This window comes from Halopseudomonas pertucinogena (assembly GCF_014646575.1).
GTDB classification, from domain to species: Bacteria; Pseudomonadota; Gammaproteobacteria; order Pseudomonadales; family Pseudomonadaceae; genus Halopseudomonas; species Halopseudomonas pertucinogena.
On the sequence record NZ_BMNN01000006.1, the window covers coordinates 51,171 to 107,633 of the forward strand.

56 protein-coding genes and 1 pseudogene (2 of these 57 running past the window's edge) are annotated in these 56,463 nt (G+C 62.1%); 33 read left to right on the top strand and 24 right to left on the bottom strand.

Features of this window, described 5'->3' with window-relative positions; genetic code table 11:
• From IEW63_RS12380 to IEW63_RS12450, 15 genes are all read left to right on the top strand, one after another.
• A protein-coding gene (locus IEW63_RS12380; RefSeq protein ID WP_188636944.1) for a hypothetical protein crosses the window boundary here: on the top strand, positions 1 to 15 show its end. Its footprint begins 3,144 nt before the window's first position; only the last 15 of its 3,159 coding nucleotides appear in the window; the start codon falls outside the window, past its left edge; its stop codon occupies positions 13 to 15.
• A complete protein-coding gene (locus IEW63_RS12385; RefSeq protein WP_188636945.1) occupies positions 15 to 365 on the top strand; it encodes a phage tail protein in 351 nt (116 codons plus the stop codon). Before IEW63_RS12380 ends, IEW63_RS12385 begins: the two co-directional genes overlap by 1 nt.
• On the top strand, positions 362 to 1,024 hold the full coding sequence (locus IEW63_RS12390) for a phage minor tail protein L (RefSeq protein WP_188636946.1): 663 nt from the start codon (positions 362 to 364) through the stop codon (positions 1,022 to 1,024). Before IEW63_RS12385 ends, IEW63_RS12390 begins: the two co-directional genes overlap by 4 nt.
• A gap of 56 nt (positions 1,025 to 1,080) precedes the next feature.
• The gene (locus IEW63_RS12395) at positions 1,081 to 1,818 is read left to right on the top strand and encodes a C40 family peptidase (protein ID WP_188636947.1); all 738 of its coding nucleotides are present in this window, start codon (positions 1,081 to 1,083) and stop codon (positions 1,816 to 1,818) included.
• Positions 1,799 to 2,365: a tail assembly protein gene (locus tag IEW63_RS12400; protein ID WP_188636948.1), complete on the top strand. Its 567-nt coding sequence runs from the start codon at positions 1,799 to 1,801 to the stop codon at positions 2,363 to 2,365. Before IEW63_RS12395 ends, IEW63_RS12400 begins: the two co-directional genes overlap by 20 nt.
• Positions 2,362 to 5,844 (top strand): TipJ family phage tail tip protein, encoded by a 3,483-nt coding sequence (locus tag IEW63_RS12405; protein WP_188636949.1) that lies wholly within the window; start codon positions 2,362 to 2,364, stop codon positions 5,842 to 5,844. The genes IEW63_RS12400 and IEW63_RS12405 overlap by 4 nt, the downstream gene beginning before the upstream one ends.
• A 282-nt stretch (positions 5,845 to 6,126) precedes the next feature.
• Entirely contained in the window at positions 6,127 to 6,441 is a 315-nt protein-coding gene (locus tag IEW63_RS12410; RefSeq protein ID WP_188636950.1) for a hypothetical protein, read from the top strand.
• Positions 6,438 to 7,154 carry a hypothetical protein gene (locus IEW63_RS12415; RefSeq protein ID WP_188636951.1) on the top strand — a complete coding sequence of 239 codons (717 nt, stop codon included), beginning with the start codon at positions 6,438 to 6,440 and terminating at the stop codon, positions 7,152 to 7,154. Before IEW63_RS12410 ends, IEW63_RS12415 begins: the two co-directional genes overlap by 4 nt.
• 83 nt (positions 7,155 to 7,237) lie before the next feature.
• Positions 7,238 to 8,398, top strand: a complete 1,161-nt coding sequence (locus IEW63_RS12420; RefSeq protein ID WP_188637053.1) for a hypothetical protein — start codon at positions 7,238 to 7,240, stop codon at positions 8,396 to 8,398.
• Positions 8,395 to 8,703: a hypothetical protein gene (locus IEW63_RS12425; protein ID WP_188636952.1), complete on the top strand. Its 309-nt coding sequence runs from the start codon at positions 8,395 to 8,397 to the stop codon at positions 8,701 to 8,703. The genes IEW63_RS12420 and IEW63_RS12425 overlap by 4 nt, the downstream gene beginning before the upstream one ends.
• A complete protein-coding gene (locus IEW63_RS12430; RefSeq protein WP_188636953.1) occupies positions 8,700 to 9,080 on the top strand; it encodes a DUF4376 domain-containing protein in 381 nt (126 codons plus the stop codon). The genes IEW63_RS12425 and IEW63_RS12430 overlap by 4 nt, the downstream gene beginning before the upstream one ends.
• A 194-nt stretch (positions 9,081 to 9,274) precedes the next feature.
• Positions 9,275 to 9,649, top strand: coding sequence for a hypothetical protein (locus tag IEW63_RS12435; RefSeq protein ID WP_188636954.1), 375 nt, complete (start codon positions 9,275 to 9,277; stop codon positions 9,647 to 9,649).
• A gap of 57 nt (positions 9,650 to 9,706) precedes the next feature.
• The gene (locus IEW63_RS12440; RefSeq protein ID WP_188636955.1) at positions 9,707 to 10,240 is read left to right on the top strand and encodes an N-acetylmuramoyl-L-alanine amidase; all 534 of its coding nucleotides are present in this window, start codon (positions 9,707 to 9,709) and stop codon (positions 10,238 to 10,240) included.
• Positions 10,233 to 10,733, top strand: a complete 501-nt coding sequence (locus IEW63_RS14660; RefSeq protein ID WP_229710507.1) for a lysis system i-spanin subunit Rz — start codon at positions 10,233 to 10,235, stop codon at positions 10,731 to 10,733. Before IEW63_RS12440 ends, IEW63_RS14660 begins: the two co-directional genes overlap by 8 nt.
• A gap of 84 nt (positions 10,734 to 10,817) precedes the next feature.
• A complete protein-coding gene (locus IEW63_RS12450; RefSeq protein WP_188636957.1) occupies positions 10,818 to 11,234 on the top strand; it encodes a hypothetical protein in 417 nt (138 codons plus the stop codon).
• On the opposite strand, the gene IEW63_RS12455 is transcribed toward IEW63_RS12450, so the two are convergent.
• Positions 11,225 to 11,932: an SOS response-associated peptidase family protein gene (locus tag IEW63_RS12455; protein ID WP_188636958.1), complete on the bottom strand. Its 708-nt coding sequence runs from the start codon at positions 11,930 to 11,932 to the stop codon at positions 11,225 to 11,227. The two genes, IEW63_RS12450 and IEW63_RS12455, sit on opposite strands and share 10 nt — an antisense overlap.
• Before the next feature lie 85 nt (positions 11,933 to 12,017).
• On the opposite strand from IEW63_RS12455, the gene IEW63_RS12460 reads away from it, so the two are divergent.
• Together IEW63_RS12460 and umuC are read left to right on the top strand one after the other, a co-directional pair.
• Positions 12,018 to 12,455 (top strand): LexA family protein, encoded by a 438-nt coding sequence (locus IEW63_RS12460; protein ID WP_188636959.1) that lies wholly within the window; start codon positions 12,018 to 12,020, stop codon positions 12,453 to 12,455.
• Complete coding sequence (umuC, locus tag IEW63_RS12465; protein WP_188636960.1) at positions 12,448 to 13,719, top strand: translesion error-prone DNA polymerase V subunit UmuC; 1,272 nt, start codon at positions 12,448 to 12,450, stop codon at positions 13,717 to 13,719. The genes IEW63_RS12460 and umuC overlap by 8 nt, the downstream gene beginning before the upstream one ends.
• Positions 13,720 to 13,832: 113 nt before the next feature.
• Here the strand turns inward: umuC and IEW63_RS12470 are convergent, their stop codons facing one another.
• Entirely contained in the window at positions 13,833 to 14,228 is a 396-nt protein-coding gene (locus IEW63_RS12470; RefSeq protein ID WP_188636961.1) for a hypothetical protein, read from the bottom strand.
• 504 nt (positions 14,229 to 14,732) lie between these two features.
• Between IEW63_RS12470 and IEW63_RS14665 the strand changes: the two are divergent.
• A pseudogene (locus tag IEW63_RS14665) lies at positions 14,733 to 14,903 on the top strand (lipocalin family protein); the annotation flags it as partial.
• Between the two features lie 117 nt (positions 14,904 to 15,020).
• Here the strand turns inward: IEW63_RS14665 and IEW63_RS12480 are convergent.
• The 15 genes from IEW63_RS12480 to IEW63_RS12550 all read right to left on the bottom strand — a co-directional run bounded on the left by IEW63_RS12480 (position 15,021) and on the right by IEW63_RS12550 (position 32,210).
• Positions 15,021 to 16,931, bottom strand: a complete 1,911-nt coding sequence (locus tag IEW63_RS12480; RefSeq protein WP_229710514.1) for a DUF7844 domain-containing protein — start codon at positions 16,929 to 16,931, stop codon at positions 15,021 to 15,023.
• Positions 16,932 to 16,960: 29 nt separating this feature from the next.
• Positions 16,961 to 17,272, bottom strand: coding sequence for a DUF2388 domain-containing protein (locus IEW63_RS12485; RefSeq protein WP_188636962.1), 312 nt, complete (start codon positions 17,270 to 17,272; stop codon positions 16,961 to 16,963).
• Between the two features lie 59 nt (positions 17,273 to 17,331).
• On the bottom strand, positions 17,332 to 18,786 hold the full coding sequence (nuoN, locus tag IEW63_RS12490; protein WP_188636963.1) for an NADH-quinone oxidoreductase subunit NuoN: 1,455 nt from the start codon (positions 18,784 to 18,786) through the stop codon (positions 17,332 to 17,334).
• Positions 18,787 to 18,808: 22 nt separating this feature from the next.
• Positions 18,809 to 20,338, bottom strand: a complete 1,530-nt coding sequence (nuoM, locus tag IEW63_RS12495) for an NADH-quinone oxidoreductase subunit M (protein ID WP_188636964.1) — start codon at positions 20,336 to 20,338, stop codon at positions 18,809 to 18,811.
• 31 nt (positions 20,339 to 20,369) lie between these two features.
• Complete coding sequence (nuoL, locus tag IEW63_RS12500; protein WP_188636965.1) at positions 20,370 to 22,223, bottom strand: NADH-quinone oxidoreductase subunit L; 1,854 nt, start codon at positions 22,221 to 22,223, stop codon at positions 20,370 to 20,372.
• Positions 22,220 to 22,528: an NADH-quinone oxidoreductase subunit NuoK gene (gene nuoK, locus IEW63_RS12505; RefSeq protein WP_188636966.1), complete on the bottom strand. Its 309-nt coding sequence runs from the start codon at positions 22,526 to 22,528 to the stop codon at positions 22,220 to 22,222. The genes nuoL and nuoK overlap by 4 nt, the downstream gene beginning before the upstream one ends.
• Positions 22,525 to 23,031: an NADH-quinone oxidoreductase subunit J gene (gene nuoJ / locus IEW63_RS12510; RefSeq protein WP_188636967.1), complete on the bottom strand. Its 507-nt coding sequence runs from the start codon at positions 23,029 to 23,031 to the stop codon at positions 22,525 to 22,527. Before nuoJ ends, nuoK begins: the two co-directional genes overlap by 4 nt.
• Positions 23,032 to 23,050: 19 nt before the next feature.
• Positions 23,051 to 23,599, bottom strand: coding sequence for an NADH-quinone oxidoreductase subunit NuoI (gene nuoI / locus IEW63_RS12515; RefSeq protein ID WP_188636968.1), 549 nt, complete (start codon positions 23,597 to 23,599; stop codon positions 23,051 to 23,053).
• A gap of 11 nt (positions 23,600 to 23,610) precedes the next feature.
• On the bottom strand, positions 23,611 to 24,600 hold the full coding sequence (gene nuoH / locus IEW63_RS12520) for an NADH-quinone oxidoreductase subunit NuoH (RefSeq protein WP_188636969.1): 990 nt from the start codon (positions 24,598 to 24,600) through the stop codon (positions 23,611 to 23,613).
• On the bottom strand, positions 24,597 to 27,326 hold the full coding sequence (gene nuoG, locus IEW63_RS12525; protein WP_188636970.1) for an NADH-quinone oxidoreductase subunit NuoG: 2,730 nt from the start codon (positions 27,324 to 27,326) through the stop codon (positions 24,597 to 24,599). The genes nuoH and nuoG overlap by 4 nt, the downstream gene beginning before the upstream one ends.
• Before the next feature lie 95 nt (positions 27,327 to 27,421).
• Positions 27,422 to 28,771 (bottom strand): NADH-quinone oxidoreductase subunit NuoF, encoded by a 1,350-nt coding sequence (gene nuoF, locus IEW63_RS12530; RefSeq protein ID WP_188636971.1) that lies wholly within the window; start codon positions 28,769 to 28,771, stop codon positions 27,422 to 27,424.
• Positions 28,768 to 29,268, bottom strand: coding sequence for an NADH-quinone oxidoreductase subunit NuoE (nuoE, locus tag IEW63_RS12535; protein ID WP_188637045.1), 501 nt, complete (start codon positions 29,266 to 29,268; stop codon positions 28,768 to 28,770). The genes nuoF and nuoE overlap by 4 nt, the downstream gene beginning before the upstream one ends.
• Positions 29,265 to 31,049, bottom strand: a complete 1,785-nt coding sequence (gene nuoC, locus IEW63_RS12540) for an NADH-quinone oxidoreductase subunit C/D (RefSeq protein WP_188637046.1) — start codon at positions 31,047 to 31,049, stop codon at positions 29,265 to 29,267. Before nuoC ends, nuoE begins: the two co-directional genes overlap by 4 nt.
• A 59-nt stretch (positions 31,050 to 31,108) precedes the next feature.
• On the bottom strand, positions 31,109 to 31,786 hold the full coding sequence (locus IEW63_RS12545; protein ID WP_188636972.1) for an NADH-quinone oxidoreductase subunit B: 678 nt from the start codon (positions 31,784 to 31,786) through the stop codon (positions 31,109 to 31,111).
• 10 nt (positions 31,787 to 31,796) lie between these two features.
• Positions 31,797 to 32,210, bottom strand: coding sequence for an NADH-quinone oxidoreductase subunit A (locus IEW63_RS12550; RefSeq protein ID WP_188636973.1), 414 nt, complete (start codon positions 32,208 to 32,210; stop codon positions 31,797 to 31,799).
• 202 nt (positions 32,211 to 32,412) lie between these two features.
• Between IEW63_RS12550 and IEW63_RS12555 the strand changes: the two genes are divergently transcribed.
• On the top strand, positions 32,413 to 32,856 hold the full coding sequence (locus IEW63_RS12555; RefSeq protein ID WP_188636974.1) for a hemerythrin domain-containing protein: 444 nt from the start codon (positions 32,413 to 32,415) through the stop codon (positions 32,854 to 32,856).
• A 97-nt stretch (positions 32,857 to 32,953) separates the two neighbouring features.
• Positions 32,954 to 34,318 (top strand): glutathione-disulfide reductase, encoded by a 1,365-nt coding sequence (gene gorA, locus IEW63_RS12560; protein WP_188636975.1) that lies wholly within the window; start codon positions 32,954 to 32,956, stop codon positions 34,316 to 34,318.
• Between the two features lie 33 nt (positions 34,319 to 34,351).
• Here the strand turns inward: gorA and IEW63_RS12565 are convergent, their stop codons facing one another.
• A complete protein-coding gene (locus IEW63_RS12565) occupies positions 34,352 to 34,837 on the bottom strand; it encodes a copper chaperone PCu(A)C (protein WP_188636976.1) in 486 nt (161 codons plus the stop codon).
• Between the two features lie 212 nt (positions 34,838 to 35,049).
• Between IEW63_RS12565 and IEW63_RS12570 the strand changes: the two genes are divergently transcribed.
• From IEW63_RS12570 to IEW63_RS12620, 11 genes are all read left to right on the top strand, one after another.
• Positions 35,050 to 35,382 carry a PilZ domain-containing protein gene (locus IEW63_RS12570; protein ID WP_272872597.1) on the top strand — a complete coding sequence of 111 codons (333 nt, stop codon included), beginning with the start codon at positions 35,050 to 35,052 and terminating at the stop codon, positions 35,380 to 35,382.
• A gap of 87 nt (positions 35,383 to 35,469) precedes the next feature.
• Positions 35,470 to 35,685, top strand: a complete 216-nt coding sequence (locus tag IEW63_RS12575; RefSeq protein WP_188636978.1) for a dodecin — start codon at positions 35,470 to 35,472, stop codon at positions 35,683 to 35,685.
• Between the two features lie 62 nt (positions 35,686 to 35,747).
• Complete coding sequence (locus IEW63_RS12580; RefSeq protein WP_188636979.1) at positions 35,748 to 37,208, top strand: NAD-dependent succinate-semialdehyde dehydrogenase; 1,461 nt, start codon at positions 35,748 to 35,750, stop codon at positions 37,206 to 37,208.
• Entirely contained in the window at positions 37,209 to 38,072 is an 864-nt protein-coding gene (locus tag IEW63_RS12585) for a D-hexose-6-phosphate mutarotase (RefSeq protein ID WP_188636980.1), read from the top strand. It begins immediately after the preceding gene.
• 136 nt (positions 38,073 to 38,208) lie between these two features.
• Positions 38,209 to 38,280, top strand: a complete 72-nt coding sequence (gene pqqA / locus IEW63_RS12590) for a pyrroloquinoline quinone precursor peptide PqqA (protein ID WP_063607997.1) — start codon at positions 38,209 to 38,211, stop codon at positions 38,278 to 38,280.
• A 58-nt stretch (positions 38,281 to 38,338) separates the two neighbouring features.
• Positions 38,339 to 39,250: a pyrroloquinoline quinone biosynthesis protein PqqB gene (gene pqqB / locus IEW63_RS12595; protein WP_188636981.1), complete on the top strand. Its 912-nt coding sequence runs from the start codon at positions 38,339 to 38,341 to the stop codon at positions 39,248 to 39,250.
• A gap of 25 nt (positions 39,251 to 39,275) precedes the next feature.
• Complete coding sequence (gene pqqC / locus IEW63_RS12600) at positions 39,276 to 40,013, top strand: pyrroloquinoline-quinone synthase PqqC (RefSeq protein ID WP_188637047.1); 738 nt, start codon at positions 39,276 to 39,278, stop codon at positions 40,011 to 40,013.
• Positions 40,010 to 40,288, top strand: a complete 279-nt coding sequence (gene pqqD, locus IEW63_RS12605) for a pyrroloquinoline quinone biosynthesis peptide chaperone PqqD (RefSeq protein WP_188636982.1) — start codon at positions 40,010 to 40,012, stop codon at positions 40,286 to 40,288. Before pqqC ends, pqqD begins: the two co-directional genes overlap by 4 nt.
• A complete protein-coding gene (gene pqqE, locus IEW63_RS12610; protein ID WP_188636983.1) occupies positions 40,260 to 41,420 on the top strand; it encodes a pyrroloquinoline quinone biosynthesis protein PqqE in 1,161 nt (386 codons plus the stop codon). Before pqqD ends, pqqE begins: the two co-directional genes overlap by 29 nt.
• Entirely contained in the window at positions 41,386 to 43,266 is a 1,881-nt protein-coding gene (locus tag IEW63_RS12615) for an alpha/beta hydrolase family protein (protein ID WP_188636984.1), read from the top strand. Before pqqE ends, IEW63_RS12615 begins: the two co-directional genes overlap by 35 nt.
• 46 nt (positions 43,267 to 43,312) lie before the next feature.
• Positions 43,313 to 45,913, top strand: coding sequence for an insulinase family protein (locus tag IEW63_RS12620; protein WP_188636985.1), 2,601 nt, complete (start codon positions 43,313 to 43,315; stop codon positions 45,911 to 45,913).
• On the opposite strand, the gene IEW63_RS12625 is transcribed toward IEW63_RS12620, so the two are convergent.
• From IEW63_RS12625 to IEW63_RS12640, 4 genes are all read right to left on the bottom strand, one after another.
• The gene (locus IEW63_RS12625; RefSeq protein WP_188637048.1) at positions 45,910 to 46,344 is read right to left on the bottom strand and encodes a group II truncated hemoglobin; all 435 of its coding nucleotides are present in this window, start codon (positions 46,342 to 46,344) and stop codon (positions 45,910 to 45,912) included. The genes IEW63_RS12620 and IEW63_RS12625 overlap by 4 nt on opposite strands.
• A gap of 188 nt (positions 46,345 to 46,532) precedes the next feature.
• Positions 46,533 to 47,033: a thiol peroxidase gene (tpx, locus tag IEW63_RS12630; RefSeq protein ID WP_188636986.1), complete on the bottom strand. Its 501-nt coding sequence runs from the start codon at positions 47,031 to 47,033 to the stop codon at positions 46,533 to 46,535.
• A gap of 31 nt (positions 47,034 to 47,064) precedes the next feature.
• Positions 47,065 to 50,784: a translocation/assembly module TamB domain-containing protein gene (locus tag IEW63_RS12635; protein WP_188636987.1), complete on the bottom strand. Its 3,720-nt coding sequence runs from the start codon at positions 50,782 to 50,784 to the stop codon at positions 47,065 to 47,067.
• Positions 50,781 to 52,487 (bottom strand): autotransporter assembly complex protein TamA, encoded by a 1,707-nt coding sequence (locus tag IEW63_RS12640; protein ID WP_229710508.1) that lies wholly within the window; start codon positions 52,485 to 52,487, stop codon positions 50,781 to 50,783. Before IEW63_RS12640 ends, IEW63_RS12635 begins: the two co-directional genes overlap by 4 nt.
• A gap of 157 nt (positions 52,488 to 52,644) precedes the next feature.
• Here IEW63_RS12640 and xthA point away from each other — a divergent pair, with 157 nt between their 5' ends.
• On the top strand, positions 52,645 to 53,460 hold the full coding sequence (gene xthA, locus IEW63_RS12645; RefSeq protein WP_188636988.1) for an exodeoxyribonuclease III: 816 nt from the start codon (positions 52,645 to 52,647) through the stop codon (positions 53,458 to 53,460).
• A 38-nt stretch (positions 53,461 to 53,498) separates the two neighbouring features.
• Here the strand turns inward: xthA and clpA are convergent, their stop codons facing one another.
• Both clpA and clpS read right to left on the bottom strand, forming a co-directional pair.
• A complete protein-coding gene (gene clpA / locus IEW63_RS12650; protein ID WP_188636989.1) occupies positions 53,499 to 55,766 on the bottom strand; it encodes an ATP-dependent Clp protease ATP-binding subunit ClpA in 2,268 nt (755 codons plus the stop codon).
• Positions 55,767 to 55,798: 32 nt separating this feature from the next.
• On the bottom strand, positions 55,799 to 56,161 hold the full coding sequence (gene clpS / locus IEW63_RS12655) for an ATP-dependent Clp protease adapter ClpS (protein ID WP_188636990.1): 363 nt from the start codon (positions 56,159 to 56,161) through the stop codon (positions 55,799 to 55,801).
• 226 nt (positions 56,162 to 56,387) lie between these two features.
• On the opposite strand from clpS, the gene cspD reads away from it, so the two are divergent.
• Positions 56,388 to 56,463, top strand: partial view of a cold shock domain-containing protein CspD gene (cspD, locus tag IEW63_RS12660; protein WP_188636991.1) — the 5' end (the start) only. The gene runs 182 nt beyond the window's last position; 76 of the gene's 258 nt are visible here — the first part of the coding sequence; the start codon lies at positions 56,388 to 56,390; its stop codon lies beyond the right edge, outside the window.

Below are 56,463 nucleotides of genomic sequence, written 5' to 3' on the forward strand. Positions count from 1 at the left end.
GGAGGAGGGCGCTAATGGAGCTGTTCGATTTCCCGGTCGACAACGCGACCAGTATCGACGTTGCGTTCAAGGCGTTGCGCGCCGACTTCGGTGACGGCTACAGCCAAGAGGCCGGCGACGGCATCAACACGCGCAAGGAGGCGTGGCGCATATCCGCCGCCGGTCACTGGACTGACGGTAGCGGTATGCCGGTGAAGGCAATGTCCGAGTTCTTGGACAGGCAAGGCGGCTTCAAGGCGTTTCAGTGGGAGACACCTATGGGACAGACCAAGCTGTTCAAGTGTCGGGCAGGATACAGCCTGTCACACGAAGGCGCGGGCAACTTCAGGCTGTCCGCCACCTTTGAGGAGGTTCACGCACCATGACGCTGTCATCTGACGTGCAGCGCCTTGAGCCCGGCTCTGTGGTAACCCTGTACATCCTGGATGCCGAGGCCATCGGCGCCGAGACTTACCGATTCCATAGCCATGACGCAGCGGCAATTAGCTTCCAGGGTGTGCAGTACGACCCATGGCCGTTGGAGGCTTCCGGCTTCGAGATGAGCGGTACCGGTAATCCTTCGCCGAAGCTGCGGGTAGGTAACGTCGGCGGGTTCATTACGGCGCTCTGCCTGCAGTTCGATGACCTGGTGGGCGCCAAGCTGACCCGCAAGCGCACGCTGGCCAAATACCTGGACGGCGCGCCTGAAGCAGATCCGGATGAAGAGTTTCCGCCGGAAATCTGGTTCATCGAGCAGAAGACTGGCGAAAACGCGGAATCAGTCGAGTTCGAGCTGGCCAGCGCCATGGATTTCCAAGGCGTGCAGCTGCCGCGCCGGCCGATTATCGCGAACCACTGCCCTTGGCGGTACCGATCAGCCGAGTGCAGCTACACCGGTCCGCCGGTGGCCGATGAGTTCGACATCATCACTACAGATGCGGCCCGCGACAAATGCGGCAAGCGGCTTCAGAGCTGCAAGTTGCGATTCGGCGAGAACGGTGAGCTCCCGTTTGGCGGATTTCCTGCAGCCGCCCTCACCAGGTAACCGCATCTCGATCCTTCCAGGCCCGCCTCGTGCGGGCTTTTTTGTGGGTGAAAACCATGAGATTACCCGTCGCCGCGAAGCGTCATGCCGAGCGGGAGTATCCGCGCGAGAGCTGTGGGCTTCTGGTAGACGGCAAGTACTGGCCTTGCAGAAACGCAGCCCAGACCCCGGACGAGCATTTCGTCATCGACCCAGCGGATTACAAGGCCGCCATGCGCGCCGGTGAGGTACAGGCGGTCATCCACAGCCACCCGGACTACCCAGCGGCGCCGAGCGTTGCGGACAGGATCGGCTGCGAGGAATCAGGCTTGCCCTGGGCAATCATCCCGGTGGAGCAGGGCAAGGCCGGGAAGCACGTCTGGATCAAGCCAGTAGGCTGGCAAGCGCCGCTGATCGGGCGTGAGTTCGTCCATGGGGTGCATGACTGCCTGTCGATCATCCTCGACTTCTATCAGCGCGAGATGGGCATTGACCTCGGCACCTACGACCGAGAGGACGGCTGGTGGGATCAGGGCAAGGACTACTACCGGGAGCTGCTGCCCAAGGCGGGGTTCCGGGCTGTCACGGCCCCGCGTCACGGCGACGTTGTTTTGATGCAAATCCGCTCGCCGGTACCGAACCACGCCGGGATCTATCTCGAAACCGGGGTGCTGGCCACCGAGCCAGAGCACTACCCGGCTCCCCAATCAATCCTCCACCACCTGTACGGGCGCGACTCCAAGCGCGACCCGTACGGCGGCTATTGGCTGGAAAAAACAGTGAGCGTTTGGCGACATGAAACTCAAGACGATTAGGTTGTACGGAAAGCTTGGGGCGAAGTTCGGCCGCGTCCACCGGCTGGCAGTGGCCAACGCCGCCGAAGCCTCCCGGGCGCTGTGCGTTCTGCTGCCCGGGTTCGAGTCCTACCTGCTCAATGCGCCCGGCGGATATGCCGTGTTCTACGGCACAGACAACCTGCAGATGGATCAGTTGGCCCACCCATCCGGTAACGATGACATCCGCATCGCCCCGGTGCCAGCAGGTGCAAAGAGTGGCGGGATCTTCGCAGTCGTGACGGGCGTGGTGCTGATTGCCGCGGGCTTCTTCACCGGCGGCGCAACCTGGGGGCCGGCGATGATGATGATGGGTGCCGGCATGGCCATCGGCGGCGCACTGATGATGCTTTCCCCGCAGCCACAGGGCACCGCGTCCGCAGACTCAGCGGCCAACAACCCCAGCTACGCGTTCAACGGCGCGGTGAACACCGAGGCCCAGGGCAACCCTGTGCCTCTTCTCTACGGCGAATTGATCGTCGGTTCGGCAGTGATTTCAGGTGGCGTTTACGCCGAGGACAGGGCATGACCGCGATGATCAAAGGCGCCAAGGGTGGCAGCAAGAAGCAGCGTCCGCCTCGGGAGGCACCCGACAGCCTGGTCAGCATTGCCTATGCGCGCCTGATCGATCTGATCTCCGAAGGGGAGATCGAGGGGCTGGTTAACGGTGCCGCATCGATCTACCTGGACGAGACCCCTTCAGACTCGTTCACCGACTTCCGCTGGGAGCAGCGCACCGGTACTCAAGACCAGTCGTACCTGGCCGGCTTCCCGCAGGTAGAGAACGAGATCTCCCTGGGCATCGAGCTGCGCTCGGATGCGCCTTGGGTCAGGTCCATCACCAATCTGGATCTGTCAGCGGTGCGGATCAATTTCGCGCTGCCGCGGCTGGCTCGGCAGAACACGGAGAACGGCGACACCAACGGTTATCGCATCGAATATGCCATCGACGTGGCTGAGGGTGCCGGTCCGTTCGTGGAAGTGCTCAAAGGTGCGTTCGACGGCAAGACCGCGGGCGGCTATGAGCGCTCGGTCCGCGTCGATCTGGAAGGGCGCCCGGCTGGTGGGTGGCAGGTCCGCGTTCGCCGGCTGACGCCCAACAGCGCGTCTTCGGCCATCGCCGATACGACAAACCTGAAGTCGATCACCGAGATCATCGACGCCAAGTTCCGGTATCCCAATTCCGCTCTGGTGGGCGTCTCGTTTGACGCGGAGACATTCGGCGGCTCGGTGCCAAAGCGCGGATACCACATGCGCGGGCGCATCGTTCGCGTCCCGAGCAACTACGACCCGGCGACCCGCACGTACACCGGTGTCTGGGATGGCACCTTCAAGCCTGCGTACAGCAACAACCCGGCCTGGGTGTATTACGACCTGCTGCTGCACCCGCGCTATGGCCTGGGTGACCGGGTGGATGCCACCCAGGTGGATAAATGGGGTCTGTACCAGATCGCCCGGTATTGCGATGAACTGGTCCCGGACGGCAAGGGCGGCATGGAGCCCCGGTTCGTCTGCAACTTGTACCTGCAAAAGCGGGCCGATGCCTACAAAACCCTCCAGGACATTGCCGCGATCTTCCGCGGCATCACGTACTGGGGCGCTGGCCAGGCTTTCGTCTCCGCGGATATGCCAGCCGACCCGGTGTACACCTACACCAACGGGAACGTGATAGGCGGCAAATTCAGCTACAAAGGGAGCAAGCGCAGCACTCGGTACAGCGCAGCGCTGGTCAGCTGGAACGACCCGGCCGATATGTACCGAGCTAAAGTCGAGTATGTGCAGGATGAGGATGCTGTTGCCCGCTTCGGCGTACAGACCACGGAAATCATGGCGCTGGGCTGCACCTCACAGGGTCAGGCGCAGCGGGCCGGCAAATGGGCGCTGCTGACCAACCTGCTGGAGACCGAAACGGTTTCGTTCTCGGTGGGGCTGGACGGCATCCGCGCGCGCCCCGGGCAGATCATCCGGGTAGCGGACAACGACCGGGCGGGCCGGCGCATCGGTGGTCGCGTATCAGCGGCTACCCGGTCGGTCATCACCGTAGATCAGATCGCCGACGCCCAGATCGGGGATGAACTGACGTGCATTCTGCCGAATGGGGCCGCCCAGACCCGGGTCATTTCCGGTGTGGACGGCAATGAAATCACGGTGTCGCCTCAGTTCGATGCGGCACCGGTCGCGCACAGCGTGTGGGCCTGGGAATCGCAGACGCTCGCAGCGCAGCGGTACCGGATCGTCAGCATCAGCGAGTCTGGTCCGCTGGAATACGCGATCACCGCCAGCAAGTACGTCGAGGGCAAGCACGCGGCGGTCGACAATGGCGCGATCATCAGTCAGCGGCCGATCACCTCCATTCCATCGAGCGTACAGGCTGCGCCGGAGAACATCCGGGCGATCAGCAGCACCATGCTCGAGCAGACCATGGCGGTCACCACCATGACCGTCATCTGGGATCCTGCAGAAGGCGCCACTCGCTACGATGTGGAATGGCGGCGAGGGGATGGCGCCTGGGTGTATGCCGGGCGAGTGGGCGGCACGGAGCTGGATGTGGTCGGCATCTATGCCGGCACCTACCTGATCCGCGTGCGGGCTCTGAACAGCCTGGATGTGGCCAGCCCCTGGGGTTACAGCGACAGCATCGAACTGGACGGGAAACAGGGCGTCCCGCCGACACCTGCTTTCCTCAATGCCACCGGCATCATCTTCGGCATCGATCTGCGCTGGGGCTTCCCGGCCGGTGCCGAGGACACGCTGCGCACCGAGATCCAGTACAACACCCAGCCGTCCGAGCAGGATGCACAGCACCTGGGCGACTACGCCTATCCGCTGGACAACCACACCATGTCCGGCCTGAGGGCGGCTCAGGTGTTCTACTTCCGAGCCCGCCTGGTAGACCGCACCGGCAACATCGGCCCCTGGACGGACTGGGTATACGGCCAATCCAGCGCGGATGCCGACGAGATTCTGGATTACCTCGCCGGCCAGATCAGCGAGACCGAACTCGGCCAGCACCTGCAGGAGGAAATCGGCAAAATCTCCGGCGACGGCCCGGGCTCGGTCAACGAGCGGATCAGCAGCGCGATCGAGGAGGCGGTCGACGCCCTGGCATACGACCCGGACGAGGAATACTCACCTGGTGAGACCGTGCGCGGCGGGCCGGGCGGCAGGCGTCTGTACCAGGCGCTGGTCGATGTGCCGACGGACACTCCGCCCCCGAATGCCAACTACTGGCTGGATGTTGGCCAAGTTGTCGAGGACGCCAACGGTGTGGTTGTTCAGGTGCAGCAGAACACCGCGGACATCGACGAGCTCGATGGTGTGGTCACCGCTCAGGGCGAGAGCATTTCCGCGATGCGGGCGTCAGCGCGGCCCAGCCGAGCAGATGGCGAAAAGGCTGATGCGCTGGACGGCTGGTACGCCCAGGCGGCCATCAGCCAAGAGCAGCGTGTCAGGGTGTCCGAAACATCGGCTCTGGCTGAGCAGATATCGACGCTTGAGGCGACGCTCGGTGAGGACATCCGGGCGGTGGTCGAGGAGACGAGCCAGGTTGTCGCAGACCTTGAGGGCGACCTGTCCGCCATGTGGTCGGTCAAGATGCAGGTCAACCAGAACGGCGAGTACGTCTATGCCGGGGTCGGCCTGGGCATCGAGAACGGCCCCGGCGGACTGCAGTCGCAGTTCCTGGTCGAGGCCAACCGGTTTGCCCTGCTCAACACGCTCAACGGAGTGACCACCACGCCGTTTGTGGTCGAGGGCGGCCAGGTGTTCATGAATTCGGCTGTGATCAAACAGGCGGACATCGTGAACCTGATCGTCACCGGGGTGCTGCAGTCGGGTAACTATGTGGCGGGCCAGCAGGGGGTTCGGATCAACTTCGTCACTGGCGAATTTGAAATGAATGGCGTGGTCCCCGGGCAGGGCAGAACGACGATGACCAACCGAGGGGTAAAGGTCGTCGATAACAACAACATCGTCCGGGTCCGCCTAGGCGATCTGAGGAACTGGTAGCGCTATGAGGCTGATTTTCATAGCGCTGCTGGGCCTGTGCCTCGCGGCCTGCGCTCAGCCGCGCCCGCAGTATGACCTGCAGCGCACGGAGGCGACGGTGCGCGTGCACATCGTCGAGCGTATCCCCGGCCGCCCGAATCTGTATGGGCTTTCATCCTGCAGGGAGGGCGACTGCGACGTGTGGATTCGCAGATCGGTGTACCCGAAATGCCTCGTTCATGAACTTCGACACGCCTTTGAAGGCAACTTTCACCCTATGGGGCCAAGTACGGAGGACTGCCTGTGAGTTTTGGTATCGAGATCCGCGACGAGAATAGGCGTGATGTATTTTCGGTGGGTCGGAAGTATTTCAGGATCGTGGGTGAGATCAGCTTCCCTGCGGCTTCATCCAGCAGCCCATCCATTCTTGAATCTACCTTTCAACTGCCTGCCAGCGTGCCGACAGATGAAGAGCCGTTCATCAAGCTCTCTGTGCTGGAAGGCGCGAAGTCCTACCTGCTTCAGGGCAGGACAGTACGCATCCAGCACACGGGATATTACGAGGGGACCACCTACTACCGGCATCCGGCCAAGGTTTATTACGGGTTTTACGCATGAGCATCGGTCTTGCCGTGAACAACGAGAGGCGCCACGAAGTATTCAACTCCAACGATCTGCCATACCGGTTCACCGCGATTGCCGAACCTTTTGATGTGATCAACGCCGGTGGCTCCTACAGGCACTACCAGAAGAACATTAATGGCAGGTTCACCGATGCGGTGATGGTCGCGATTCATATACCCGATGGCATCGGAGGCAACTACAGGATCTACAACAGCCTTGACGGGCAGATGATCCAGGTCCGGTTCAGAGAAAGGCAATGGAACCTGCCTGCGCCGAGCAGCCCTCCGGTGTTCTATCTGATGGACCGTGTCAGACCGAGCACACCGGCGACCGGTTTTGGCATCGAGTTGAAAGATGCTTCCGGCGGCATCGTGCTGAACTCATCGACGCCCTTGGTACAGGTTGAGGATGTGGTGGAAGTCACAACCATCAAAGGACCGCTCGGCACTCTTCCCTATGTGCGTGTTGCGCCTTCCGCCGGCAGGCTGATTGTCGTGGAAAACCTCATGCCACGCGGCGGCTTCGGGTCTATCAATTACAACGGGTCCACTGCCTATTTTGTGGAGGGCTGGTTTCTGGATATCAAAGACGAGGGCGGATACTTCCATGTCCGCACGGCGGAGTGGTTCCAAGAAACAGGCGAGGGTGTCGAGTACTATTCATACGCGATGCCGTTGAGGTGCGCCCTGATCAAGAAGCCCGACTGACGATTTGAAAGCATCACTCCCCACGCCAACCCGCCCCGAGCGGGTTTTTCATTGCCCAAATTCCAGCAAAAAGGAACAGTCCAATGTGGTACTCACAAGGCACAGTAGCTGCCACTAACGACAGCAACGTCATCACCGGTACCGGCACGGCCTTTATCGAGAATGTCCGCATCGGCGATGGCATCACGATCCAGGGAAGCCAGTCGCTGCATGAAGTCATTGGCATCGCCAGCAATGCTCAGCTGACCATCCGGCCTGCCTACAACGGGCCCAGCGGTAGCGGAAAACAGTATGCGATCGCGCCGGTCCTGGGTTACGACAAGGATTTGTCGGACGCCTTCAATCGCCTGAGATTGGAGATTGGTGACTACCTGACGAACCTCCACGAGCTGAATGACTGGGTCCTTGACCCCACCAGAGACGCTATCGAGGCCGCCAGCCAGGCCAGCGACAGCGCCAGTGCTGCAGCGCAATCAGAACAGGCATCGGCCCAGTCGGCGACGGCTTCGGCAGGCAGTGCGAATGCCGCAGCTCAGTCTGAGCAGGCTTCAGGCCAATCAGCCACCGACGCCGCCGCCAGCGCAGCCGCAGCGGCCCAGTCTGAACAGGTGGCCAGCCAGAAGGCATCTGATGCAGCAGGCAGCGCAGACGCGGCCGACCAGGCCCGGGTAGCCGCCGAGCAAGCCGTTCAGGAAGCCGAAGGGCTGGTGCCGACGGAAACCCCGGGGCCGGGGATGATCCCCAAGGCGCGGGCGGCCGGCACTCTGGATCCAGACTGGGTCCCCTTCTCGCCGTCAGGAAAATCGGTAGCGACAGGCAGCGCGGAGCAGGGCAGAGCTGCGCTTGAGCTGGGTGATGCTGCACTGGCTGACGTGGTGGGGGATATGTCGGCAGGCGCGATCATCGAGCGAGGCAGTAATGCCAACGGTGAGTATGTGCGGTTTGCTGATGGAACGCAGATCTGCACAAAAACCAAGCATAGGATTGTCTGGGCATCTGCATATCGTTTGGGAGGCACCTGGACATATCCAGCAGCTTTTATCTCCTTGCCCTGCGTGAACGTGAGCATGGATCTGGACAACCTAATTAACTACCCCAATGTTGGCGAGGTGAGTTTGAACAAGAACTATTCATTGTTTCCCACCAGCGTGAACATCCAGGCCTATAGAAATGAAGGCGGCTCAGCTTTTTCATCGAATGCCTACGCAGATGTAGAGGCCGTCGCAGTAGGGAGATGGAAATGATTATTGAGTTTTCGCCGGCGCGGAGCGATGAAAGACTGACTTTGACCGCCCATGAGGATGTTGTGAATATCAACGGCGAAGTGTTTGATTTCTCGAGCCTTCCCGAGGGCGCGACCTTGCCCCGCGAGGCGATAGGCTCGGGGTGGTTTTCCGGCCCGGTTGAGCGCATCAACGGGGAGCTGCACATGACGCTACGCCTGCCGCACGGCCCCAACCCCCCGAAGCATGTCGCATTTCCGGAGCCGCTCATCGTCACTGAGGACGGCCCGGTGACCCTGCCCACCGATGAGGAGTACCAGCCGTGATCGATTGGAATCAGGTGGTGACAGCTGAGGATAAGGCCCGGCAACACAAAAATGCGGTGCTCGACGCCATAGCCAGCCGACGCTGGCAAGCCGAGTGCTCAGGCATTGCTGTAGACGGCATGGCCTTCAAGACCGACAGGGAGAGCCAGGCGCTGATAACTGGAGCAGCTGTTTCCGCCATGCTCGACTCGAACTACTCCGTGCAATGGAAAACGCCCGGGGGCTTCGTGCTTATCTCTGGCCAGCAAGTTATTGCAGTGGCTAGCGCTATCCGGGCCCATGTTCAGGCGTGCTTTGATCGGGAGGCAGAGCTGGTTGCTGCAGTTGAGGCTGGCACCTATTCAGATGAGATGCTGAACACAGGCTGGCCGGAGTAGGTGCCGGCACTGCTGGAGCCGGCTGGTGTCAACAACCACCATTGAGGAAGCTGCACTGTGCCATAGCCGGAGCCGGCCTGCTGTGTCCTAGGTCTCAAATTCCATACGCGGCCCTTGTCAGTCCGTAGTTATCTTGGAGCTAGCTTCGGCTGGGCTGATGCGTATATTGGGAGCTCGAGCGAAGGGAGCAGGACATGCAGAAGTTTTTGGAAGTGAAAAGCAGCACCAAAGCCGAGCTGCGCACGGACTGGTACCACAAGTGCGTAAGGGACCGGGTGCCTTACGTAACCGTCACTGTCAGGTCGAGGTTCGCTGACGTCCATTTCGATCACATCACGCTGCCGACTGCGGCGGATGACGTGCTAATGGGTGAGCGTCAGGCCGAGATCCAGAACGCACTCAAGGAGATATTCGAGCGGTTCGCCAACGCTAAATCCCACTTTCGCTTGAGCTCAACCGTGGTCAGCTTCAATGATCTGGAGGCGAATGCGGCCCGCGCGGCTGCGGAGGACGTGTACGACCTGGTTTACTCCTATGTCCGGCCAGTGATTCACCCAACGCCAGCCTGACACTCTCTCAGATACCAACCCGCTTCGGCGGGTTTTTTATTGCCTGCAGGAAATCCCATGCAAACGAAATCACTGTTCATCAGTGCCGGTCACTCGGCATCTGACCCTGGCGCCGTGGGCAACGGTTATACCGAGGCCGCCATCGTGCTGGAGTTCCGCGACTACCTGGCCGAGGCACTGCGCGCCCGCGGCATCGAGTTCAGCAAGGATGGCGGGCGGGGCGAGAACCTGCCGCTGTCTCGGGCGTGGCGGATGGCGGCAGATCACGACATTGCCGTCGAATTTCACTGCAACGCGTTCAGCCGGCCCAGCGCCACCGGCGTCGAGACCCTGAGCCATCCCGAGCACATGGAGCTGGGCCGGGCGATCTGCACGGCCATCAGCGACACCCTGGGCATCGTCAACCGCGGCGCGAAAGGCGAGGGCAGCGGCCAGCACTCGCGCCTGGCGTTCGTGTCATCTGGCGGCGGGATCATCGTCGAGCTGTTCTTCATCAGTAACCCGGATGACGTCGCGAAATACCAGCGGTGGAAATTGCAGCTCGCCGAGGTGCTGGCGGATCTGCTGGCCGAGGAGGTGCGCAATGCGTAAGGGCTGGTTCTATGCGGCTGCGCTGCTCGTCGCCGGTGCCGCTGGCTGGGCTGTACAAGGCTGGCGGATGGGCGAACAGATGGCCGAGCAGCGCACCGAGCACGTCGACCTGCTGCGCCGGACTGCCGAGGCCAATGCCCGGGCCATCCTGCAGCAGCAGGCCGAACAACAGGCACAGGCCCAGCGCCTGGCCGAACTCGACACCAAGCACACCCAGGAGCTATCCCATGCGCTGCAGGAAAACCGCCGCCTTGAAGATCTGTATTCTCATGCTGATGATGAGCGCCGCCGGCTGCGCATCGACGTCATCGTTGCCCGTAATGATGCAACCGTGTCCGCCACCACCGGCGCCGGCAGCGTGGGCGATGCAGCCTCCCTCGAACTCAGTCCAGCAGCTCGACGAGCTGTTTGGGATATCCGGCGAGGAATGATCGAGGATCGAGAGAAGCTGGAGTATTTGCAGGGGTGGATCGATAAAGCCGGCAGGGAGTGAGCCAGCTTAGGGCGCAGCAGGTTTGATTTCATCAGCGCTTCGCGTTAAAACAAATCTCAACATCACATCGAAGAAGGGACTCAGATGAGCGCCGAACTCTACATCGCGTACTGGGGCGCAGGCTTATCGACGCTGCTCGCGCTCTTAAAGTTGTGGGAATACTGGCAGCATCGCTTCCGCCTGGACGTATCCTACCGACTGACAGGAAATGAGTACGAAGGCAATCAGATTTTTATTCGGAATCTCTCAGATCGACCGATTATTTTGGACCACTGGGAGCTGAGCTATGTGAAAGGACGTTGGTTCTGGCGAAAGCTTTCCCCGATTGCCACCGCCACGGATCCCATCCAGCTGCGGATAGAGCCCTGCTCCTCGGCAACCTTTGACTTCAGAGAAGAAAACCACTTCGGCTGGTCTGCGGCTGCGCTCAAAGGTCGGCGGATCTGTATCAAGCTGTATGTGGTCGGCCGCAAGCCTCGACTGAAGACAATCTACCCCTGATCATGGTGGGGCGCCATAGCAATCAGCGTTCCTCCCTCATTCCTCACATTCCCCACCGCCTTGCCCACCGGGTACCACTCAAACACATCCGCCGGCTCGCCATGCCGCGCTATAATCACGCCCGCCTCATCTGCGGCCAGTTCAGGGTCGAGCCAATTTGCTGCGGTTTCGGGTGATAGCACGACTGGTTTCCGGTCGTGTATATCCACCATGCCCTGGTCGCTGTCCGCTGTGATGATAACGAACCCGTCTCCTTCGTGCGGCTCGCCGCCGTCCCGCCGGAACTGACCAATCGCCGCGAAGTACATCGGCTCCCCATCTTTTCTGTGGATGAAGTAGGGCTGCTTCTGCTTCGGGTCGTCAGGATCCTTCACCCACTCATACCAGCCATCAGCCGGGACCACGCACCGGCCGCCTGCCCAGATGGATTTGAAGAACTTGCCGGTGGCCGCTGTCTCGCCCCGGGCATTGATCGCCGGTGGCCGCTTGCCCCTTGCCCAGAATGGCGCCCAGCCCCAGGGCACCAGATCCCACCGCAGCCCGCCCGGGTCCTGATGCAGAATGCGCACCTTCGACCGCGGCGCGACGTTATACCGGTTGATCGGCTCAGGATCCATGCCGCCAAGCAGCGGCAACTGCAGGCCGATCGGCTCCAGGTATTCCCAAGCAATCCGGTACTGCGCGAACCTGCCACACATGCCCGCCTCCTATCCGCTCCTGATTGACGATCCCGGCCAATAAAAATACTGTATGCGCATCCAGTCACGCCAGCGAGTCACGCTAATGAGTAGCAATGCAGTAATCATAGGCCCGATCTCCCGATCGAACACCGAATTGCGGTTCTATACATGCCGGGTGCCGGCCGGCTTCCCCAGCCCGGCGCAGGATCACATGGACCAGCCGCTGTCTCTGGATGAGCTGATGGATGTGGACGCGCCGCATGCCTATCTGGTCCAGGCGTCGGGCGACAGTATGATCGGAGTGGGGATATTCGACGGCGACGTGATGGTGGTGAACCGGAAGCTGGATCCGGCACCCGGCCACATCGTCATTGCCGCCCTGAACGGGGAGGTGTGCGTGAAGCGGCTGACGAAGCGCGGGGAACAGTACGTGTTGGAGTCAGCGAATCCGAAATACCCGCCCCGATTCATCATGGAGGGGGATGAGTTCGACGTCTGGGGCGTAGTCACCGGCAGTCTGCGGCGCTTCCACCATGGCTGATCGGGCCATTGCGCTGATTGATTGCAACTCGTTCTATGCGAGCTGCGAACGGGTATTCCGGCCAGACCTGCGCCGGGTGCCCATCGTGGTGCTGAGCAACAACGACGGCTGCGTGATCGCCCGGAGCGCCGAGGCCAAGCCGCATGTCCGGATGGGCGAGCCCTACCACAAGATCCGGGACGTGGTGCGCCGCCACGGCATCGTCGCGTTCTCCAGCAACTATGCGCTGTACGGCGACATGAGCCAGCGGGTGATGACGGTGATCGAGAGCATGGTGCCGGCGCTGGAGGTGTACTCCATCGACGAGGCATTCGCTGACCTCACCGGTATCAGCGGACCCGAACAGCTGGCCCGCCAGATCCGCGCCCAGGTGCTGAAACAGACTGGCATTCCCACCGGCATCGGGATCGGCCCGACGAAGACATTGGCGAAGTTGGCCAACGCCGCGGCGAAGCGCTGGCAGCAGCACACCGGCGGGGTCGTTCATCTGGACACGCCAGAGCGCCGCGACTGGGTGCTGAGGAAGATGCCGGTTGATGAGGTGTGGGGCGTGGGCCGGCGGATGAAAGAGCATCTGGCCGTGGCGGGAATCAAGACCGCCTGGGACCTGGCCCAGGCCGATGCCTGGACCCTGCGCAAGCGGCATAGCGTGGTCCTTGAGAAAACCGCCCGCGAACTGCGCGGCGTGCCCTGCCTTGATCTGGAAGACGAGCCACAGCCGAAGCAGGAGATCTGCTCATCCCGCGCGTTCGGCGAGCGCTTGCACGCTATCGAGCCGATCCGTGAAGCCGTAGCCACCTATGCCGCCCGGGCTGCTGAGAAATTGCGCGCTCAGGGCTCGCTGTGCAAGCAGGTCCGGGTCAGTATCCGCACCGGCATGTTCAACCCGAACGAGGCGAAGTTTGCGAAGGGGATTGTCTGCGAGCTGCCGTTTCCATCCGACGACACCCGGCTGATCATCAAGGCCGCCAGCCAAGGGCTGGATGCGATCTACCGCACCGGCTACGCCTACGCCAAAGCCGAGATCCTGCTGATGGACCTGCGGCAGCGTGGGGAATTCAGCGGCGACCTGTTCGCCCAGGAGCAGCCGGAATCATCGGAGCGGGTAATGGGAGTTCTGGATCAAATCAATGCGAGATGGGGGAGGGGGACGCTGCGCCCGGCGAGGGTGCCGGTTACCCCGGGATGGGGCATGCGTCGTGAGCTGTTGAGCCCGAGATATACGACCGATTGGAATGGTCTGTGGAAGGTGGGATGCAAGTAGCGGGGCGCTCGAAGGGCGGCAGAGCGGGCGAAACGTTTGAATGCTGTTCCGCAGCCATTCCTGACTCCCCCGCCATTGCGGTCATTTCACCTCAATCGGCCTCGAAACTCTTTTTAACTGCGGAGCAAACCCAGCAGTTTGTCCAAGCGCTTCAAGTAGGACTCCATCTGCGTTTTAGCCAACCAAGGAGCATTGCCGTCTTGGTAAAGGAATACTGCTCTGGGGTGGTCACCCCCCAAAACCATTTTCAGTTTGTCTACCAGGGAGTTATCTACAATTCCCACGTAGTCGCTATACGAGACTAAATCCTGGTACCCAGAAACACCCAATGGCTTGTAATCCCTGTTCACCACGACAGTTATTTGGCTGCCGTCCTCTGCCTGCTCATGAATCACTGCATAGGGAAGCAACGACCGTATGTATGATCTGTATAAAGGGGATGTTGAGCCACGTTTAGGCAGGTCTTTCAGAGCACCGTTGATGATCCGGACTATTTGCTTTCTGTGCATTTTTTTCTCCTTTTTGGCCATGCTATCACTTTGCCAACTGTCCTCAAGCATAGCGTCGAAAAGGTGCGTGCGCAGGAAGTGCTCGTCAGCTTCTGATGAAGAAAATATTCCGAAATTCTGTTCCGCAATTATTTCAGACCCCGCGCGGTTATTGGCCTACAGCGGGGCTGAAATGCTTACGATGCGGAACGAAAAGAGCGATAAGACCATGATTTATATGGAAATGGCAGCGGACTTAAAATCCCTCGAAGGGTAACCTTCGTGCCGGTTCGACCCCGGCTCCGGGCACCATTCCAGAGCGGTTCTTTCGTTTTCATCCTCCTTCGTTCTGGTCCGCAATTACAGCCGTGGTCCGCAATTCTATTTTGTCGGCGTGATTTTCTTCCCCTTCGATCAGAACGGCTGATTCGCCAGCATATTCCCGCCCATCCATGCCAGCTTCGCAAGAAAGCCGAAATACGCCACGGTACCAACCATGGGATTGCTGGCGCTGGGGCTGGCCGGATGTTCAGTTCACCGCCGAAGGGGGTGCAGCCAGTTACACCCTTCGATGTGGCGCGCTACCTTGGCACTTGGTATGAAATTGCCAGGCTGGATCATTCATTTGAACGCGGACTGGACAATGTGAAGGCCGAATACAGCCTGCGTTCCGATGGCCATTTGCAGGCCGTCAACAGCGGCTATGATCGGAAAACGGGTGAGCGGGAGGAGGCCGTCGGGGGTAGCGAAGTTCATTGGCGCGGAAAACGTGGGCTCCCTGAAGGTGTCCTTTGCTCCTTCCGTGCTGGAGATTCAGAACTCCAGACCACCGGATTGCCGGTGCAATTGGCGCAGGTGATCGCCGAGCAGGGTGATATTGTCCTTGATTCTATCCAGCTCCAGTTTCTGTTCCGGCAACAGCAGCGCTTCCACCTGCTGCTCCAGCGAGTCCGTCATTTCCAGCAGCGTGGACCGGCGCGTCGATGCCGTCTCTTCCAGCAAGGCAGCTTCCTCGGGTTGAGGCAGGCCATAGCCGGTCGGCAGCAGGTCCGCAGGACGACTCAGGAAGGCGCTTTCAGTCAGCAGGGCTGACATGAGTTCTCCTGCTTCCTGCAAAGCACCCATCCCCTCACGGCCGCTCAGAAAGCGCAACTTGAGATCCTGCTTGATATGCTGCAGATGCTGACGCAGAGCAGCATTTTCCAGTACCAGCAATGCAGCCGTTGGTGGCAGAGCTCCGGGCTTGAGCCACGGCTGGCGCTGTTCGGCGGTCAGCGCCAGCCACTCGCTGAAACTGCCGGAGGGGATTTGCAGGTGGCTGCGGACGATGGAGAACAACTGCTCGTAACGCTCGCGGTAGGAGTCGAACCGGTAACCAAGTCGCAGCGCCTCGACAGGATCCCGCAGCGGCCGGGCGTCAGCCAGGCCGCGGCTTTCCAGTAGGCGTAGCAGACCATAGGGCGTCTGGCTGTCCAGATCGATCAGCTGCGGATGGTTGCTCCCGCTGCGCAGCAGCTTGAGGGTTTCGACGGCGCAGTTATTGTTGACGAAGTAGTAGGTGCCGTCATAGCTCCAGTGCTGGGTGGCGGCCTGGTGGGCCAGCCCTTGCAGCTGCTCAGGTGTCAGCTGCAAAGGCACCGACGACAGGGTGCGCAGTTCGGTGCGGGTATATTCATCGATTACCCGTTGCAGCGGCAGGATGAACAGGCGTGACGGGTAGACACCGGTAAGCCCATCCCAGCTGGATAGCTGCACGTCGTCCACGAAGGCGCGGTACGACAACACCAGGTGATGTTGCAGATCAAGCATGCAGTCCGGTCCGGGCTCGCGCCCGGGGGCGCAGATGACCAGCCGCAGCATGCTGTGCCCCCAGCGACCGGCCCAGCTGTGGTCGGCTTCGGCGAGCAGATAATGGGCCTGATACAGGCGTTTCGGGTCCAGCCAGCCCAGCGGCGGTTCGTTGCCGTCCAGAGCCGCGTTGACATAAGGCAGGGCGGAGCAGGGCGCGTCCGCTGCCGGCGACCAGCCGAAGTGCTGGCGCAGATGTGCGGCAAGCGCGGGGCGTCGGCAGGCGTATTGCGGGTCGAGCAGAAAGTGCTCCATGTTCACCGCCAGGAATTCCTGAGGGTTGGTGAACTCGTATGGGTCCGGGCTGCGCAGGCGTTGATGGTTCGCCGCCTCTCGGTCGCCCCGGGTGCCGACCCGTTGCGGCCAGCCGGCCAGATCCAGCCATCGTGGATCGTCGCTCAAGGTATGGCGCCGCCCGACCTGCCCCCTGCATTCGGCCGGCAATCCTATATCGCCCTGGATCTGCTGGCGCTGGTTGCAGGCGCGGATCAACCTCCGCTCCGCATCGCTCCAGGCTCGTTGCTGGTCATAGAAATGGGTCAGCTCATGGATCAGCGTGGCATGCATCAGTCGCCCGGCAGGGGAGACCGGCCCTCCCGTCAGGCCCTCCAGCCAGCGGGCGTTGAGCAGCAGCCGCCCCGAGGGGCTGGCGCGGCCGATGACCTGCTCGGGCAGCCGGTGGGTCCAGCGTACCGGCACGTGTCGCCCCAGTGTTTCACGCATCAAGGGTGGCAGGCTGTCCAGGGTGGCATCCAGAAGCGCCTGTGAAGCCTGCCGCTGCTCAGCGGTCAGGCCGGTGCCGTCCAGCACAAGTTGAAGGGCCGCCTGGGCGGGAGGGATCGACAGAAAAAGTGTAACCAGCAGCGCCGACGCCACGCGGCGCTGCCAACGGAAGGATGAGAAGCTCAACGGGCGAGAATGGCCTCGGCCAATTGCATGTCACTGGCCTCGAGTCCGGGGTGCTGTTCACGGACGTGGACGAGCGCCGCTTCCAGGTAGGCGCCCCGGATCGCGCCATTGCTTCCGACAAAGCTGGCAGCGTCGGCCCGGGCATCCAGGATGACCTTGTCGTTACCGGAAATCGCATCGCTGGTGGCCTCGACGGTGTTGACCAGGGACCCCCCAATGGCATCTGTGGTACCGATGAAACTGCTGGCGGACACACCGCCGGCAACGCTGAACAGTGCCGCACCGGCAAGAATTACGAGACGTGGCATAAATGGATTCCTTTGAAGATTGCCCATGAACACCGCGCCGGAGCGCGGCATGCAGGCCGTCACCTGAAAAGTGTAGCCTGTTCTACAAGGCCCAGCAGGGGCTGCGGGTAGACACCCAGCGCGAAGACCAGCAGGGCCATCAGCAGCAGCATGATGCCGCCGGCGTGCTGACCCCAGTTCAGCGGTGCGTCCCGGCGGCGGATACCAGGCTCCACCAGATACAGGGTGACCATGACCCGCAGGTAGTAATACAGGCCGATGGCACTACCCAGTATCAGCGCGCCCAGCAACCACCACAGTTGCGACTCCACACCTGCGGCGATGATGTAGAACTTGCCGATGAAACCCGCGGTCAGGGGAATGCCGGCCAGCGACAGCATCATGACCGTGAGCACGGCGGTGAGGTAGGGACGACGCCAGAACAGCCCGCGGTATTCGTACAGCGCGTCCGCGTCGCGACCCTTGAACGGGGTGGACATCAGCGTCACCACACCGAAGGCGCCGATGGTGGTGAGCACATAGGTCACCAGGTACACGCCCACCGCCTCCACCGCCAGACCTTTGCTGGCAATGAGGGCAATCACCAGATAACCGAAGTGGGCGATGGACGAGTAACCTAGCAGCCGCTTCAGGTTGCTCTGCATCAGCGCCAGTAGGTTGCCGAACAGGATCGAGCCGATGGCGATGACCGCCAGCAGGTCATTCAGCCAACCACCGGCGGCGGCTGGGGAGACCTGATACAGGCGCAGCAGTACCACGAACACTGCTACCTTGGCGGCGGTGGCCAGAAACGCCGAGACCGGTGCCGGCGCGCCCTCGTAGACGTCCGGTGTCCAGATGTGGAAGGGCACCAGCGACAGCTTGAACGCCAGCCCGATCAGCATCATGCCGAAGCCCAGCTGCAGGATGGGGCTGAGGCTCACCGCGCCCAGTGCCGCGAACGCCAGGCTGCCGGATTCGGCATAGGCCAGGGCCATGCCGAACAGCAGGAAGGCGGAGCCGGCCGCAGAGAGCACCATGTATTTGATGCCCGCTTCCAGCGAACGCTTGTTGAAGAAGGCGTAGGCCACCATGCCGTAGACCGGCACCGACAGTAGCTCCAGGCCGATGAACAGGCTGGCCAGGTGCGAGGCGCCGACCATGACCAGCCCACCGGCAGCGGCCAGCAGCATGAGCAGATACATTTCCTCGCGGTTGCCGGGAAAACCCTCACCGATATTGCTCTTGCCCAGGTAAGCATGCGCCAGCGTAACGCAGGCCAGGGTGGCCACCAGGATCACGCCCATATACAGAAGCGCGAAGCGGTCCACCTGCATCAGGCTGGTGAATTCGATAGGTGCAGACTGCAGAGCGGGAATCAGCGACAGCAGTGCCAGATTCAGCCCCACCGCGGTGAGGATGAAAGCCAGGTCATGCTGACGCCGCCAGGCGATGGTCAACATGACCACGATCGCCGTGCCGCAGACGATCAGCAGCGGCAGCAGGGCAGTGAAGTGGGACAGGGTAAATTGCATAGTGTCAGTTTCCATCAGACTGCTACCGGACCGGAACGAGGTTGGAGAGCGCATCGCTGAGCCAGTGCTGCACACCGCTCATGCTCGCCGCCGAGGTATCCAGCACCGGTTGCGGATACAGGCCCAGCGCCACAACCAGTGCTACCAGCGACAGCATCATCGCCAGTTCGCGGGCGTTCAGGCCGCGCAGGGCATCGCCTTCACGTGGAGCGCCGAAGTAGGCACGGTGAATCATGATCAGCGAGTAGGCCGAGGCCAGTACCAGACCGAAGGTGGCGATCACCACGACCCAGGGATTGTCCGCGAAGCTGCCGAACAGGATGAGGAACTCCCCGACGAAGTTGCCGGTGCCCGGCATGCCCAGCGACGCGATCGCGAAGAACATGCTCAGCGCCGGCAGCCAGCGCAGGCGGGCCCAGAGACCACCCATCTCGCGCATGTCGCGGGTGTGAATGCGTTCATACAGCTGACCGCAGAGGATGAACAGCGCCGCTGCCGACAGGCCGTGGGCGACCATCTGTACCACCGCTCCCTGCAGCGCCAGGTGGGTAGTGGCATAGATGCCGATCAGCACGAAGCCCATGTGCGAGATGCTGGAGTAGGCCACCAGGCGTTTGATGTCAGTCTGGGCGAAGGACAGGATGGCGCCGTAGAAGATGCCGATCAGACCCAGGGTCATGGCAATCGGCGCGAATTCGACCGAGGCGTCGGGGAACAGCGGCAGGGCAAAGCGCAGCATGCCATAGGCAGCGGTCTTCAGCAGGATCCCGGCCAGGTCCACGGAGCCCGCAGTGGGTGCCTGGGCGTGGGCATCGGGCAGCCAGGAATGCAATGGCACCACCGGGAACTTCACCGCGAAGGCGATGAAGAAGCCGAGCATGAGGATGTATTCCACACCCGCCGGCATGTCCAGACCCAGCAGCTGGTCATAGGCAAACGTCAGTACGCCGGTCTGGTTGAAGTTGTACAGCACCAGTCCGAGGATCGCGACCAGCATGATCAGCCCGCTGGCCTGAGTGTAGATGAAGAACTTGGTGGCGGCGTTGATGCGGGTCTTGCGGCCCGCGCCACTGTGACCCCAGAGCGCGATGAGGAAATACATCGGCACCAGCATCATTTCCCAGAAGAAGAAGAACAGGAACAGGTCCATCGCCAGGAACACGCCGGCGACTCCGCCAAGGATCCACATCAGATTGAGGTGGAAGAAACCGATCCGGTGCTGGATCTCGTTCCAGGAGCAGAGTACCGACAGCACGCCGAGGATGCCGGTGAGAATCAGCATCAGCAGCGACAGGCCATCCAGCGCAAGATGCAGGTTGATGCCGAAGCGTTCGATCCAGACGTACTTGAACTCCATCGTCCAGACCGGCACGCCATCGGTGACGGCAGCCATCGAATAATCTTTGCTGACCCAGAGCCAGAGGCTCAGAGCCAGCACCAGACCCATGGTCAGCAGCGCTATCCAGCGTGGCAGGGCGCTGCTGTGGCGTTCGGTCAGCCAGCATAACAGGCCACCGATGAAGGGTATCAGGACCAGCCAGGGCAAAATCATGACGGGATCATTTCCTTGCGTGAATTCATAATCAGACCATCTGCAGCATCAGGATGCCGATAACCAGCACGGCGCCGGCGGCGATGGTCGCGGCATACCAGCGAGTCTGGCCATTCTGGGTACGGCTGAGCAGCGCATTGCCGCCCCTGGCCAGCAGCGGCAGGATGCCGATGGTGCGGTCCAGCGGGTCGCGGGCGAGTATCCGTGTCAGCCACAGGTAGGGTTGCACGAACACCTTGTCATACAGCCAGTCAAAGCCCCAGGCGGCGAACCACCAGGCGGTGAGGAAGCGGCCGGGGGCGCTGTTACCGATGGCGGCAACGACATGGCGGCGACCCAGGTACAGCCAGGCGGCCAGCAGGATGCCCAGTACCGCGATCACCCCGGAGGCAATCTCCAGCCCCATGCGGCCTTCGCCGCCGGCATGGCCCACGCTCTGTGGCAGCACGCCGGTCAGGGGCGGAGTGATCAGCGCGCCCACGAAGGTGGACAGGATGATCAGGGCGAACAGCGGCAGGTTATGGGCAATGCCCTTGCCAGGGTGTGCGTCGATCTGCTCCTCTCCGTGGAACACCACGAAGATCAGGCGGAAGGTGTAGATCGAGGTCAGGAAGGCGCCCAGCAGCCCGGCGTACAGCAGAGCATTGTTGCCGCTGGCAAACGCCTCCCAGAGGATCTCGTCCTTGGAGTAGAAGCCGGCAGTCAGCAGCGGCAGCGCGGCCAGCGCAGCGCCGCCAACGATGAAGCTGGCGTAGGCCACCGGCAGCTTGCGGCGCAGGCCGCCCATGCGGAAGATGTTCTGCTCGTGGTGGCAGGCGTGGATGACCGAGCCGGACGCGAGGAACAGCAGCGCCTTGAAGAAGGCGTGGGTCATCAGGTGGAAGATCGCCGCCTCCCATGCACCGACTCCCAGTGCCAGGAACATGTAACCGAGCTGGCTCATGGTCGAGTAGGCAAGGATGCGCTTGATATCGGTCTGCACCAGGGCGGCAAAGCCGGCCAGCAGCAGGGTGGCGCCGCCGACAATGCCCACCAGGTAAAGCACGTCCGGTGTCAGCAGGAACAGGCCGTGGGTACGGGCAATCAGATAGACACCGGCCGTGACCATGGTCGCCGCGTGGATCAGCGCCGACACCGGCGTCGGGCCGGCCATCGCATCGGCAAGCCAGGTCTGCAGCGGCAGCTGGGCGGACTTGCCCACCGCGCCACCGAGCAGGGCCAGGGTGGCCAGGCTGATCCAGAAGTCGCCTTCGGCGAACCGCTGCGGCGCCAGCACCAGCAGTTCCTGAATGTTCAGTGTGCCCAGCTGGACGAACAGGATGAACAGACCGAAGGCCATCAGCACATCGCCTACCCGGGTGACCAGGAAGGCCTTGAGAGCGGCGTTACCATTCTTGCGCTCGGTGTAATAGAAGCCGATCAGCAGATAGCTGCAGACGCCAACCCCTTCCCAGCCCAGGTAGAGGAACAGCAGGTCATCGGCCAGCACCAGACACAGCATGCTGGCGATGAACAGGTTGGTATAGGCAAAGAAGCGGGAGTAGCCTTCCTCGCCACGCATGTACCAGCTGGCAAACAGATGAATGAGAAAGCCCACCCCGGTCACCACGCCCAGCATGGTCAGCGACAACCCGTCCAGATACAGCGTCAGACTGGGGGTGAAGTTGCCCACCGCCATCCATTGCCAGAGCAACTGGATATAGGCACCGTCCTGCAGCGCGCCGGTACTGAACTGGAAAATGATCCAGGCCGTGACCAGTGCGGACAGGCCTACCGAGCCGACCCCGACCAGTGCCGAGATATTCTCCGACCAGCGGCCGCGGGAGAAGGCCAGCAGCAGGAAGCCGATCAGCGGAAACAGAAGAGTAAGAAATAGCATGTTCATCCGCGCATCTCACTGGCAGCATCGATATCCAGGGTTCTGAAACGGCGATACAGTTGCAGCAGGATCGCCAGGCCGATACTGGCCTCCGCCGCCGCAAGGGTGATCACCAGAATGAACATCACCTGCCCGTCGGCCTGGCCCCAGCGGGCGCCGGCCACGACAAAGGCAAGAGCCGCGGCGTTCATCATGATTTCCAGACTCATCAGCACATACAGAATGTTGCGGCGGATCATCAGCCCGGTGAGGCCAAGGCCGAACAGCACGGCCGCCAGCGCCAGGCCATGCTCCATGGGTATGCCGTTCATGCGATCTCCTTGGCTTCATGACGTCCGATGTGGAACGCGGTGACCATGGCGCCGAGCAGCATCATCGCGGCCAGCTCGACGGCCAGGATGTACGGACCGAACAGCGCGAAGCCAACCGCCTTGGCATCGACGGACTCACCGGTGATCACGGCGGAGGTGGGCTCGCTGAACAGCACATACAGCAGTTGTGCCAGCAGCAGGCCAGAGAGCACCGCCGGCCCGATCCAGCCGCGCGGGCTGAGCCATTGCCGCTCCTGGTTCTCGCTGCCGCTGCCGAGGTTGAGCATCATCACCACGAACACGAACAGCACCATGATGGCGCCGGCGTAGACGATGATCTCCAGCACCCCGGCAAAGGGCGCTCCGAGGGAGAAGAAACACATGGACACCGCCAGCAGCGAGGTGACCAGGTAGAGCAGGGCGTGTACCGCCCGGGTGTTTGTAATCACCATCAGGGTAGCGGCGACCGCCACCCCGGCGGAGAAATAGAACGCGAATTCCATCAGATAATCCTCGCACTGATCATGGCAGCAGGCCCTTGACGTTGACCGGCTCGGCCTCGTTCTGCGCGGCGCCCTTGGGTTTGCCGGCGATGGCCAGCCCCGAGACGCGGTAGAAGTTGTAGTCCGGGTTTTTGCCGGTACCGGCGATCATCAGATCTTCCTTCTCGAATACCAGATCCTGGCGCTTGTACTCCGCCAGCTCGAAGTCCGGGGTCAGCTGGATGGCCGTAGTCGGGCAGGCCTCCTCGCACAGACCGCAGAAGATGCAGCGGGAGAAGTTGATGCGGAAGAACTCCGGATACCAGCGGCCGTCCTCGGCCTCGGCCTTCTGCAGCGAGATGCAGCCCACCGGGCAGGCAGCAGCGCACAGGTTGCAGGCAACGCAACGTTCTTCGCCGTCCGGGTCCCGGGTCAGTACGATCCGGCCGCGATAACGGGGCGGCAGATAGACCGGCTCTTCCGGGTACTGCAGGGTGTCCCGCTTGCGGAACGCATGGCCGAAGATCATCACCAGGCTGCGAAGCTGGGTGTAGGTGCCATGTACTACGTGAATGATTGATTTGATCATGGCTTCTCTCCTCAGGCCGCGGCCAGCACAAACGCGCCGGTCACCAGCAGGTTGATCAGGGTCAATGGCAGGCAGACCTTCCAGCCGAATGCCATCATCTGGTCATAGCGCGGCCGGGGCAGGGAGGCGCGCAGCAGGATGAAGATCATGATGAAGAAGGCGGTCTTCAGCGCAAACCACAGGAACGGCAGCTGCGGCAGCAGATCGAACGGGCCGTGCCAGCCGCCGAAGAACAGTGTGGCCAGCAGGGCAGACACCAGCACGATGCCGATGTACTCGCCGACGAAGAACATGCCCCACTTCATGCCTGCATACTCAACGTGGTAGCCGTCAGCCAGTTCCTGCTCCGCTTCCGGCTGGTCGAAGGGATGGCGGTGGGTAACCGCGACACCGGCGACGAAGAAGGTCAGGAAGCCGAAGATCTGTGGAATGATGAACCACATGTTGTCGGCCTGGTAGGCAACGATGTCCCGCATGTTGAACGAGCCGGCCTGCGCCACCACACCCATCAGCGACAGGCCGAGGAATACCTCGTAGGAGAGCGTCTGGGCCGCGGCGCGCAGGCCGCCGAGCAGAGCGAACTTGTTGTTGCTGGCCCAGCCTGCGAAGAGCACCGCGTATACCGTCAGCCCCGCCATGGCAAAGAAGAACAGCAGCCCGATGTTCAGATCCGCCACGCCCCAGGTGGGGGTGATCGGCACCACGATGAAGGCAATCAGCAACGAGCTCATCGCCACCACCGGCGCCAGGGTGAAGATCAGCTTGTCGGCGAACGGCGGGGTCCAGTCCTCCTTGAAGAACATCTTCAGCATGTCCGCGACGATCTGGAACATGCCGAAGGGGCCAACGCGGTTGGGGCCATAGCGGTCCTGCCAGACCGCCAGCAGACGGCGCTCGACAAAGGACAGCAGGGCGCCGGCGATAACCACCGCCAGCAGGATGACGATGGCCTTGATCACCGCGACCAGGATTGCCATCACCTCGGGAGTGAACCAGCTCATTGTGCTACCCCCTTGAGTCCAGTGACCACACTCGCGGTGTTCAGCGGAGGAATGCCCGGCAGGCCTGCCGGCAGTCCGACCACACCCAGCGGCAGCTCCTCGATGATGCGCACTGCCAACACCAGCTGCCGTTCTCCCAGGGTGGCTTCCACTGTTGCGCCCTCGGCTACGCCCAGACGCTGGGCCTCAGCCTCAGCCAGAGCCAGATACGGCTGCGGCATGCGCTGCTGGATCGGTTCGGCACGGCTTGAGTTTTCCTCACTGCCGAACAGGTGATGCAGCGGCACTGCCTGCCAGTTACCTGGAGCCGGAGCAAAGGCAGCCGGTGCCTCGGCCCATGGCAGATCCATGCGGGCGCCATCCAGCAGGCGGACGCCGGGATCGCCGGCGCGCAGGTGGCCGCCGACCTCGTCCTGGAACTTGTTCCACGCCTGTGGCGAGTTCCAGCCCGGGGCCCAGGCGAAGGCAATCTGCTGGCGGTCTTCCCTGGTGCCGGCGTAACCCTCCATGGAAAAGGCAAAGGGCGTGTCGGGATCCTGGGGCTGACGCGGCTCATGCACGCTGATGTTGGCCCGCATGGCGGTGCGTCCGCTGTAGCGGTGGGGCGCGCGGGCCAGCTTCATGCCCTTGATGCGGAAGTCGGCGTCGGGAGCCGCTTCGGTAATCGCCGCCAGCCGCGGATGTACTGCAGCGCAGGCTTCAGTGACCTGATCCAGGCTGGTCCAGTCGACCGGGTTGCCGAGCAGTGTGTGGCGCAGCGCATGCAGCCAGCGCCAGCCTTCGCGGATCAGCACCTCGGAGTTGTAGTAGCTCGGCTCGAATACCTGGAAGAAGCGCTGCGCGCGGCCTTCCTGGCTGACCAGGGTGCCGTCGCCTTCAGCAAAGCTCGACGCCGGCAGCAGGATGTGCGCCTTGTCCGCCGTGGGGGTCTGCTGATGATCAACCACAACCACCACCTTGGCGGCGGCCAGGGCCGCATCGACCATTGCGCTGTCCGCACGGCGGTAGAGATCGTTTTCCAGTACCACCAGCGCGTCGTACTCGCCGGCGGTCAGTGCTTCCAGAGCCGCCTCGACAGAGCGGTCCGCCTCGTCATCGGCCAGCATGATGGCCATGCCCATGCTGTTGGCTTCCGGCACCACCATGCTGATCGAGCCGTTCTTCTCACGGTTCTTCAGCGCCTGGGCGATGTTGGCGGCGGCATCGATGATCGCCGGGTTGCCCAGCGAGGCGCCGGATACCAGCAGCGGGCGCTGGGCGGCGAGCAGGGCATCGGCAATGCGTTGCGCCAGCTCCAGGGCGTCCGGCTCAAGGTCGGCCACAGCCGGAGCGGCCGGGTCAATGGCATGCGCGACGGCGAAGCCGAGGCGAGCCAGGTCATCCGGCGCGGCCTGCACGGTTTCCGCGGCGATATCGTCCAGCCGGGTAGCCGTGACGCTGGCAATGAACACCGGGTGCCTGGCACCTTGCGCAATGTTTTCCACCGCTGCCTGGTGCCAGCTCTGAATGCCGGCAGCTTCGGCAATTTCGGTGGCCTTGCCTTTGGCTGTCTGGCGCAGGGCCAGCGCGAGGCGGGCCGCGGTCTGAGTCAGGTCTTCACCGAGCACGAACACCGCGTCGTGGCTTTCCATTTCGCGGATGCTCGCGGTGGGCAGTGGACCGTGCTGCAGCAGATTGCGGATGGCCTGGATATTGGCCAGCTCCTGCCGCGCAATACCGGAGTAGAAATCTTCGGCACCGACCAGTTCACGCAACGCGAAGTTGCTTTCCAGGCTGGCCCGTGGCGAGCCGATGCCGAGAATGCGCTGACGGTTGAGCAGGCCGGCGGTCTGGTCCAGTGCCGCATCGATGCCCATGCTCAGCCCGGATCGCTGGGCGACCGGCTGGCGCGGACGATCCTTGCGGTTGACGTAGCCATAGCCGAAGCGGCCGCGGTCGCACAGGAAGTAGTGGTTGACCGAACCGTTGAAGCGGTTCTCGATGCGGCGTATCTCACCATAGCGCTCGCCCGGGCTGATGTTGCAGCCGGAGGCACAGCCGTGGCAGATGCTTGGGGCAAACTGCATGTCCCATTTGCGGTTATAGCGCTCGGAGTGAGTCTTGTCGGTAAAGACGCCGGTGGGGCAGACCTCTGTCAGGTTGCCGGAAAATTCGCTTTCCAGCGTGCCATCCTCGACCCGGCCGAAATACACCTGATCATTGGCACCGAATACACCCAGGTCGGTGCCCCCCGCGTAATCCTTGTAATAGCGCACGCAGCGATAGCAGGCGATGCAGCGGTTCATCTCATGGGCAATGAACGGGCCGAGTTCCTGGTTCACGTGGGTGCGCTTGTTGAAGCGGTAGCGGCGCTGGTTGTGGCCGGTCATCACCGTCATGTCCTGCAGGTGGCAGTGACCGCCTTCCTCGCATACCGGGCAATCATGCGGGTGGTTGATCATCAACCACTCGATGACGCTGGCGCGGAACGCCTTGGCTTCCTCATCGTCGATGGAAATCCAGCTGTTGTCGGTCGCCGGGGTCATGCAGGACATGACCAGGCGGCCGCGGGTGTCGTTCTCATCGCTGTACTGCTTGACCGCACACTGGCGGCAGGCGCCCACGCTACCCAGCGCGGGGTGCCAGCAGAAGTAGGGAACATCGAGGCCGAGTGACAGACAGGCCTGCAGCAGGTTGTCCGCCCCGTCGACTTCGTATTCTTTACCGTCTACATGGATAGTGGCCATGGTTCTACTTTCTTCTTACCCGATAGCGGGTGCTGATAATGGAATCCTTGCGGAGCCGGCGGGGGAAATGGTCGGGCCAACGTCCCCGCCGCCTGTCATGCCTTGACAAATTCGGTGGTCGGTCTGGTTCTGGCAGAACGGTCGACGCCCGCCTCAAACTCCTGGCGGAAGTACTTGATCGCACTGCCGAGCGGCTCGACGGCGCCCGGGGCGTGAGCACAGAAGGTCTTGCCCGGCCCGAGAAAATCGACGATCCGCGCCAGGACCTCAAGGTCCTCGGGTCGGCCTTCGCCGCGCTCCAGCGCGCGCAGGGTCTTGACGCTCCAGGGCAGGCCGTCGCGGCAGGGAGTACACCAGCCGCAGGACTCCCGCGCGAAGAACTCCTCCATATTGCGCAACAGCGAGACCATGTTGACCGTGTTGTCCACCGCAAGAGCCAGGCCGGTACCCATCCGCGTGCCGTATTCGGCGACGCCACCGGAATACATCAGTGCATCCAGGTGCTCGGGGAGCAGAAAGCCGGTACCGGCACCTCCGGGTTGCCAGCACTTGAGGGTGTAGCCGTCACGCATGCCGCCGGCATAATCCTCGAACAGTTCGCGGGCGCTGATCCCGAACGGCAGTTCCCAGATGCCCGGGTTCTTCACCTTGCCGGAGAACCCCATCATCTTGGTGCCGTGGTCACCGCTCTCGGGGCGGGCCAGAGAGGTGTACCACTCCACGCCGTTGCCGACGATTGCCGGGACGTTGCAGAGGGTCTCCACGTTGTTGACGCAGGTCGGTTTGCCCCAGACGCCCACGGCGGCCGGGAAGGGGGGCTTGGCCCGTGGATTGGCGCGGCGACCCTCAAGGGAGTTGATCAGGGCCGTTTCCTCACCACAGATGTAGCGGCCGGCTCCGGTGTGCACGAACAGCTCGAAGTCGAAGCCCGAGCCCATGATATTCCTACCCAGCAGCCCGGCAGCCTCTGCTTCGGCAACAGCCCGCTTGAGATGGCGGGCGGCGTCAACATACTCGCCCCGCAGGAAGATATAACCGCGGTAGGCCTTCAGCGCCCGGGCGGAAATCAGCATGCCCTCGATCAGCAGATGGGGCAGCTGCTCCATGAGCAGACGGTCCTTCCAGGTATTGGGCTCCATCTCGTCGGCGTTGCACAGCAGATAACGGATATTGAGCGACTCGTCAGCGGGCATCAGGCTCCACTTCACCCCGGTAGGGAAGCCTGCACCGCCACGGCCCTTGAGGCCGGAGTCCTTGACGGTGTTGACGATGTCCGCCGCTGCCATCTCGCGCAGCGCCTTGCGCGCAGCGGCGTAGCCGTTCTTCTGCTGATACTCTTCCAGCCATACCGGCTGGCCGTCATCACGCAGGCGCCAGGTCAGCGGGTGGGTCTCTTCCGACCGCTCAATGCGGTTGGCCGGACCGAAGGAAGACAGTTTCTTCATGGGTAGGCCTCCAGCAGGGCAGCCACGCTGTCGGCGCTGACATCGCCGAAGGTGTCATCGTCGATCATCAGCGCCGGTGCCTTGTCGCAGTTGCCCAGACAGCACACGGGGATCAGCGTGAAGCGGTTATCTGCGGTCGTCTGGCCGGGGCCAATGCCCAGCTCCTTGCGGATACTGTCCAGCACGCTTTCATGGCCACCGATATAGCAGGTCATGCTGTCGCAGACGCGGATGATGTGGCGACCCACCGGCTGACGGAAGATCTGGCTGTAGAAGGTGGCCACACCTTCCACATCGCTGCCGGGAATGCCGAGCACTTCGCCGATGGCATCAGAGGCGCCATCCGGTACCCAGCCACGCTGTTCCTGGACGATCTTGAGCGCCTCGATGGACGCCGCGCGCGGGTCCTCGTAATGCTGCATTTCCAGTTCGATGGCAGCGCGCTCGACGTCACTCAGGGTGAAACGGTCAGTCTGAATAAGATTGGTCATGATCAGCGGTCCACATCAGCCATAACGAAGTCGATACTGCCCAGGTAGGCGATCAGGTCCGACACCATGCTGCCGCGGATCACCGCCGGGATCTGTTGCAGGTGCGGGAAGCTGGGCGTGCGGATACGGGTACGGTAGCTCATGGTGCTGCCGTCGCTGGTCAGGTAGTAGCTGTTGATGCCCTTGGTTGCCTCGATCATCTGGAACGACTCGTTGGCCGGCATCACCGGACCCCAGGACACCTGCAGGAAGTGGGTGATCAGCGTTTCGATGTGCTCGAGCGTGCGCTCCTTCGGCGGCGGCGTGGTCAGCGGGTGGTCCGCCTTGTAAGGACCCTCGGGCATGTTGTTCAGACATTGCTCGATGATCTTCAGGCTCTCCCTCATCTCGCCCATCTTGACCATGCAACGGTCGTAGGCATCGCCATTGACCGCCAGCGGCACTTCGAACTCGAAGTTCTCGTAACCGGAGTAGGGACGGGCCTTGCGGATGTCGAAGTCGCAGCCGGTGGCGCGCAGGCCGGCACCGGTCACGCCCCATTCCAGTGCTTCCTTGGTGTTGTAATCGGCCACGCCCTTGGTGCGGCCGATCAGGATGCTGTTCTTCAGCGCAGCCTTCTCGTATTCGTTCAGGCGCTTGGGCATCCAGTCCAGGAACTTGCGTACCAGTTTGTCCCAGCCGCGGGGCAGGTCATGGGCGACGCCGCCGATGCGATACCAGGCGGGGTGCATGCGGAAGCCGGTAATGGCCTCGATCACCTCATAGGCGCGCTGGCGGTCGGTGAAGGTGAAAAACACCGGGGTCATGGCGCCGACGTCCTGGATATAGGTACCCAGGTACAGCAGGTGGTTCTGGATGCGGAAGAACTCCGCCATCATGATGCGGATCACATCCACCCGCTGCGGCACCTTGATGCCGGCCAGCTTTTCGACCGCCAGTACGTAGGGCAGGTTGTTCATCACGCCGCCCAGGTAATCCACCCGGTCGGTGTAGGGGATGTAGCTGTGCCAGCTCTGGCGCTCGCCCATCTTCTCGGCACCGCGGTGGTGATAGCCGATGTCCGGCACGCAGTCGACGATTTCCTCGCCGTCCAGCTGCAGGATGATACGAAACGCGCCGTGGGCCGAGGGGTGGTTGGGCCCCAGGTTGAGGAACATGAAATCCTCGTGCTCACCACCACGTTTCATCCCCCACTCCTCGGGGTTGAAACGCAGGGCTTCCTGTTCGGCATCCTGCCTTGCCGCGGTCAGCATATAGGGATCGAATTCGGTGGCCCGGGCAGGGTAATCCTTGCGCAGGGGATGGCCTTCCCAGTAGGGCGGCATCAGCAGGCGCTTGAGCCGCGGATGCCCTTCGAAATTGATGCCGTACATGTCCCACACCTCACGCTCGTACCAGTCGGCGTTCGGCCAGACACTGATGGCGCTGGGGACGTTGAGGTCATTCTCCTTCAGGGCCACCTTGATCATCACGTCGCTGTTACGCTCGAGTGACATCAGGTGATAGAACACGCTGAATTCCGCGCCGGCCGGCAGGCCCTGACGGTGTGTGCGCAGGCGTTCGTCCACGCCATGCAGGTCGTACAGCATGACGTAGGGCTGTGGCAGCTGGCGCAGGAAGCGCAGGACCGCCAGCAGTTGCTCACGGGCAACCCAGATTACCGGCATGCCGGTCAGGGTGGGCTGGATGGTGAAGCTCTCTGCACCGAAGTGCGCGTTCAGCTCGCTGATGACGCGTTGGTCATCTGCCTTGTACGGGGGTATGTGTAATGCCTGATCTGCAGTCATCATCTCTATCGCTATCGGTCAGCGGTGAAGTACGGCGGCGGTGCTGGCGGGTAGCCGTTTCACACGTCGTCAGGGCTGCGCAGATTCGTGACCTGAATACGCTGGTCACGCTTCTCCTCGCGTTGCGAAGGCATGTCTGCCCGATAGATACCCTGATCTCCAACCACCCAGGATAGAGGGCGACGCTCCTTGCCGATGGAATCCTGCAGCAGCATCAGGCCCTGCAGGAATGCTTCCGGACGGGGAGGGCAGCCGGGGATGTACACATCCACCGGCAGGAATTTGTCCACGCCCTGTACCACGGAATAGATGTCGTACATGCCGCCGGAGTTGGCGCATGCACCCATGGAGATGACCCACTTGGGCTCGAGCATCTGGTCATACAGACGCTGGATGATCGGAGCCATCTTGATGAAAGGGGTGCCCGCGATGACCATGAAGTCCGCCTGCCGCGGGGAGGCACGAATGACCTCGGCACCGAAGCGTGCCACGTCATGGGGAGCGGTGAAAGCGGTGGTCATCTCCACATAGCAGCAGGACAGACCGAAGTTGTATGGCCAGAGGGAGTTCTTGCGGCCCCAGTTCACCGCGCCACTGATGACATCTTCCAGTTTGCCCATGAAGATGTTGCGGTGAACCTGATCTTTCAGCAGCTTTTCGTCGACACTCTCCCTGGTACCGATTGGATACTCGTCATTGACGGCATCCGGATCGATCCGAATAAGTTCATATTGCATGTCAAAAGCCTCATTTTAGCTTCGCTTGCCTCTTGCGTCGGCCAGCCGGTGACCAATCAAGGGCACCGATGGATGCTTCGTAGACAAGACCCGCAACTAGAATGGAAATAAAGATAAAGGCTCCGATGAAACCGGCCCAGCCGCTTTCGCGTACCGTGACGGCCCATGCAAACAGGAATAGGGCTTCTACATCGAAGATCACGAAGAGCATCGCGACCAGATAGAATTTTGCGGAAAAGCGCAGTCGGGTGTCGCCGGTCGACACGATACCGGACTCGAAGGGCTCGTTCTTGCTGCGTCCCCACGCCCTGCTGCCCAGTACACTGGAAAGCAGCAACATGAAGGCACATAGACCCAGAACACCCAAAAGGAAAACCGCTAACGCCCAGTTATGGGATAGCGTTGAAACAGCAGCATCAGGCATGCCGGCACTCCTTGGAGAACGGCTTTTATTTATGCGCGGCGCTTTGCCGCGTCGGATGCGGCTATTGTATGCCTGCCGGGCGGGTTATGAAAGGGGAGGTAACTTTGTGTCGGCTTTTCGACACTTTTCGCCAGACTTGCGCTTGAACTCGGCGAAGCGAAGCGCTGTCCCATGGTGAAGAATCCTGCAATGGAGCAGACGCATGACCATCTTCGAAGCCCTGCGTGCCAGCCATGATCGACAGCGACGGTATGTCGATGCCGTGCTTGTTACCAAGGGTGACACACCGGAACGCAAAGCCGCCTACAAGCAGTTGAAAGAAGAGCTCTACGCCCATGAAACAGCGGAGGAGCGGTTCTTCTACATCCCCCTGATGGCCCATGAGAACGGTGTCGACCTCAGCCGTCATGCCATTGCAGAACACCACGAGATGGATGAGCTGCTGGAGAAGCTGGACGAAACCGACATGTCCAGTTCGGCCTGGCTGACCACCGCACGCGCGCTGGGTGACAAGGTCCTGCATCACCTGGAGGAAGAGGAGCAGCGCTTTTTTCAGATGGCGGGAAAGCTCCTGACCCAGAAGCAGAAGACCGAACTGGCGCACCAGTACAACGCCGAATTCGAGCACTTGCTGAACAAGACCTGAGAACGCCAATAGATCAGCTGCATCGGTGCCTTGCTCCCCGGGAACCACGCCAATGAGGTATCCTCTTGGGCTTGTATAAGCAGCAGGACAGCAAGCCATGTCGGATTATGATTTTGATCTCTTTGTAATTGGTGCCGGCTCCGGAGGTGTGCGCGCCAGCCGAATGGCAGCCGGCTTCGGGGCGCGGGTAGCCGTGGCCGAGGAGCTGTATCTGGGCGGCACCTGCGTGAACGTGGGCTGCGTGCCGAAGAAGCTGTTCGCTTATGCCGCGCACTTTGCCGAAGACTTCGATGACGCCCGCGGCTATGGGTGGGATCTGGAAGCGAGCCGGTTCAGCTGGCAACGTCTGGTGGCAAACAAGAACACTGAAATCAACCGTCTCAATGGCATTTATCACAACCTGCTGACCGGTGCGGGGGTCACCCTGGTAAATGGCCGCGCCCGCCTGGTGGATTCCCATACCGTTGAGGTCGGAGACAATACCTACACCGCTGAACGCATTCTTCTGGCAACCGGGGGCTGGCCTTACGTGCCGGACTTCCCGGGGCGGGAGTATGTCATCACCTCCAACGAGGTTTTCTATCTTGAAGAACTGCCTCGGCGCTGCGTCGTGGTAGGCGGCGGTTACATTGCCATCGAGTTTGCCAGCATCTTCCACGGCCTGGGCTGTCAGACCAGCCTTCTGTATAGGGGCGAGCAGTTCCTGCGGGGCTTCGATCAGGGGCTGCGCGACCACATGGTGGTGACGATGCAGAACAAGGGGCTGGACCTGCAGTTCAATGCCGATGTGGTGCGCATCGACAAGCAGGAGGATGGCAGTCTGCAGTTGACCCTGAAGAATGGGGATACGCTTGAAGCCGACCTGGTGCTGTATGCCACCGGCCGCCGCCCGAAACTGGATGGGCTGGGGCTGGAGAATACCGCAGTGGAGTTGGACGAGAAGGGCTTCATCGCGGTGGACGATGAATACCAGACCAGCGACCCGGCAATATTTGCGATCGGCGATGTGACCGACACGGTACAGCTGACCCCGGTAGCACTGGCAGAGGGCATGGCGTTGGCCCGCCGCCTGTACCGCCCCGAGGAATACCGACCGGTCGATTACAACGACCTCGCCACTGCTGTCTTCTGCATTCCCAACATCGCCACGCTGGGGCTTACCGAGGAGCAGGCGAGGGCGCAGGGGCACAAGCTGGATATCTTCGAAAGCCGCTTCCGTCCGATGCGCAATACTCTTGCAGGCAACGACGAGCAGAGCTTCATGAAGCTGCTGGTCGATCAGGATACCGACCGGGTACTTGGCGTACACATGGTCGGCCCCGATGCCGGCGAGATCATCCAGGGGCTCGCTGTCGCACTCAAGGCCGGCGCCACCAAGGCGGTATTTGATGCCACCCTGGGCATCCACCCGACCGCAGCAGAGGAATTCGTCACCATGCGGACCCCCTCGCGTCGAGACTGATCGGCATTTCTCATCGCCAGGGATTGGCGCAGATCAGTGATGGTCGTGGCCATGCCCGGGGTGGCCTTCATCAGCTGCGCCTTCCCCTTGCACCATGACCGTCACCTCCACCTCGCCGGCGTGCTCGAAGACCAGCGTCAGCGGGTATTCGCCGCCAGCCGCCAGCGGCTCCTTCAGGCCAAACAGCATCACATGATGCCCACCCGGGGCAAACTCTACCGATCCCCCGGCGGCGATCTCGACACTGTCAATTTCCTGCATCTTCATCACGTCATTCTCGTGTACGTGTTCATGCAGTTCCGCATGGGCAGCGATCGGGGTATGTGCGGCAGTCAGGCGGTCGCTGCGCTCACCCCTGTTCTCGATGACCAGATACGCGGCACCGGTAGGTGCGACGGGCGGCAGAGCGCGGGACCAGGGGTGCAGGATATGCAGATCCCCTGACGTGAACTCGTGGGCAACGGTTGGAATGCTGAGGCAACTGCCTGCCAGCAGCAGGGCGGCAAGGTGTAGGCGCATGAAAACTCCCCGAAATAATCCCCGCGATTGTTTTGACTGACGTTCTTGCCGGGGCGGTTCGAGTATGGGACAGGGCAGGCAGCGGCGCAACACGGGCAAGAGTTGAACTGGGTCACAAACCCATGCTATGTATGCGAAAACACAGGCATTGTAGCTTTTCGCCATTACGCAAATATCCCACACTTGTGTCATAACTCAGGCAGACCTTTGCAATGCATGAACGACGTAAACTGGAGCGACACCACGTGAGCAGCAGCCTTGAAGTGTATGACCTTGATAGCGGGCAGTTACTCGGCCGCGTAGTCGACCTGCATACCGAGGGGTTGATGTTGCTGAGCGAGTCGCCGATCGAATTGAACAGAGCCTGGGCCCTGCAGGTGAACCTGCCGATGACACTCAATGGCGTAAGCGAGTTCACGCTTGGCGCCGAAAGCCGCTGGCACCGGGAGAGCATCGGCGGCCACCAGTACTGGACCGGACTGCAGTTCACCAGTCTCCCTGACGAGTCGCGACAATGCATTGAGCGAATGGTGTCCAGCCGCTGAAACGAACAGCATCGGCGACGCCAAGCATTTCTGAAACCATTCGGCCAATCCTTTGCCATACTGAAAACACGCAAAGAGGAGGTCGACATGTCAGAACATCACACCTACAAGAAAATCGAGCTGGTCGGTTCGTCCACCACCAGCATCGAGGATGCCATCAATAACGCCATTGCCGAGTGCAGCAAGAGCGTCAAGAACATCGAGTGGTTCGAGGTTACCGAAACCCGCGGTCACATCGTCGACGGCAAGGTCGCGCATTTTCAGGTTTCCTTGAAGATTGGATTCCGCATTCAGAACAGCTGAGCCCGGAGCGGGGCTCCGGATCACTGCTGCCGGGCCCCGCCATGACAGCAGCAGGAGCCCCAATGACCCTTTCACGTCTCAGCTCAACAGCACTGTTTCGGCAGCAATGCCATATCGATGGGCGCTGGGTGGATGCTGCCAGCGGTGAGACCATCGAAGTAGACAACCCCTCCACTGGAGAGCGGGTTGGCCATGTCCCTTCGCTGAGTGCCGGAGAAGTCGGCTCTGCAGTTACAGCCGCATCCATGGCTCTGCGCCAATGGCGTTTGCGCACCGCGCAGGAGCGGGCGGACCGGCTGCTGGCCTGGCATGACCTCATGCTGGCCAACCAGGAAGATCTGGCCATTCTCATGACCCTCGAACAGGGCAAGCCGCTCGCGGAGTCCAGAGGCGAGATCGAATACGCCGCTTCCTTCCTCCGCTGGTTTGCCGAAGAGGCCCGGCGCATGTATGGCGAGACGATACCAGGCGCGCGTCTGGGGCAGCATATCGTCGTGACGCGGCAGCCGGTAGGCGTCTGCGCCGCCATTACCCCGTGGAATTTTCCTGCCGCCATGATCACCCGCAAGGCCGGCGCCGCGCTGGCTGCCGGCTGCACCATGGTGGTCAAGCCGGCCAGCGCCACTCCATTTTCCGCCCTGGCGCTGGCTGAACTCGCCACCCAGGCGGGCATCCCCCATGGCGTGTTCAACGTCGTCACCGGCAAGGCAGATGTTGTCAGCGAGGCCCTTACCAGTGATGCCCGGGTCCGGAAGGTCAGTTTCACCGGCTCCACCGACGTAGGGCGGCGGCTGATGGCCCAGTGCGCCGAACATGTGCAGAAGATCTCTCTGGAGCTGGGCGGCAACGCTCCGTTCATCGTGTTCGATGATGCGGATATCGAACGGGCGGTGGAGGGCGCTATGGTCTGCAAGTTCCGCAACACGGGCCAGACCTGCGTATGCGCGAACCGCTTCCTGGTGCAGTCTGGCGTGCATAGCGAGTTCGTCGCTGCGCTGGCTGAAGCGATGGGCCGACTCAAGGTAGGGGACGGCTTCGAGGAAGGAGTGACGCAGTCGGCGCTGATCAACGAGGCTGCCGTGGAGAAAGTGGTGGAGCACTTCGAGGATGCCATGGCCAAAGGCGCGAAACGGGTCTGCGGTCCGGCGCCGGATGCCAGTCGGGGCAATTATGTGCAACCCGTGCTGCTTACCAACGTGACCACGGAAATGAAACTGTGCCACGAGGAAACATTCGGGCCTCTCGCTGCGGTGATCCGTTTTGATACCGAAGAGCAGGCGATCGAGCTGGCCAATGACACCCCCTTCGGACTCGCAGCCTATTTCTATACCCGCGACCTGCACCGCATGTGGCGCGTCGCCGACGCGCTGGAAGCAGGTATTGTCGGTATCAACGAGGGACTGATCTCCAACCCGATGGCGCCCTTCGGGGGTGTCAAGGAGTCCGGCCTGGGCCGCGAAGGCTCTCGCCACGGGCTGGACGAATATACCGAACTCAAATATCTGTGCATGGGAGCCGAATGAGTGCTTGAGACCAGCGATCTGCCGCCGGAATTGCGACTCGTCGCCAATGAGCACGGCCGCCAGTTCATTCACGTTGACCATCCGGCAGTCCAGGCGCGCATCGCCCTGCAGGGCGCACACATCATTCAGTGCAGGCCTGCCGGCCAGCGCCCGCTACTGTGGATGAGTCCGACCGATCCCTGCAAGCCGGACACCGCTCTGCGCGGCGGGGTGCCTTTGTGCTGGCCATGGTTTGCGGATGAGCGCGAAGGTCCCGCGCACGGTATCGCCCGCACCAGCAATTGGGATCTGGTCGACGCCCGCGTGGAGAGCGAAACGGTGCACCTGATGCTGGAGCTGGCGCCGGAAACCATTACCCGACAACTGCCGGATGAAGCCTGGGTGGTCTGGGTCGAGTTCAGACTGGCCCATGAGCTTGAGGTCGGCCTGACCACCACCAACACCGGTACCCGCCCCCAGCGATTGAGCCAGGCGCTGCACAGTTATCTGCCAGTCACCGATATTGCCGATGTCGAGATCACGGGCCTGCTCGGGTGCGCCTATATCGACAAGCTGCAGGGCGCTACGCTTGTGCAGGAAGCTCCATTGCGCTTTGCGCAGGAGGTGGACCGAATTTATCTTGATCACCACGGAGACATCGACATACACACCGGGGATGATCACCTCAGGGTCAGCCGCGCTGGCAGCGAGTCGGTAGTGCTCTGGAACCCCTGGCAGGCCAAGGCCGCCCGATTGAGCCAGTTTCCGCCGGACGGGTATCGCACCATGGTGTGCGTCGAAGCGGCCAATGCCGGGCCAGATGGCCGGGTACTCGCGCCGGGTGAGAGCCATACTCTGGTCACACGCATTGGCCGCTCCGCCTGATCAGTTCTCCGAACCTTTGCTGGTGCGGTAAAGAACGCTCACAAATGAGCACTGTCGGTGCTATGGTTCTAATGCTTAACTCAACTTGTCAGCCATGTCTGGCATACCTGCTCGTCAACTACTGGAGGACTCGACCATGTGGACAAAGCCCAGCTATACCGACCTGCGCATTGGCTTCGAAGTGACCATGTACTTCGCCAACCGTTAAGCGCACGCGAGCGGTTTGACCGGTTCGCCGGCAAACCGCCGCACCAGGAAGAGTTGAAATGCTGATTCATATTCTGGGTTCCGCTGCCGGTGGGGGTTTTCCCCAGTGGAACTGCAATTGCCGCAACTGCGACGGCTTGCGCAAGGGGCGGATCAACGCGCAGCCACGCACCCAGTCCTCGATAGCCCTGTCGGACGGTAGCGGCAACTGGATACTGTGCAACGCCTCGCCTGATATCCGTACCCAGCTGGAGCACACGCCGGTGTTGCAGCCCGGTCGCCAGCTGCGCGACACCGCGATCGGCGCGATCATCCTGATGGACAGTCAGATTGATCATACCACCGGCCTGCTCACCCTGCGCGAGGGGTGCCCGCACCAGGTGTGGTGTACCGAAATGGTGCATCAGGACCTGAGCACCGGCTTCCCGCTGTTCAGTATTCTGGATCACTGGAACGGCGGTCTGCAGTGGAACCGCATCGAGCTGGACACCGGTTTCACCATTCCAGCCTGTCCGGCCCTGCATTTTACCCCCATCCCGCTGCGCAGCGCGGCGCCGCCCTATTCACCGCACCGCCATGACCCGCACCCGGGCGACAATATCGGCCTGCTGGTACGCGACATCCAGACCGGCGGCGTGCTTTTCTACGCGCCCGGTCTGGGGCGGCCCGACGCTGCGGTGTATGACGCCATGGCGCAGGCCGACTGTCTGCTGGTCGATGGCACCCTATGGCGTGAGGACGAAATGATCCACGTCGGCGTCGGCACCAAACTTGGCAGCGAGATGGGCCACCTGCCCCAGAGCGGCGAGGGTGGGATGATCGAGGTGCTCAGTGCTTACCCGGAAGCCCGGCGGGTGCTGACCCACATCAACAATACCAACCCGATCCTGGACGAGGACTCGCCCGAGCGCGCCGAACTGACGCGTCACGGCATCGAGGTCGCCCATGATGGCATGGTAATCACCCTGTAAGGAGAACTGCGTGCCAGCTGAGCCGATGAGCCGTACGGCGTTCGAGCAGGCCCTGCGGGACAAGGGCCGGTATTACCACATCCATCACCCGTTCCACGTTGCGATGCATGAAGGGCGCGCCTCGCCCGAGCAGATCCGCGGCTGGGTAGCCAACCGGTTCTATTACCAGATCAATATTCCGCTCAAGGATGCCGCCATCCTGGCCAACTGCGATGATGCCAAGGCCCGCCGTGAATGGGTGCAACGCATCATCGACCATGATGGCGATGCAGACGGGCAGGGCGGCATCGAGGCCTGGCTGCAGCTGGGCGAGGCCGTCGGCCTGCGCCGCGAGGAATTGCTGGATCAGCGCCATGTCTTGCCCGGCGTCCGCTTTGCCGTGGATGCCTACGTCAACTTTGCCCGCCGTGCCAACTGGCAGGAAGCGGCCAGCTCGTCACTGACCGAGCTGTTCGCACCGCAGATTCACCAGTCGCGCCTGGACAGCTGGCCGCAGCATTATCCCTGGATCGACCCGCAGGGTTACCGCTATTTCCGCACCCGCCTGGGTGAAGCGCGGCGGGACGTGGAGCATGGTCTGCGCATTACCCTGGACCATTACCAGACGCTTGAAGCGCAGCAACGCATGCTGGAGATCCTGCAGTTCAAGCTGGATGTGCTCTGGAGTATGCTCGACGCCATGTCCATGGCTTACGAACTGGGGCGGCCGCCTTACCATACGGTAACCGACCAACCGGCCTGGCACCGGGGGATACGTCTGTGAACGCTGTCTCGCGCACCGCCGTGCCGGCGTTCCGGCCCGGCTACCGCCTGCAGTGGGAGGCGGTGCAGAACGCCCACGTGCTGCTGTATCCAGAGGGCATGGTCAAGCTCAACGACAGCGCCGCCGAGGTGCTGCAGCGGGTCGATGGCCAGCGCACGGTGGAGGACATCATCAGCGAACTCCAGACCAAATTCCCGTCGGCACCCGAACTGGATGACGACGTGCTGGCCTTTATCGGGGAGGCCCATGAACAACACTGGCTCCGGTTTCGCTGAGCGTGCGGCACACCCCGAACAGGGGCCGCCGCTGTGGCTGCTTGCCGAGCTGACCTACCGCTGCCCGCTGCAGTGCCCCTATTGCTCCAACCCGCTGGAATTCGCCGAGCACAAGCAGGAGCTCACCACGGGCCAGTGGATCGACGTGTTCAGCCAGGCGCGGGCGCTGGGAGCGGCACAGCTGGGCTTCTCCGGCGGCGAGCCGCTGGTGCGCGACGACCTGGCCGAGCTGATTCGCGCAGCGCGGGGTATGGGCTACTACACTAACCTGATCACTTCGGGGATGGGGTTGAATCAGTCGCGTATCGACGAGTTTCTCGACGCCGGGCTGGACCACATCCAGATCAGCTTCCAGGCCTCCGACAGTGAGGTCAATAACATGCTGGCCGGCTCGCGCAAGGCCTTCGATCAGAAGCTGGCCATGGCCCGGGCAGTCAAGGCCGCCGGTTACCCCATGGTGCTGAACTTCGTTACCCATCGGCACAATATCGACCAGATCGAGAACATCATCGAACTGTGCCTGGCGCTGGAGGCGGACTTCGTCGAACTTGCCACCTGCCAGTACTATGGCTGGGCCCACCTGAACCGCGCCGGCCTGCTGCCCACCAGGGCGCAGCTGGAACACGCCGAGGCGGTCACCAACCGCTATCGAGCCCAACTGGCGGCGGACAATCATCCGTGCAAACTGATTTTCGTCACCCCCGATTACTACGAAGAGCGCCCCAAGGGCTGCATGAATGGCTGGGGCAGCATCTTTCTCACCATTACGCCGGATGGCACGGCCCTGCCGTGTCACAGCGCACGCCAGCTGCCGATCAGCTTTCCCAGTGTGAAGGAGCAGAGCCTGGGTCATATCTGGTATGACTCCTTCGGCTTCAATCACTTCCGCGGTGATGACTGGATGCAGGAGCCCTGTCGATCCTGCCCGGAAAAGCATCTGGATTTCGGCGGCTGCCGCTGTCAGGCCTACCTGCTGACCGGCGACGCGGCCCAGGCCGACCCGGTGTGCAGCAAGTCGCCACATCATCACAGGATCCTGGCCGCCCGTACCGAAGCGGAACAGCCCCAACCAGCCGTCGAGGAACTGACCTTTCGCAATGAACGCAACTCTCGCATCATCTGCCGCAGCTGAGCGGGCAGGGTACTGGCCGAGTGATTTCTCCGCCGCTGCGGCCGTCGCGGCGGGCACGGATTATGCCGACCTGGTCTGTGACGAACAGCGGTTGCTGTGGGTGCAGTTCATGCCTGACGAAGGCCGCAATGTCGTGGTGGAATCGACGCCCCGTGGGACCAGACACCTGACGCCGCCCGGGTACAGCGTGCGCAGCCGGGTGTACGAATACGGCGGTGGCGCGATCTGCCTGGCCGGTAACAATCTGATATTTGTCAACGAGGCAGACCAGCAGCTCTATAACCAGTCGCTGGCCGACCTTGGATGCACATCTCTTACATCCCGTCCCGGGTGCCGCTACGGCGGTTTGACTTTCGATCCGCAACGCCAGCGGGTCATCGCCGTGGAGGAAGAGCATGCCGAGAGAGAGGTCATCCACCGTCTGGTGGCGATCAACCTGCAAGGCCAGCGGCAGTTGCTGGCTGAAGGAAGTGATTTCTACAACAGCCCCTGCCTGAGCCCCGACGGCCAGCGCCTGGCCTGGATCGAGTGGCAACGCCCCGCATTGCCCTGGATCGACAGCACACTGTGCTGGGCCCAGCTGGACAGCACAGGGGTACCCGTACAGGTTCAGCGCATGGGGCAGGGCGAAGCCGTACAACAGCCCCTGTTCGATAGTGAAGGGGGACTCCTGTGCCTGACGGATCGCTGTGGCTACTGGCGACCCTGGCGGCAGTCTGACGACCATCAGTGGCACCCACTGCCTTCGCACGAGGCAGACCACGCGCCCGGGCCCTGGCAGCTGCAACCCCGACACTTCCTCCCATTGCCGGGAGGCTGGCTGGCTTTGAGCTGGAGCGATGAGGGCTATGGCCGGCTGGAGCTGCGCCACCCCGAGCGTGGCGAGGTCAGATCCGTTGCTCCGGAGTACACCCGGTTCCGCGCTCTGACCCATGACTCCACGGCACTTTTCTGCGTAGCCAGTGGACCGGATTGCAGTGCCGCAGTGCTGCGCATTGCGCTGGCTGGCGGAAAGGTGCAGGTGCTGGCGCAAGCTGGCAGCACACTGGCGCCGGAAGAAATTTCCCGCCCCGAGCCCTTGCGCTATCTCACCGCGCACCAGGAGACCGCCCACGGCTTCTTTTATCCTCCACGCAATAGCCGCGCCGCACTGGCCCCGGGGGAACTTCCGCCGCTGGTGATCTTCACCCACGGTGGCCCCACCTCAGCCTGCTATCCGGTACTGGATAACCGCATCCAGTTCTGGACCCAGCGCGGCTTTGCCGTGGCGGACCTCAATTATCGGGGCAGCGTCGGCTTCGGTCGCGCTTACCGTCAGCGCCTTCGGGAGAACTGGGGCGTGACCGACGTGGAGGATGTGCTGGCTGCCATTGACCATCTTGTCGAGCAGCAACTGATCGATCCTGAGCGGGTGTTCATCCGGGGCCAGAGCGCCGGTGGGTTTACCAGCCTCAACAGTCTGGTACGGGCGAGTGGGCGCTTCCGGGCGGCGGCCAGTCTCTACGGTGTGAGCGATCTCTTGCAGCTACGGAGCGTGACTCACAAATTCGAGGCGGATTATATCGACTGGCTGGTAGGAGACCCGCTTCGCCATGACGACCGTTACTGGCAGCGGTCGCCTTTGGCACAGGCCGGCGCCATCCGGACGCCGGTTATCTTTTTCCAGGGAGGCAGGGACGCTGTGGTGCTTCCGGAGCAAACCGAGCAGATGGTAAACGCGTTGAAGGACCAGGGCGTGCCTGTGGAGTGCGTGACATTTGCCGAAGAACGGCATGGCTTTCGACGCCCTGAAAACCTCGAAATCGTTCTCGAAATGGAATTGCGTTTCTATCGTAACTACATGTGAAATATAAATTAATCCGCAATTTAACCCTGATATCGTTGTGCCGAAAATGCAGACACTGACGCTCCCCCGCACCCCTGATGACGGGCGTGACTATCAGCTTCTCCGTTCACCGGGCGGGTTGCTGTGTCTGCTGGTCCGCGAGCCTCACGCCGATGCGGCCGGCTGTGTATTCCAGTTTGGCGTCGGCAGTCACGATGAGCCTTCAGAGTGGCCCGGGCTGGCTCACCTGCTGGAACACATGCTGTTCATGGGCTCGGCGGATCACCCCCAGCCCGGTTCGTTTCCGCAGCTTGTCAGCCAATGGTCGGGGCGCTTCAATGCCAGCACCGCGCCCGAGCGGACGCGCTACCATTTCAGCGTCAACCCCGCCGGGTTGGAACCCTGCCTGGCCCAGCTGACGGATATGCTGGTCGCGCCTCTGTTTGCTGCTGATGCCGTCGAGGCGGAACGTCAGGTGATCGATGCGGAATTCCATACCCGGCTGGCGGATGCCGCCTTGCACGAGCAGGCGGTATTGGCCTGCGTGGTCCAGCCGGATCATCCCCTGAGCCGTTTCAGCGCTGGCAATGCACGCAGCCTCGCGGGAGAACCCCGGGTATTGGCCCAGGCGCTTCGGCAGTTTCATGTTGAGCATTACCGCGCCGGCAATGGTTGTCTGCTCATGCATGCACCGCAGCCCATGAAAGAGCTGGTAGCGCTGGCGCAGCGGGCCGCCGAGCGCCTGCCGACCGGACCGGCTGCCCAGCGAACTGAGGCTGCATCGCTTTTGGCACCGCAGAAACTGCCCGGTATGCTGAGGTGGCAGAGCCCGGGGCGCGAGCAGCCCCATCTTCTTCTGTTCGAGCTGGAAGGGGTTCACACCGGTGAGGGGCAGCAGGCCGTGCGCTGGCTGTGTGAATGGTTGGCCAGCCCCGCGCCGGCGGGTGGCCTGGGCTGGCTGCGCCATCGGGGCCTTGCTGCGGAGTTGCGGGTGGATGTGCAGCGCTACCGGAACAAGCGGTCCCTGCTGCGTTTGGAAATCGAACCGCTGGACAGGGCGGAAGAGCCTGTCGGGCTGCTGAACGCCTTGTTCTCCTGGCTGGCTGCGCTGAGGGCTACGCCCAGCCGGGAATGGCCGCAGGCTGCCCGGCAGCAATTGGAGGATCAGGCTTTCGCCGCCGGGCCCCAGGGCGAACTGCTGCCCTGGCTTGCCTCCCTGGGGGAACGCCTGCTCCACGAGCCCGCCGAACAGATCCTCGAAAGTATAGGCCGGTGGGCCGGGCTGGAGGAGGGCACCTGGCGAAATCTGCTTGATCAGCTGGAGCCAGCTCGCCTGTTACTCGCATGTAGCCAGCAGGGCGAAGCGGGACTGCCGCAGCGCGCACCCTGGACCGATACCGCCTATAGATACGAACCCCTGCACGTACCGCTCGCCCCGACCTGGAATGACAGTCTCAATGAGGCAGACTGGCCTGTATGGTCTCCGGCGATGCCGGAGCAGGCGGCGCGCACTGAATCTGACCCCATACCGGGCGTGAGGGAAATCCCTGTTCCGTACCGGTTGGCGGCGGCAGAGGGAACAGGCTCGGAAACCACACGCATCGCCTGGTGCTGGCCAGTCGAACAGCTGGACCGCGATCAGGGGGAGCGCCTGCAAGCCTTGTGGTCACTCCAACTGGAACCGCTGAACAACTGGATGAGCGCCACTGGCATTCGTCATCTGTGGAGCAATAGCCCCGGTGTCATATCGCTGGAGCTGCAGGGGCCATCCCAGTCGCTTCCGCTTGGCTTGGTTGCAGCGCTGGAAGCGCTCAAGGCCCCGGACGATGAAGCACTTCAGAGACTGGCCGAACACCGCTACCAGACGGTGATGAAGGAGCGCGACCATGCCTTGCCAGCCTACCGGTTGCTGGATGAGCTGGATGCACTCATCTGCCGCGGCACTCCCCACAGCGCTCGTGAAGCTGCCGCCACCCAGCCAGCTGGCCATCCCCAGATCGCCTGGTTATACCCCGCCGCCTGGGCAGCCGGAGAACGCCAGCCTGTTGCCGCTGCGCTGGCAAGCCTCCGTGTGGCCCACGCGTTTCGTTGGCACCCGCCGGCGCCAAGGCGGCTGGGGCAGGGCACTGAAGCCATCGAAGTAGGGTGTCGGCACGCCGATCGAGCGCAGATTCTCTATTGCCAGGGCGACAGCGACTCGGTGGCCGATCTGGCTGGCTGGCAGCTCCTGCACCAGCACATCAGCGCCTCTTTTTTTGACCAGTTGCGCACCCGTCGGCAACTGGGTTATTGGGTAGTGGCCCGTTACCATGAGGTGGCCGGCGTGCCCGGCCTGATTCTGCTGGTGCAGTCGCCCAGTCATGATCATGAAGCGATCTCCAATGCCATTGACGAGTGGCTGGCCAGCGAACACGCGCGCCTGTCAGCTCTGCCATTTGCTCAGGTGCAGAGCCAGGCGCGTCGGCTGGCAGACCATCTGCGAACCCAGGTGCAGTCCGATGCGGGGCGCAGTGAGCTGGCCTGGGCCCGGGCGTTGAGTTTGCCGTACGCGACGGTGCTGGAACAGTGTGCCGCATTGGAGCAGTTGACTACGGAGCAATGGTCGCAGGTCCGGGAAGGCTGGCTGGAAAAGCCGCGGCGTTTGCATTTGCTGAGCCGACAGATTTAAGACGGGCGTTCTGGCGTCGTTTTGCGTTGTACGGCGACAATACGCTCGGCGGGCACACGCAGCTGCCGCAGCAGATATTCCTTGAATTCGGGTGCATAGGGCTGCAGGTCAATCGCCTGGGCCATGCAGCCGATCCAGGCATCACGCTCGGCATCGCCGATCGGCCAGCTGGCATGGAACATGGGAATGCTGATCGAGCCATAACGCTCCTGAAACAGCTTGGGCCCGCCAAGCCAGCCACTGAGAAAGCAGGCGAGCTTGTCGCGTGATTCGGTCAGGTCCTCACGATGCATCTGCCTGATCGTGCGGGCTGGCTCCCAGGTATCCATGATCCGGTAGAAATCATCGACCAGCCGGCGGATGCCCTCGATGCCACCGGCAGCTCTGTACGAGGCGTCGGCTGTACCAAAAAGTGGCGGCGAAGGGGTCATTGTCATGCTGAACTCCAGAGGCTCGGAGCTGCATTCTAGCAAATGGGAGGATGGTCTGGGTCAGATAATACGCGATTTAACATAATATCGATTATGCGAACTCGCACGTCAGGATGGTTCAGGCCCACGAGCTGGCGCTGACCCTGAGATACAGCCGTATCCCAGGGTGCACATGCATGAAGCGCCGGTCAGGACAGTGCAGCGAGCGCCTTCTCGTAATCCGGCTCCTGGCCGATTTCCGAAACCAGTTCGCTGTGCAGGACCTTGTCGTTTTCATCCAGCACCACAACCGCGCGTGCGGTGAGCCCGGCCATGGGACCATCCTCAATGGCAACGCCGTAGTTGCGGATGAACTCGGCGCCCCGCAGCGTGGACAGGTTGACGACGTTCTCCAGGCCTTCCGCTGCGCAGAAACGCGCCTGGGCAAACGGCAGGTCCGCGGAGATGCACAGGACGACGGTATTGGGCACATTACCCGCCTTGGTGTTGAAAGTACGTACCGAGGTGGCACAGGTCGGCGTGTCAACGCTGGGGAAAATGTTCAGGATCTTGCGCTTGCCCGCGTAGGACGACAGGCTTACGTCGGACAGATCCTGGGCTACCAGGCTGAACGCCGGTGCCTGATCGCCGGCCTTGGGAAAGGTGCCGCCAACGCTTACCGGGTTACCACGCAGTGTTACTTGAGACATGCTTGAAGCTCCTTTGAGGCTCGCAGATGCATCAGAAGTCGATGCGATAGAAGAAGTCCAGAGAGCTGGCCAGGCCGCCCACGGCTTCCAGGTATAAACGCCTGGTCAGATCGTAGCGCAGTGCAAGCTGGTTTGCCTGCTCGAATACGCCTACCCCGTAGCGCAGGCTCAGCTTCTCGGTGATATATCCGGTAGCCACCACGCTGGTGGTCATGCCGCTGCCTTCGGTGTCCAGCTGGAAGTCGTCGATACCCAGCGAACTGGCGATGTTCTGTGCCAGCGGTGTACTGCCGGCCATGCCCAGGGCCAGTGCGGCCTGCCCCAGCAGGTTGCTGTCACCCGTGTCGGCGCCCAGGGGCCGTCCAAGAATCAGGTACGCCAGGGCCTGCTCCTGGGCCATCGCCGGCTCGGCAAAGACTTCCGACAGCGGCGCGTCTGCCGGGCCGCTCAGGCGCAGGCCGGCCACCACGTCGTCCACCCGCCGTATGGCTTCGATATCCAGGTAGGGTTTGCTCAGCGGGCCGGCGAAGAGTATCTGCGCGCGGCGCAGCTCCAGACGCTGGCCGTAACCGCGGAAGCGTCCGTCAAGAATGTTCAGGTCGCCGGCCGCGGTGAGGTTTTCACGCACCCGCAACATGCCGCTCAGCCGACCGCTGAGGCCGAATCCGCTGAAGTGCAGTTGATCGCCCACCACCAGCTGGATGTCCGCGTTGATGCCCATCGGCAGGGCTTCCTGCTGTTCCGGTTCAGCCCCGACGATCACCGTATCCGGGGAGACGCGCACTGCAGCAGGTGGCAGCTCGCGGACGGTGATTTCCCCTTCGGGAATGGCGATACTTCCGGTGAGGCTCAGGTTGTTGTCGAGCAGGCCTATGTGCAGGTCCGGACTGGCCCGCAGATCGGCATAGGGTGCCACCCGTATCGGCAGGTCCTGGCCAGTGAGCGACACATCCACATGCAGGTCGGGAGCCCAGCCGCCCTGACCGGTGAGCCTCCCCTGCCCCTCGCCGCTGTTCCAGCGGCCATCAATGTCGGCACGCTGACCATCGATTCCCACCACTACCTGCAACTGCTCGAAGCTCACCGGCAGTTCCGGTCCGCTGATCGTGGCATCGCTCAGACGAATCTCGCCCTCCACAAGCGGCTCGGTCAGGGTGCCGGCGAGCTGGCCGCGGCCCACCAGCTTGCCGGTGAGGCGCTCCACCTGAGGCAGGAATGGCCGCAGGATATCCAGTTGCACGTTGTCCAGCAGAAAGCGGCCCTGCAGCTGTTGGTCGCCGCTGGGGTCATCGATGTCAGCCTCCACATTGAGGTTACCCAGACCGTTGCTGATCAGCTGCAGGCGGGTCTGTGCACGGCGGGGCTGCAGGTCCGCGTTCAGCTCGAGGAGATCGTATGGCAATTCAAGCTGCTGCTCGGGGTGGCTGACGCTGATTTCGCCACCACGGCTGCTTACGAGCACGTTACCAGTGGGCGCGGCGCCGGCGTTCTGCTCCAGACGCGCCTCGGCATTGAGGGTGCCTTCCCAGCTGAAGTCGTCCGGCAGCCAGGCCTGCAGCGATGACAGAGGGAAGTTGCGCAGTTCCAGATCCAGTCTGCGGTCCGGCAACAACCGCTGCTCGCCATTGAAGCAGAGCGCGCTCGCGAGGTGGCTCCAGCAATGTGCGCCCAGGCGAAGCTCGCCGTTGCCCTGGTGATAGCTCAGCGCAGCCGGATCCTGCAACTGCCAGTACATTTCTTCAACGGCGATATTGGCTGACGTCAGTCGACCGCGCCACCGCTCATCCGATATGGCGCCGGAAAGCCGCAGATCCAGTTCGACCAGGCCGTTCTGGAGGTCCGCCGCGACAATGTGCGAAGCGCGGTCCCCCTCTGCCGAGAGGCTGAGGTCACCAAGGCGGGTATCACCGTTGCGCATTCGCGATGCGGTCAGGTTCAGCGAGCCAGCCAGGCGGTCATCGAGGGTCAGGCGCCCTGTCGCCCTCATTTCCGACATGGCGAAGGCCTCGAAAGCCAGGCGCCGGGCTTCGAGTTCCGTCCTGACAACCGGTGCGCTTGCCGGCCCTGCGGCGGAAACGCTGCCGGTCATCTCTCCACCCAGCCCGGGCCACAGCGTGTGCAGAGCCGGGAGCCGGATGTCCAGGTCAGCCCTCACGTCCTCGCCCCAATGCCCTGCCCCGGTGATGCGGTTCTCCCCCTGTCGCAGCTGCAGTTCCATCAGCTGCCAGCGGTCCGCATTACCGGCCAGCGAGCCGGACAGCGCCAGAGGCTGACGGCGCAGAGTGCCGGCGATATCCCAGCCGGCGGACAGCTCAAGCTCCCCCTCTCGCAGTGAACCGCGGCTTCGGATCGGCCCGGTGAGCGCGCCGGGGAGCTGACTGACAAACCACTGCGGATTCAGCTCGTGCAACATCAGGTCGGCATCCCAGCTGAGCCCGCCGGCCAGACCAATGACGGCCTCGCCTTCAAGGCGACCGCCTGGCGTTTCGAGCCGGAGTGGCGCCAGGGTCATCTGATCGGCGGTGCCTGCCAGGGCGAGTTCCAGCTCGGCTGTATGCTCGCCGACACCGCTGAGTCTGGCGCGCAGATCCGATACAAACTCGTCGCCGCGCAGCTGGCCCCGGGCGCTGATCTGGTGCAGCTGGAGGTCGCCGACCGGCTGCGGATACAGCCACTGCCAGGGGAATTCCTGCATCTCCAGCCGGGCATCCGCAGCGAGAACCTCATCCCAGTGCGCGTTGGCGGAGAGCACCAGAGCGCGTTCGGGCTGCTCTACCACGTGAAGTCGCAGGTTAAGATCGGACAGCTCGGTGAGGCTGACACGACCGCCCAGTTGCAGGGCGACATCACCGCCCTCGCCTGCCAGACGTGATCGTCCTGCAAGGCCGATGCCGGATTCCAGATCCCCCTGTGCTTCCAGCATCACGTCGTGCAGGGTGAGAGTATCCGGCAGGGTCTGCAGCGCCAGAAACGCGTCCCCCTGCCAGCGGGCCTGCAACGGCAACCTGGCCTGCAGCGGCTGCAGTTCCGCATCCAGCTGGCCGGTCAGGTAGCCGAGGCTACGCGCCTCGACCCGGAGCTGGTCCAGGTTGCCGCCCAGGCGCACCTGCAGCGTCCAGTCGCGCTCATCCACGGCTGGCAGCTGCAGGTCGGCCTCGACACGCAGCGGCCAGTCGCCGGTCATGCGCAGATCGCCCTCCAGTTGCCATCCCAGATCCGGACCCTGGCCGCTGAAATGTGTGATATGCAGATGGTTGCCGCTGGCCCGCAGGCGCAGCTGGATATCCCTCAACAATGCCGGCTCGCCGTTGAGTACCAGGCTGCCGATGCGCAGCGCCTGCAAGTCGATACCCAGCGGCAGCCGCACATCCGGCAGGTGGATATCCTGGCGCGGCTCGTCCGGGCTGTTGTCCTCAGTGGTCTCGATGTCGATGCGACCGACCGCAAGCCGATCGATACATAGCCGTTTGCCACGCAGGCAGCCGGGCGACCAGTCGAACGCTACATCGTCCAGGGTCACCCTGATGGTCTCATCCTCCCAGGCCACTCGGGAAAATGCCCATCCCTGCCACAGCTGGCCGCTGACAAACTCCAGTTCCAGCCGCGGCTCGATAGTGCCGACCTTGGCCATTACCCATCGGTTGACCGACTCGCTGGACAGCAGCGCCGCCAGCAGAAGCACCAGCAGCAAGGGCACCAGCAGGAGAATGAGCAGCCCCCGCCCCAGCGCCCGGAGCAGAAAGCGACTCACAGCTCGGCCCCCATGGAAAAGTGAATGCGAAAGCCTTCGTCCGGGTCACTGATCGATCTGGCCAGGTCTACCCGGATCGGGCCTACCGGCGAGACCCAGCGAATCCCGACACCGGCGCTGGTCTTCTTCGGGTCCTTCCAGGTATTGACCGCATTACCGTGATCGACGAAGGTCGCCGCCCGCCATTTGGGACGGAATTCGTACTGGTACTCCAGGCTGCTGGCCAGCAGGTAGCGTCCACCGATGCGGTCGCCGGTTTCATCGGTGGGCGACAGGGTGCGGTAATCGTAGCCGCGCACGCTCTGGTCGCCCCCAGCGAAGAAGCGCAGGGAAGCCGGAACGCTGGCGAATCCATCGCTGGCAATGCCGCCTACCTGCGCCCTGGCAAGAAAACGATGCTTGTCGAACAGGGTGTAGAGCCCGCGAGCGCCCAGATTGAGACGCACGAAATCGATATCCGATACCACGCCCTCCTTGGCGCCCTGCAGATCCATCATCAGGGTGTAGCCGCGGCTGGGATCGATGGTGTTATCACTGATGGTGCGCTGGAAGCCGATGCTCGGGATAAGCAAGGTGCTCTTCCCGGAGTCGTTACCCAGCGAGTAGCGCTCCTGCTCCAGGCGCAGCCCGATACTGCGGTCCCAGCCACTGGCCAGCCGCTTCTGGAACAGGCCACCGAGCACCATGCTCTGGCTGTCGGTATCGTCGATATTCTCCCGTTGCCAGCCGGTAAAGAAGCGCAGATGGCTGGATTGCGGCGGCGTCAGCGGGATCTGATACCAGCTCGAGAACTGCTGCCGCGGGCCGGACAGCTCGGTTTCCGCGCCGCGACTGTGACCACGTGAATTGAGCCAGTGCTGGGTCCATTCGGCCCTCGCCCGAGGCCCGACGTCGGTAGAAAAGCCGCCGCCGAAACCGAGGGAGTGCTGCTTGCGCGCCTCAAGCATGACCTGTACCGGAATCTGCCCGTCCACTGCCTGGCTCGCTGGGGCGGCTACCTGAACCGAATCGAAATAGCCGCTGGAGAGCAGTTCCCGGTTGAATTCGGCAATAAGGTCGGCATCGTAGGGCACGCCGGGCTCGAAAGGCACCATGCGCTGCAGCAGGTCTTCATCGAAGGGCGTGTCGGAGAAACTCACCTCGCCAAGATGAAAACGGGGGCCGGTCTCGTAGCGCAGAATGACATCGGCCATGCGTTGCTCCACATCGACCAGCAACCTGTTCTCCAGGAACTGTCCATTGAAATAGCCGTAACGCAGGGCCTGGTTCTCCAGCAGGCTCTTGGTATCTTCATAATGACCGTGGTGCAGCTGGGCACCCTTGAGCATGTGCCGGCTGCGAGGCAGATTGAAGAACGACTCGTCCCTGCCCTCCCCGGTGACCTCGATGACCACCTCGTCAAGTCTCACCGGCTCCTGGAGTGTCACATTCAACTGCAGCACCGGGTCGTCGTCGGGGCCGATGACATTGGGGCGGACCCGGGCGTGGTAATAGCCGAGCGCCTGAAGTGCGCTCAACGCCTGTTCGCGACTGGCGCGGGCCATCCGCCACATTGCCTCACGGCTGTCTGCGGTAATCGGACCCAGAAAGGCCTCGATATTTTCCCTGGCGGCATCGTTGCGCGGCTCCACCCGTACCTCGAGGGCGGCCTGGGCAGCGGTGGTCAGCAGCAGCATCGTCAACAGTGCGGGGATACGGGCCATGTCTTCTTTCCCATCAGGAACAACGGAATCTGTCGAGTCGCCATTGCCCGAGCCATGGCCAGGAATACATCAACGGATCGCCGGGGGATGCTACCATGTCGTCGCTCATGGGCCGACCCCTCAGACGCCCATCCGGTATTTTTACAATAGGAAAAGCATGAAATTCGTTTCTTTCAATATCAATGGCTTGCGCGCGAGACCTCATCAACTTCAGGAACTTGTCGACAAACACGCTCCCGCGGTAATCGGCCTGCAGGAAACCAAGGTTGACGATCCGCAGTTCCCGCTTGAAAGCGTGCAGGCCCTTGGTTATCACGTCCACTACCATGGCCAGAAAGGGCATTATGGTGTCGCGCTGCTGACCCGTGACGAACCGCTGTGGGTACGCAAGGGGTTTCCGGAAGATGGTGAGGATGCCCAGTGTCGCATGATCAGCGCGGCCCTGCCCTGCTCCGATGGCGAGCCGCTGATCGTGTTCAATGGCTACTTCCCCCAGGGTGAAAACCGTGCCCACCCGATCAAGTTTCCTGCCAAGACCCGCTTCTATGCTGATCTGCAGGCCCACCTTGAGCAGAGCTTCGACCCGGCTCAGCGCATTGTGGTGATGGGTGACATGAATATTTCGCCGGAGGACTGCGACATCGGAATAGGTGAGGCCAACGCCAGGCGATGGCTCAGGACCGGCAAGTGCAGCTTTCTGCCGGAAGAGCGTGAATGGATGCAGGCGCTCAAGGACTGGGGGCTGGTGGATACGTTCCGGCACATGAACCCTGCCGTGAATGACCGGTTCAGCTGGTTCGACTATCGCAGCCGCGGGTTCGAGGATGACCCCCGGCGTGGTCTGCGTATCGATCTGGTCATGGCCAGCCGCGGACTGATTGGGCACTGTGTGGATACCGGTATCGATTACGAAATTCGGGGCATGGAGCGGCCCTCGGATCACGCACCGGTCTGGGCCAGTTTCGATCTCTGACGCAAGGCCTGACGGGGCAACCCCGTCAGGCGCTCCGGTCAGGCCATTTCCTCTTCCGGCACGTCCAGCACCAGTTCGCCGTCACGCAGCGTGACGTGAACCGTGCCGCCATGATCGGCCAGGCCACCAAACAGGATCTGCTCTGCCAGCGGCCGCTTGATCTTGTCCTGGATCAGGCGGGCCATGGGACGGGCTCCCATCAGCGGGTCGTACCCGTGCTCTACCAGCCAGTTGCGCGCTTCGTCATCGACATCAAGCAGCACATGCTTGTCCTCCAGCTGGGCCTGAAGCTCGGTGAGGAACTTGTCGACCACGAACTTGACGCTTTCGTGGCTGAGGCGGCCGAACTGGATGATGGCGTCCAGCCGGTTGCGGAACTCCGGCGTGAAGGTCTTCTTGATCACTTCCATGGCATCACTGGTGTGATCCTGGGTGGTGAACCCGATGGACGACCGCGCCATGGATTCCGCGCCGGCGTTGGTGGTCAGCACGATGATCGCGTTGCGGAAGTCCGCCTTACGGCCGTTGTTGTCGGTCAGGGTGCCGTGGTCCATGACCTGCAACAGCAGATTGAAGACCTCGGGGTGCGCCTTTTCGATCTCGTCCAGAAGCAGCACACAGTGTGGCGTCTTGTTCATCGCTTCGGTAAGCAGGCCACCCTGGTCGAAACCGACGTATCCGGGAGGTGCACCTATCAGCCGGGAAACGGTGTGCCGCTCCATGTACTCGGACATATCGAAGCGCACCAGCTCCACGCCAAGACTCTTGGCCAGCTGGCGGGTCACCTCGGTCTTTCCTACTCCGGTGGGGCCGGCGAAGAGGAATGAGCCGACCGGCTTGTCCGGCGCCTTCAACCCAGCCCGGGAGAGCTTGATCGCAGTGCTCAGCGCCTCGATCGCCTGATCCTGGCCGAACACCACCAGTTTCAGGTCGCGCTCCAGATTCTTCAGCAGCTGCTTGTCGCTGGTCGATACGTGCTTGGGCGGAATGCGCGCGATCTTCGCGACGATGGCTTCGACCTCCGCCACGTCGATGCTTTCAGGGCGCTCCTCCTGCGGACGCAGGCGCTGGTAGGCCCCTGCCTCGTCGATCACATCGATTGCCTTGTCCGGTATGTGCCGGTCATTGATGTAACGATCTGCCAGTTCAGCTGCTGCCCGTAGCGATTCATCCGTATAGCGGATGCCGTGATGCTCCTCGAACCGGGTGCGCAGCCCCTTGAGGATCTGGATGGTGTCGCTGACCGACGGCTCCACCACATCGACCTTCTGGAAGCGGCGGGCAAGCGCCCTGTCCTTCTCGAAGATACCGCGGAACTCCTGGAAAGTCGTTGAGCCGATACAACGGATCTCACCAGAGGACAGGAGCGGCTTCAGCAGATTGGAGGCATCCATCACTCCGCCGGAGGCCGCTCCGGCGCCGATGATGGTATGGATCTCGTCAATGAACAGGATCGCCTGGGGGCGCTTCTTCAGTGCCTTGAGCAACGCCTTGAAGCGTTTCTCGAAGTCCCCGCGGTACTTGGTTCCCGCCAGCAGCGCACCCAGATCGAGGGAATACACCACCGCCTCGGTCAGAATGTCGGGGACCTCGCCATCGACAATGCGCTTGGCCAGGCCTTCGGCAATGGCGGTCTTGCCCACGCCGGCCTCGCCCACCAGCAGGGGATTGTTCTTGCGGCGGCGCACCAGGATCTGCGCCACCCGTTCCACTTCGGAGGCACGCCCGACCAGCGGGTCGATCCGGCCCTGGCGGGCCTGCTCATTCAGGTTGGTGGCGTAGGATTCGAGCGGGTTATTCGAGCCAACGGCCTCGCCGCCCTCCTCGTCCATGCTCTCCTGATCGGGCTGGATGTTCTCGTTCTCATCCGCCACCTTGGAGATCCCGTGGGAGATGAAATTGACGATATCGATGCGCGCGATGTGCTGCTGCTTGAGGAAGAAAACCGCCTGGCTTTCCTGCTCGCTGAAGATTGCCGCCAGCACGTTGGCGCCATTGACCTCTCCCTTGCCTGAGCTCTGCACGTGAAATACAGCACGCTGCAGCACGCGCTGGAAGCCGAGCGTGGGCTGGGTCTCGCGTTCGGTGTCCTGGCTGGGGATCAGGGGGGTGGTCGAGTCGATGAACTCGGACAGCTCGTGACGCAGTCGATCCATGTCGGCGCCGCAGGCACGCAATACCGCCACCGCAGCCTGGTTGTCCAGCAGAGCAAGCAGCAGGTGTTCGACCGTCATGAACTCGTGCCGTTTGTTGCGGGCCTCCTTGAACGCCAGGTTCAGGGTGATTTCGAGGTCTCTGTTAAGCATAGGTGCCCCCATCATCAAGCGACATAGTTTGTCTAGGCTTCCCGTTCAATCTGACACATGAGCGGATGCTGGCACTCCCGGGCGTACTCGTTGACCTGCGCCGCCTTGGTTTCTGCAACATCCCGTGAATACACTCCGCAAACGGCTCTGCCCTCAGTATGGACCCGAAGCATGATTCGTGTAGCGGTTTCGCGGTCAAGCATGAAAAATACCTCGAGCACTTCCACCACGAAATCCATCGGGGTGTAGTCGTCATTCAGCATGACGACCTGATAACGGGGCGGCGGCTTGAGTTCGGGCTTGCCGGTCTGCACCGCAAGGTTGCCGTCGTCCTCATGCTCCGGTTGACCCGGTTCCTGCATAAAGGTTAGTTGAATTTCCATCTTTGCAAACATCTTGTGGGTCTGGTTTGAAGTATCGGCGCAGCCGTCGTGAATGGGAACGGTTGCGCAATTCAGACGTTCAGGCTACAGGCAAAATGTGCGCTGGTACACAGCTTGCCCTGTGCCAACTTGACTTGCCATGATCCAATGTTAAAAAGTGTAACAGGCATGCCCTGAAAGCCTTACTTGTATTGGGCATTTCAACTATTCAGCGAATGGGACAGCAGAGGACAGCAGTATGGAAATCGGCAAGGTCAAATGGTTCAATAACGCCAAAGGGTATGGTTTCGTAGTTGCCGACGGCCGCAACGAAG

Excerpts from the sequence above, each read along its gene's own strand:
- IEW63_RS12440 (WP_188636955.1), top strand. The coding sequence starts at position 9,707 with ATGCAAACGAAATCACTGTTCATCAGTGCCGGTCACTCGGCATCTGAC.
- IEW63_RS12415 (WP_188636951.1), top strand. The coding sequence starts at position 6,438 with ATGAGCATCGGTCTTGCCGTGAACAACGAGAGGCGCCACGAAGTATTC.
- IEW63_RS12400 (WP_188636948.1), top strand. The coding sequence starts at position 1,799 with ATGAAACTCAAGACGATTAGGTTGTACGGAAAGCTTGGGGCGAAGTTC.
- IEW63_RS12565 (WP_188636976.1), bottom strand. The coding sequence starts at position 34,837 with ATGCGCCTACACCTTGCCGCCCTGCTGCTGGCAGGCAGTTGCCTCAGC.
- IEW63_RS12550 (WP_188636973.1), bottom strand. The coding sequence starts at position 32,210 with ATGCCTGATGCTGCTGTTTCAACGCTATCCCATAACTGGGCGTTAGCG.
- IEW63_RS12405 (WP_188636949.1), top strand. The coding sequence starts at position 2,362 with ATGACCGCGATGATCAAAGGCGCCAAGGGTGGCAGCAAGAAGCAGCGT.
- IEW63_RS12395 (WP_188636947.1), top strand. The coding sequence starts at position 1,081 with ATGAGATTACCCGTCGCCGCGAAGCGTCATGCCGAGCGGGAGTATCCG.
- IEW63_RS12620 (WP_188636985.1), top strand. The coding sequence starts at position 43,313 with ATGCAGACACTGACGCTCCCCCGCACCCCTGATGACGGGCGTGACTAT.
- IEW63_RS12385 (WP_188636945.1), top strand. The coding sequence starts at position 15 with ATGGAGCTGTTCGATTTCCCGGTCGACAACGCGACCAGTATCGACGTT.
- nuoJ (WP_188636967.1), bottom strand. The coding sequence starts at position 23,031 with ATGGAATTCGCGTTCTATTTCTCCGCCGGGGTGGCGGTCGCCGCTACC.
- IEW63_RS12580 (WP_188636979.1), top strand. The coding sequence starts at position 35,748 with ATGACCCTTTCACGTCTCAGCTCAACAGCACTGTTTCGGCAGCAATGC.
- clpS (WP_188636990.1), bottom strand. The coding sequence starts at position 56,161 with ATGTTTGCAAAGATGGAAATTCAACTAACCTTTATGCAGGAACCGGGT.
- IEW63_RS12575 (WP_188636978.1), top strand. The coding sequence starts at position 35,470 with ATGTCAGAACATCACACCTACAAGAAAATCGAGCTGGTCGGTTCGTCC.
- nuoC (WP_188637046.1), bottom strand. The coding sequence starts at position 31,049 with ATGACTGCAGATCAGGCATTACACATACCCCCGTACAAGGCAGATGAC.
- IEW63_RS12615 (WP_188636984.1), top strand. The coding sequence starts at position 41,386 with ATGAACGCAACTCTCGCATCATCTGCCGCAGCTGAGCGGGCAGGGTAC.
- nuoK (WP_188636966.1), bottom strand. The coding sequence starts at position 22,528 with ATGAACGGCATACCCATGGAGCATGGCCTGGCGCTGGCGGCCGTGCTG.
- IEW63_RS12555 (WP_188636974.1), top strand. The coding sequence starts at position 32,413 with ATGACCATCTTCGAAGCCCTGCGTGCCAGCCATGATCGACAGCGACGG.
- nuoL (WP_188636965.1), bottom strand. The coding sequence starts at position 22,223 with ATGAACATGCTATTTCTTACTCTTCTGTTTCCGCTGATCGGCTTCCTG.
- IEW63_RS12470 (WP_188636961.1), bottom strand. The coding sequence starts at position 14,228 with ATGCACAGAAAGCAAATAGTCCGGATCATCAACGGTGCTCTGAAAGAC.
- nuoM (WP_188636964.1), bottom strand. The coding sequence starts at position 20,338 with ATGATTTTGCCCTGGCTGGTCCTGATACCCTTCATCGGTGGCCTGTTA.
- nuoH (WP_188636969.1), bottom strand. The coding sequence starts at position 24,600 with ATGAGCTGGTTCACTCCCGAGGTGATGGCAATCCTGGTCGCGGTGATC.
- tpx (WP_188636986.1), bottom strand. The coding sequence starts at position 47,033 with ATGTCTCAAGTAACACTGCGTGGTAACCCGGTAAGCGTTGGCGGCACC.
- nuoN (WP_188636963.1), bottom strand. The coding sequence starts at position 18,786 with ATGCAATTTACCCTGTCCCACTTCACTGCCCTGCTGCCGCTGCTGATC.
- IEW63_RS12570 (WP_272872597.1), top strand. The coding sequence starts at position 35,050 with ATGCATGAACGACGTAAACTGGAGCGACACCACGTGAGCAGCAGCCTT.
- clpA (WP_188636989.1), bottom strand. The coding sequence starts at position 55,766 with ATGCTTAACAGAGACCTCGAAATCACCCTGAACCTGGCGTTCAAGGAG.
- IEW63_RS12625 (WP_188637048.1), bottom strand. The coding sequence starts at position 46,344 with ATGACCCCTTCGCCGCCACTTTTTGGTACAGCCGACGCCTCGTACAGA.
- IEW63_RS12420 (WP_188637053.1), top strand. The coding sequence starts at position 7,238 with ATGTGGTACTCACAAGGCACAGTAGCTGCCACTAACGACAGCAACGTC.
- nuoF (WP_188636971.1), bottom strand. The coding sequence starts at position 28,771 with ATGAAGAAACTGTCTTCCTTCGGTCCGGCCAACCGCATTGAGCGGTCG.
- IEW63_RS12485 (WP_188636962.1), bottom strand. The coding sequence starts at position 17,272 with ATGCCACGTCTCGTAATTCTTGCCGGTGCGGCACTGTTCAGCGTTGCC.
- IEW63_RS12450 (WP_188636957.1), top strand. The coding sequence starts at position 10,818 with ATGAGCGCCGAACTCTACATCGCGTACTGGGGCGCAGGCTTATCGACG.
- nuoG (WP_188636970.1), bottom strand. The coding sequence starts at position 27,326 with ATGGCCACTATCCATGTAGACGGTAAAGAATACGAAGTCGACGGGGCG.
- IEW63_RS12435 (WP_188636954.1), top strand. The coding sequence starts at position 9,275 with ATGCAGAAGTTTTTGGAAGTGAAAAGCAGCACCAAAGCCGAGCTGCGC.
- IEW63_RS14660 (WP_229710507.1), top strand. The coding sequence starts at position 10,233 with ATGCGTAAGGGCTGGTTCTATGCGGCTGCGCTGCTCGTCGCCGGTGCC.
- pqqE (WP_188636983.1), top strand. The coding sequence starts at position 40,260 with ATGAACAACACTGGCTCCGGTTTCGCTGAGCGTGCGGCACACCCCGAA.
- IEW63_RS12460 (WP_188636959.1), top strand. The coding sequence starts at position 12,018 with ATGAGTAGCAATGCAGTAATCATAGGCCCGATCTCCCGATCGAACACC.
- IEW63_RS12455 (WP_188636958.1), bottom strand. The coding sequence starts at position 11,932 with ATGTGTGGCAGGTTCGCGCAGTACCGGATTGCTTGGGAATACCTGGAG.
- pqqC (WP_188637047.1), top strand. The coding sequence starts at position 39,276 with ATGAGCCGTACGGCGTTCGAGCAGGCCCTGCGGGACAAGGGCCGGTAT.
- IEW63_RS12640 (WP_229710508.1), bottom strand. The coding sequence starts at position 52,487 with ATGGCCCGTATCCCCGCACTGTTGACGATGCTGCTGCTGACCACCGCT.
- umuC (WP_188636960.1), top strand. The coding sequence starts at position 12,448 with ATGGCTGATCGGGCCATTGCGCTGATTGATTGCAACTCGTTCTATGCG.
- IEW63_RS12425 (WP_188636952.1), top strand. The coding sequence starts at position 8,395 with ATGATTATTGAGTTTTCGCCGGCGCGGAGCGATGAAAGACTGACTTTG.
- gorA (WP_188636975.1), top strand. The coding sequence starts at position 32,954 with ATGTCGGATTATGATTTTGATCTCTTTGTAATTGGTGCCGGCTCCGGA.
- xthA (WP_188636988.1), top strand. The coding sequence starts at position 52,645 with ATGAAATTCGTTTCTTTCAATATCAATGGCTTGCGCGCGAGACCTCAT.
- IEW63_RS12390 (WP_188636946.1), top strand. The coding sequence starts at position 362 with ATGACGCTGTCATCTGACGTGCAGCGCCTTGAGCCCGGCTCTGTGGTA.
- nuoI (WP_188636968.1), bottom strand. The coding sequence starts at position 23,599 with ATGATCAAATCAATCATTCACGTAGTACATGGCACCTACACCCAGCTT.
- pqqB (WP_188636981.1), top strand. The coding sequence starts at position 38,339 with ATGCTGATTCATATTCTGGGTTCCGCTGCCGGTGGGGGTTTTCCCCAG.
- IEW63_RS12545 (WP_188636972.1), bottom strand. The coding sequence starts at position 31,786 with ATGCAATATGAACTTATTCGGATCGATCCGGATGCCGTCAATGACGAG.